43 protein-coding genes, 3 tRNA genes and 2 rRNA genes are annotated in these 40,620 nt (G+C 27.9%); 22 read left to right on the plus strand and 26 right to left on the minus strand.

The window, feature by feature from the left end; translation table 11 throughout:
* The 4 genes from DDW03_RS01405 to gatE form a co-directional block, all read right to left on the minus strand.
* Window positions 1-1,564 (minus strand): hypothetical protein (locus DDW03_RS01405; protein ID WP_228615284.1); only part of this gene is annotated, 1,564 nt, incomplete at its 3' end.
* A 10-nt stretch (window positions 1,565-1,574) separates the two neighbouring features.
* Entirely contained in the window at window positions 1,575-2,033 is a 459-nt protein-coding gene (locus DDW03_RS01410; RefSeq protein ID WP_228615285.1) for a hypothetical protein, read from the minus strand.
* Window positions 2,018-2,497, minus strand: coding sequence for a hypothetical protein (locus tag DDW03_RS01415; protein WP_228615286.1), 480 nt, complete (start codon window positions 2,495-2,497; stop codon window positions 2,018-2,020). The genes DDW03_RS01410 and DDW03_RS01415 overlap by 16 nt, the downstream gene beginning before the upstream one ends.
* 31 nt (window positions 2,498-2,528) lie before the next feature.
* Window positions 2,529-3,344, minus strand: coding sequence for a Glu-tRNA(Gln) amidotransferase subunit GatE (gatE, locus tag DDW03_RS01420; RefSeq protein ID WP_228615287.1), 816 nt, complete (start codon window positions 3,342-3,344; stop codon window positions 2,529-2,531).
* Between the two features lie 51 nt (window positions 3,345-3,395).
* On the opposite strand from gatE, the gene amrB reads away from it, so the two are divergent.
* The 5 genes from amrB (at window position 3,396) to DDW03_RS01445 (ending at window position 9,290) form a co-directional block, all read left to right on the plus strand.
* The gene (gene amrB / locus DDW03_RS01425; RefSeq protein WP_228615288.1) at window positions 3,396-4,274 is read left to right on the plus strand and encodes an AmmeMemoRadiSam system protein B; all 879 of its coding nucleotides are present in this window, start codon (window positions 3,396-3,398) and stop codon (window positions 4,272-4,274) included.
* Between the two features lie 7 nt (window positions 4,275-4,281).
* A complete protein-coding gene (locus DDW03_RS01430; RefSeq protein WP_228615289.1) occupies window positions 4,282-4,725 on the plus strand; it encodes an Hsp20/alpha crystallin family protein in 444 nt (147 codons plus the stop codon).
* Window positions 4,726-4,755: 30 nt separating this feature from the next.
* A complete protein-coding gene (locus DDW03_RS01435; RefSeq protein WP_228615290.1) occupies window positions 4,756-5,709 on the plus strand; it encodes a GTPase in 954 nt (317 codons plus the stop codon).
* 7 nt (window positions 5,710-5,716) lie between these two features.
* On the plus strand, window positions 5,717-6,340 hold the full coding sequence (locus tag DDW03_RS01440; RefSeq protein WP_228615291.1) for a metallophosphoesterase family protein: 624 nt from the start codon (window positions 5,717-5,719) through the stop codon (window positions 6,338-6,340).
* Between the two features lie 163 nt (window positions 6,341-6,503).
* Window positions 6,504-9,290 (plus strand): adenosylcobalamin-dependent ribonucleoside-diphosphate reductase, encoded by a 2,787-nt coding sequence (locus DDW03_RS01445; RefSeq protein WP_228615292.1) that lies wholly within the window; start codon window positions 6,504-6,506, stop codon window positions 9,288-9,290.
* Between the two features lie 26 nt (window positions 9,291-9,316).
* Here DDW03_RS01445 and DDW03_RS01450 read toward each other — a convergent pair.
* Both DDW03_RS01450 and DDW03_RS01455 read right to left on the minus strand, forming a co-directional pair.
* Window positions 9,317-9,388: transfer RNA gene (locus DDW03_RS01450), tRNA-Ala, on the minus strand.
* Window positions 9,389-9,456: 68 nt separating this feature from the next.
* A tRNA-Leu gene (locus DDW03_RS01455) sits at window positions 9,457-9,540 on the minus strand.
* A 39-nt stretch (window positions 9,541-9,579) separates the two neighbouring features.
* Here DDW03_RS01455 and DDW03_RS01460 point away from each other — a divergent pair.
* Window positions 9,580-10,524, plus strand: coding sequence for an alkaline phosphatase family protein (locus DDW03_RS01460; protein WP_228615293.1), 945 nt, complete (start codon window positions 9,580-9,582; stop codon window positions 10,522-10,524).
* Here DDW03_RS01460 and DDW03_RS01465 read toward each other — a convergent pair whose 3' ends face one another.
* Window positions 10,525-11,202, minus strand: a complete 678-nt coding sequence (locus tag DDW03_RS01465; RefSeq protein ID WP_228615294.1) for a 30S ribosomal protein S3 — start codon at window positions 11,200-11,202, stop codon at window positions 10,525-10,527. It lies immediately after the preceding gene.
* Window positions 11,184-11,759, minus strand: coding sequence for a 50S ribosomal protein L22 (gene rplV, locus DDW03_RS01470; protein WP_228615295.1), 576 nt, complete (start codon window positions 11,757-11,759; stop codon window positions 11,184-11,186). Before rplV ends, DDW03_RS01465 begins: the two co-directional genes overlap by 19 nt.
* 42 nt (window positions 11,760-11,801) lie before the next feature.
* Between rplV and DDW03_RS01475 the strand changes: the two genes are divergently transcribed.
* From DDW03_RS01475 to DDW03_RS01495, 5 genes are all read left to right on the plus strand, one after another.
* Window positions 11,802-12,197, plus strand: coding sequence for a hypothetical protein (locus tag DDW03_RS01475; protein WP_228615296.1), 396 nt, complete (start codon window positions 11,802-11,804; stop codon window positions 12,195-12,197).
* A complete protein-coding gene (locus DDW03_RS01480) occupies window positions 12,194-12,538 on the plus strand; it encodes a hypothetical protein (RefSeq protein ID WP_228615297.1) in 345 nt (114 codons plus the stop codon). The genes DDW03_RS01475 and DDW03_RS01480 overlap by 4 nt, the downstream gene beginning before the upstream one ends.
* Window positions 12,535-12,813 carry a hypothetical protein gene (locus DDW03_RS01485; protein ID WP_228615298.1) on the plus strand — a complete coding sequence of 93 codons (279 nt, stop codon included), beginning with the start codon at window positions 12,535-12,537 and terminating at the stop codon, window positions 12,811-12,813. The genes DDW03_RS01480 and DDW03_RS01485 overlap by 4 nt, the downstream gene beginning before the upstream one ends.
* A tRNA-Glu gene (locus DDW03_RS01490) sits at window positions 12,813-12,887 on the plus strand. Before DDW03_RS01485 ends, DDW03_RS01490 begins: the two co-directional genes overlap by 1 nt.
* Before the next feature lie 365 nt (window positions 12,888-13,252).
* On the plus strand, window positions 13,253-14,254 hold the full coding sequence (locus DDW03_RS01495) for a hypothetical protein (RefSeq protein WP_228615299.1): 1,002 nt from the start codon (window positions 13,253-13,255) through the stop codon (window positions 14,252-14,254).
* 343 nt (window positions 14,255-14,597) lie between these two features.
* Here DDW03_RS01495 and DDW03_RS01500 read toward each other — a convergent pair whose 3' ends face one another.
* The 3 genes from DDW03_RS01500 to DDW03_RS01510 are packed head-to-tail and all read right to left on the minus strand — an operon-like array spanning window position 14,598 to window position 15,770.
* Window positions 14,598-14,801 carry a hypothetical protein gene (locus DDW03_RS01500; RefSeq protein ID WP_228615300.1) on the minus strand — a complete coding sequence of 68 codons (204 nt, stop codon included), beginning with the start codon at window positions 14,799-14,801 and terminating at the stop codon, window positions 14,598-14,600.
* Between the two features lie 52 nt (window positions 14,802-14,853).
* On the minus strand, window positions 14,854-15,324 hold the full coding sequence (locus DDW03_RS01505; protein WP_228615301.1) for a 50S ribosomal protein L19e: 471 nt from the start codon (window positions 15,322-15,324) through the stop codon (window positions 14,854-14,856).
* Window positions 15,324-15,770 (minus strand): uL15m family ribosomal protein, encoded by a 447-nt coding sequence (locus DDW03_RS01510; RefSeq protein WP_228615302.1) that lies wholly within the window; start codon window positions 15,768-15,770, stop codon window positions 15,324-15,326. The genes DDW03_RS01505 and DDW03_RS01510 overlap by 1 nt, the downstream gene beginning before the upstream one ends.
* Before the next feature lie 43 nt (window positions 15,771-15,813).
* On the opposite strand from DDW03_RS01510, the gene hisS reads away from it, so the two are divergent.
* Window positions 15,814-17,103 (plus strand): histidine--tRNA ligase, encoded by a 1,290-nt coding sequence (hisS, locus tag DDW03_RS01515; RefSeq protein ID WP_228615303.1) that lies wholly within the window; start codon window positions 15,814-15,816, stop codon window positions 17,101-17,103.
* A 173-nt stretch (window positions 17,104-17,276) separates the two neighbouring features.
* Here hisS and DDW03_RS01520 read toward each other — a convergent pair whose 3' ends face one another.
* The gene (locus DDW03_RS01520; RefSeq protein ID WP_228615304.1) at window positions 17,277-18,335 is read right to left on the minus strand and encodes a glycosyltransferase; all 1,059 of its coding nucleotides are present in this window, start codon (window positions 18,333-18,335) and stop codon (window positions 17,277-17,279) included.
* Between the two features lie 56 nt (window positions 18,336-18,391).
* Here DDW03_RS01520 and rpl37e point away from each other — a divergent pair, with 56 nt between their 5' ends.
* Genes rpl37e through DDW03_RS01540 form a run of 4 tightly spaced genes read left to right on the plus strand, consistent with a single transcriptional unit; the run spans window position 18,392 to window position 20,339 of the window.
* Window positions 18,392-18,556 carry a hypothetical protein gene (gene rpl37e, locus DDW03_RS01525; protein WP_228615305.1) on the plus strand — a complete coding sequence of 55 codons (165 nt, stop codon included), beginning with the start codon at window positions 18,392-18,394 and terminating at the stop codon, window positions 18,554-18,556.
* A complete protein-coding gene (locus DDW03_RS01530; RefSeq protein WP_228615306.1) occupies window positions 18,550-19,308 on the plus strand; it encodes a 30S ribosomal protein S5 in 759 nt (252 codons plus the stop codon). Before rpl37e ends, DDW03_RS01530 begins: the two co-directional genes overlap by 7 nt.
* Window position 19,309: 1 nt before the next feature.
* Window positions 19,310-19,780, plus strand: coding sequence for a 50S ribosomal protein L30 (locus DDW03_RS01535; RefSeq protein ID WP_228615325.1), 471 nt, complete (start codon window positions 19,310-19,312; stop codon window positions 19,778-19,780).
* A 1-nt stretch (window position 19,781) separates the two neighbouring features.
* A complete protein-coding gene (locus DDW03_RS01540) occupies window positions 19,782-20,339 on the plus strand; it encodes a 50S ribosomal protein L16 (RefSeq protein ID WP_228615307.1) in 558 nt (185 codons plus the stop codon).
* Here the strand turns inward: DDW03_RS01540 and DDW03_RS01545 are convergent.
* Both DDW03_RS01545 and DDW03_RS01550 read right to left on the minus strand, forming a co-directional pair.
* Window positions 20,317-21,375, minus strand: coding sequence for a vWA domain-containing protein (locus tag DDW03_RS01545; protein ID WP_228615308.1), 1,059 nt, complete (start codon window positions 21,373-21,375; stop codon window positions 20,317-20,319). The two genes, DDW03_RS01540 and DDW03_RS01545, sit on opposite strands and share 23 nt — an antisense overlap.
* 13 nt (window positions 21,376-21,388) lie before the next feature.
* Window positions 21,389-22,429, minus strand: a complete 1,041-nt coding sequence (locus DDW03_RS01550) for an AAA family ATPase (protein ID WP_228615309.1) — start codon at window positions 22,427-22,429, stop codon at window positions 21,389-21,391.
* A 38-nt stretch (window positions 22,430-22,467) separates the two neighbouring features.
* On the opposite strand from DDW03_RS01550, the gene DDW03_RS01555 reads away from it, so the two are divergent.
* The gene (locus tag DDW03_RS01555) at window positions 22,468-23,157 is read left to right on the plus strand and encodes an HAD family hydrolase (RefSeq protein WP_228615310.1); all 690 of its coding nucleotides are present in this window, start codon (window positions 22,468-22,470) and stop codon (window positions 23,155-23,157) included.
* Here DDW03_RS01555 and DDW03_RS02800 read toward each other — a convergent pair.
* The 6 genes from DDW03_RS02800 to DDW03_RS01580 all read right to left on the minus strand — a co-directional run bounded on the left by DDW03_RS02800 (window position 23,101) and on the right by DDW03_RS01580 (window position 26,895).
* Window positions 23,101-23,337, minus strand: a complete 237-nt coding sequence (locus DDW03_RS02800; protein ID WP_420887680.1) for a TIGR00304 family membrane protein — start codon at window positions 23,335-23,337, stop codon at window positions 23,101-23,103. The genes DDW03_RS01555 and DDW03_RS02800 overlap by 57 nt on opposite strands.
* Window positions 23,330-23,602 (minus strand): diphthamide synthesis protein, encoded by a 273-nt coding sequence (locus tag DDW03_RS01560; protein ID WP_228615311.1) that lies wholly within the window; start codon window positions 23,600-23,602, stop codon window positions 23,330-23,332. Before DDW03_RS01560 ends, DDW03_RS02800 begins: the two co-directional genes overlap by 8 nt.
* Window positions 23,593-24,348: a MinD/ParA family ATP-binding protein gene (locus tag DDW03_RS01565; RefSeq protein ID WP_228615312.1), complete on the minus strand. Its 756-nt coding sequence runs from the start codon at window positions 24,346-24,348 to the stop codon at window positions 23,593-23,595. Before DDW03_RS01565 ends, DDW03_RS01560 begins: the two co-directional genes overlap by 10 nt.
* Window positions 24,348-24,800, minus strand: coding sequence for a hypothetical protein (locus DDW03_RS01570; protein ID WP_228615313.1), 453 nt, complete (start codon window positions 24,798-24,800; stop codon window positions 24,348-24,350). The genes DDW03_RS01565 and DDW03_RS01570 overlap by 1 nt, the downstream gene beginning before the upstream one ends.
* Window positions 24,788-24,946: a hypothetical protein gene (locus DDW03_RS01575; RefSeq protein ID WP_228615314.1), complete on the minus strand. Its 159-nt coding sequence runs from the start codon at window positions 24,944-24,946 to the stop codon at window positions 24,788-24,790. The genes DDW03_RS01570 and DDW03_RS01575 overlap by 13 nt, the downstream gene beginning before the upstream one ends.
* Before the next feature lie 263 nt (window positions 24,947-25,209).
* On the minus strand, window positions 25,210-26,895 hold the full coding sequence (locus tag DDW03_RS01580; protein WP_228615315.1) for an aminoacyl--tRNA ligase-related protein: 1,686 nt from the start codon (window positions 26,893-26,895) through the stop codon (window positions 25,210-25,212).
* Window positions 26,896-27,016: 121 nt separating this feature from the next.
* Here DDW03_RS01580 and DDW03_RS01585 point away from each other — a divergent pair.
* Window positions 27,017-29,952 (plus strand): 23S ribosomal RNA (locus DDW03_RS01585).
* A 19-nt stretch (window positions 29,953-29,971) separates the two neighbouring features.
* Here DDW03_RS01585 and DDW03_RS01590 read toward each other — a convergent pair.
* A complete protein-coding gene (locus DDW03_RS01590) occupies window positions 29,972-31,465 on the minus strand; it encodes a type II/IV secretion system ATPase subunit (RefSeq protein ID WP_228615316.1) in 1,494 nt (497 codons plus the stop codon).
* Between the two features lie 42 nt (window positions 31,466-31,507).
* On the opposite strand from DDW03_RS01590, the gene DDW03_RS01595 reads away from it, so the two are divergent.
* Window positions 31,508-32,887 carry a type II secretion system F family protein gene (locus DDW03_RS01595; protein WP_228615317.1) on the plus strand — a complete coding sequence of 460 codons (1,380 nt, stop codon included), beginning with the start codon at window positions 31,508-31,510 and terminating at the stop codon, window positions 32,885-32,887.
* A complete protein-coding gene (locus tag DDW03_RS01600; protein WP_228615318.1) occupies window positions 32,884-33,708 on the plus strand; it encodes a type II secretion system F family protein in 825 nt (274 codons plus the stop codon). Before DDW03_RS01595 ends, DDW03_RS01600 begins: the two co-directional genes overlap by 4 nt.
* A 2-nt stretch (window positions 33,709-33,710) precedes the next feature.
* On the opposite strand, the gene rpsS is transcribed toward DDW03_RS01600, so the two are convergent.
* The 5 genes from rpsS to DDW03_RS01625 all read right to left on the minus strand — a co-directional run bounded on the left by rpsS (window position 33,711) and on the right by DDW03_RS01625 (window position 38,683).
* Entirely contained in the window at window positions 33,711-34,121 is a 411-nt protein-coding gene (gene rpsS / locus DDW03_RS01605; RefSeq protein ID WP_228615319.1) for a 30S ribosomal protein S19, read from the minus strand.
* Between the two features lie 23 nt (window positions 34,122-34,144).
* Entirely contained in the window at window positions 34,145-34,642 is a 498-nt protein-coding gene (locus tag DDW03_RS01610) for a hypothetical protein (RefSeq protein WP_228615320.1), read from the minus strand.
* A complete protein-coding gene (gene tgtA / locus DDW03_RS01615; RefSeq protein ID WP_228615321.1) occupies window positions 34,639-35,847 on the minus strand; it encodes a tRNA guanosine(15) transglycosylase TgtA in 1,209 nt (402 codons plus the stop codon). The genes DDW03_RS01610 and tgtA overlap by 4 nt, the downstream gene beginning before the upstream one ends.
* A 44-nt stretch (window positions 35,848-35,891) precedes the next feature.
* Window positions 35,892-37,385: ribosomal RNA gene (locus DDW03_RS01620) — 16S ribosomal RNA — on the minus strand.
* Window positions 37,386-37,702: 317 nt separating this feature from the next.
* Window positions 37,703-38,683 (minus strand): hypothetical protein, encoded by a 981-nt coding sequence (locus tag DDW03_RS01625; RefSeq protein ID WP_228615322.1) that lies wholly within the window; start codon window positions 38,681-38,683, stop codon window positions 37,703-37,705.
* Window positions 38,684-38,719: 36 nt separating this feature from the next.
* Here DDW03_RS01625 and DDW03_RS01630 point away from each other — a divergent pair, with 36 nt between their 5' ends.
* Both DDW03_RS01630 and DDW03_RS01635 read left to right on the plus strand, forming a co-directional pair.
* Window positions 38,720-39,235, plus strand: a complete 516-nt coding sequence (locus DDW03_RS01630; protein WP_228615323.1) for an HIT family protein — start codon at window positions 38,720-38,722, stop codon at window positions 39,233-39,235.
* Window positions 39,236-39,258: 23 nt separating this feature from the next.
* The coding region (locus DDW03_RS01635) for a nucleotidyltransferase domain-containing protein (protein ID WP_228615324.1) at window positions 39,259-40,620 on the plus strand (1,362 nt) is incomplete at its 3' end.

Raw genomic sequence — 40,620 nt, forward strand, 5'->3', positions numbered from 1 at the left:
AAATTGAAGGCATTACATCATTAGGTGGTAATGATCTTAATAAAACCCAATATAAGTATATATTATTACCCGAGTTTTGTTGTCCTATTGTTATTGGTAAACTAAATGAGCCAGGTATTGTTGTAGTACTCAATATTTGAGTATAATTTACTAAGAAATATGTATAACTACTAGAAAATCCAATTTCATATATTGTTGGAGCATAATTATATGTTGTACTTCCTACATTAGAAGTCCCTACGTATAAATTAAATTTACCAGTATTTCCTGAATTGGGATATGTAAATGCAGCACCATTATTATTACCACCAGCTATAAGCCCACCTCCGCCACCAATGAAGTATGTATTTTTATTATTTGCTGCACCTACACCTAAACTTATATAATCCCAACTTGTACCGCTTGTAGTTGGAACAGAAGCATAAATTTGTAATATATTATTTTGTATATTAAAGTTTACTGTTGTAGTAATACCTTCATTACCAGAAGATGAATATGGGATAATTGTATAATTTGTAGAAAAAGAAACACTATTTTGATTATTATATACATAAGTCCATGGTGAAGGTAATGAACTTAGATTTCCAAAGTTTTGATAATAATTAAATACTTTTTGTCCATTATCATATTGAGAAGTACCTAAAACTTGTATAGGTGCACCAACATATGGATAATATTGAGAATAGTAATTAGTGCTATTTGGTCCTATATTCATATAAATAGTTATATTTGAATTAGCAGGGATACCTTTTGTTAAATTTATCCACCATACATCACAATAAGTACTTCCATTAATCAATTGACCTTCATACCATGAATATATGTTTGGATTACTGTTATAAGTTATAGTAAAGTATACATTTTGACCATTTGGATTTATACAATTAAATAACGTTGCATTATTTATATATGCAAAACTATTACCAATATTTATACTTCCATTACATATTGCTATATCTTGTTGAAATGGGGAAGGAGTTGAAATAGATTGAGTATTATATATTACTAAAGGTAAATATGATAATTGACAGGTTGGGGTGGTTGGGGTACTTGATGTAGAGTTTGATGAAGTATTTGAAGTAGATGTTGATATATTAAAGGTGATTGGTGGTTGAAAATAATTAATTAATGTATTAGAAATATATTTTATATCAAATATTCCAAGTATATCATCCCCCAATCCAACTTCTAATTTATAATTTCCATTTTGATCTGGGGGAATTTGAGATAAATTTGCAACAATAATTAATAAACCATTATTATATGGATTTACAATTGATCCATTTGGATTATAAGGATAAACATTAACCAATCTATTATTTACAATTGCAAATACTTGAGAATAATTAACAGGTTCTGAAGGTTTTACATATGCATATAATGTATTATTTGCTATAAAATAATCTAATAATTGGAAATTTAATTCTAAAGATCTTGAAATTTCCTGTCCAGATGGGTTTATTATATTTAAATTTGGAGATATTATATTGTATATTATAACAGTAGCAAGAGCACCTGCTATTAATAATATTAATGCTATAAATGTTTCAGATTGTAATCTCATATTATATTAATTAATTAGCGTATATTAAAGTTTGAAACTTAACCCCATAACAGGATACCAATATTATATAATTCCATGAATTATTTACTAAATAATTATTACCAAAATATATTGTTGCATTTTCTCCTGGTAATAATAGATTTGATGGATATAAATAATTTATAGAATAATTAAATGGAGAAAAATAACCATTAATATATAATTGAAAACAAGATAAATCCAATGCTTTGTTTCCATTATTATATATAATCAAATAAGGGTTTGAATAGTTTGTTTGATTATTTAAAAATTCTATATTTTCTCCAATAATATTTTTTATTTGATTATCTATTGAATTTGCTGTATAATAAAAGTTTTTATAATAATTATTTAAAATTAAATATAGAACTGATGAAGAAACAATAAAAATAACAAATCCAATAATTGCTCCAATAATTGATCCTAGATCAGATCTCATTCTATTGTACATGTACCTGATGTTGTATTAACATATATTGTATTCTCTGTATATGCTCCAGTAGATGCTACAATTCTTACTTGATAAAAGTTTGTTGTTACAGAAATATTTGCAACAATTGCAATTGTATCATAAGGACCCCATGCAGAGGTGCCAGTATAACTATTTGCAATATAAATTTTTGTATTATTTATTAATTCCCCATTGATAAATAATAATGTTAAATTTTGATTTAGTACAACACTTCCTCTATTTGTTACATAGAAATATAATAAATTTGTAGTACTATTATAAGCACAAGAATCTAATGTAATATAGGTATTTAATTGATTTTCTAATGATTGAGAATTCGCAATTGCGGCATTACTTATTCCATTTAAATTATTATATGCAGTAGAAACAAATATATAAGCAGCAATACCTGCAACTATAAATAATATAATTTCTACAAGAATTGTTCCAAATTGAGTTTTCATTAAGAATTATGATCTATTAAAAAATATAAATCTATTCTATTAGTTCATATCCTTCAATACCCTTTTCATTCATAATCCTTTTCCATTCTAACATTCTTTCTTGTCTTTTTACTTCTAGTTCACAAACTTTATCTATTATTTTTAAATTCTGTACACCCTTTATTTCAATTTTCTCTCCTCCTTCTATTGATATATTTAAATCTTGTCTAATAGTTCCCAATCCTCTTTTTACTTTCCCAGTCAATCTTAATATTAATCCAATATATTCAGCTACCTCTTTTACTTCTTTTGGATCCATTAAATCTGGACCTGTAGATATTTCTATTAATGGTATTCCCAACCTATCTAATCTATAAATTATATAATCTTCTCCTTCTTCAATTTTTCTTGCAGCGTCTTCTTCAATACAAATTGTTCCTATACTTATTTTTTTATCTTTATATTTTAATTCTCCATTTAATGATAATAATAATGTTCTTTGAAAACCTGAAGTATTTGATCCATCTACAACAATTTTTCTCATAACTTGTAAAACCTTTGGAATATACATATTAAAAAATGTTGAAATTAGTATTCCAAATTTTAATGCTTCAATATTAATTAAATGTGGTGGTTCTTCATCAAGTTCAACTAGGCAAGAATAATCTTTAGAATATTCATATATATATTTTTTATCCTTCATTGTCTCATATTCAGCAGCAATATCCTTTTTTCCAGTTTCACTTAATGTTGCTCTCAATTTTCTTTCAATTCTATAATCATATTTATCACTTAAATTTGTAGGACAATTACAAAATAGTTTTTCTTTTGTATCAATTTGTTGATGTATTTCTAATCCAGCAATCATAAGAATAAAAATATTAAAAAAATTAATAAATTATAATTTCAAAATAAAATTATGCAATTTATGAAAGCAAAGGGTTTCTATTCATTTGATTCTTCTGATTTACTCTCTCAAATCGAACAATACTTTATGGATAAAAGATATGGACCTGGGTATATTCCAAAAAACATAAAAAAGGAAAAAAATATAATTTCTGGAATTGTTCCACATGCAAGTTATGAATACCTTTTACCAGTTTCTATAAAATTATATAAAGAATTATATGAAAATTTTGATTTTGATACAATAATAATTATTGGTCCAAATCATTATAATGTTGGTCAGAAGATAAATTTGATAATTGATGATTGGTATACACCTTTTGGTATAATTAAAACAGATGTTGAATTTGCCAGAAAAATATTAAATAATTATGATTCGTATGAAAATCCAATATTACCTAGATATGAATATTCAATTGAAGTTCAATTACCCATATTAAGATATTTATTTAAAGATAAAGTAAAGATTGTCCCAATAATTGTAAAAGATGTTGAATTAGAAATGATAAAAGATTTTGTTAAATTATTAAAAGAATTATCTAGAGAATTAAATAGAAAAATAGTATTAATATCTACTGGAAATTTATATCATCATGGAGAATTTTATGGAAATATTATATATAAAGAAAAAATATCTGAAAATGTAAAAAAAGAATCTGAAAAAATAATAGAATATATATTAAATTTAGATTCTGAAAAATTATATAAATTGGAAATAGATAGTAAAATATTTTGTGGAAAATATCCTTTCTTATTCTTTATAGAATATACAAAATTATATAAGGGAAAAATAGAACTAATAAATCATATTTTATCTTCTGAAATAAATAAAGATGAAAAGAATGTTGTTGATTATGCATCTTTATTATCTTATAAATCATTAAAGAAATAATAATATTATGGATACAGACGACTTTAATGACATATATGAAGAAATCAGGAAAGAATTCGCTAGACAGATGAAATTATTGAGAAAAATATTCAATAGAGCCAGAAAAGGATTAAGATTTAACTTTGAATATGAAGTACCTGCAGCAGATGTAATAGATAAAGGCGATAAATATTTGATAGAAATAGATCTACCAGGTGTTGATAAGAAGGATATAAATGTTACTTTAGTAGATCATCATCTAAAAATTGTAGCATCTAAAAAAGTTGAAAAAGAGGAAAAGGATGAGAATTATATATTATCTGAAAGAGTATTTTCGGGATATAAAAGGATAATTCCATTACCAGAAGATGCAGATGAGAATTCTATAAAGGCAAAATATGAAAATGGAGTATTAAGGATTGAAATAGGAAAAAAGCCAGGCTATGAAGGAAAGAAAATTAATTTAGAATAATTTTTTTAATTTTTTATAATATAAATTTTTATGAAATATAAATTTGTTGAAGAATTATTATCATCCGCATTTAAGAGAGCAAAAAATAGTGGTAATCAATTTTATGATATAAAAGAAAGAAATATAGTAAAATTACAAACAATATATCAATATATTGATGATAAATTAGAAAAAATATATAATGATATAATTTTACCTGAGAACAAATTCTATAAAGAATTATATAAATTATTATTTACGGATATAAATATAAAAAAATTGAAAGAAAGGATAAAGTATATAAGAAAAATAATAAAGCAAATTTATTTAAAGTATAAGAATGATATAAAGTTAACAAAAGATAAAAAATTAATAGAAAGATATAGAAGAGAATTTTATGGGAGAATATCTAGTATATTAAGAAGAAATTGGATAATATTTAAATATTATAATATTTATTTAAATAGAAGAAGAAAAATTCCAAATATTAAAAATTTACCTACAGTTGTTATTTCAGGTTTACCAAATGTTGGAAAAAGTACATTATTAAAAAATTTAACAGGATCTAATGTTAAGATTGAACCATATCCATTTACAACAAAAGATTTAATGGTAGGATATATTAAAACACCATATTTTGATATACAGGTAATTGATACACCAGGAATTTTAGATAGATCCATAGAAGAAATGAATGAAATTGAGAAAAAATCTATATTAGCATTAAATTATCTTGCAAATTTGATTATATATGTTTTTGATTTAACAGAAACATGTGGATATAGTATTAAAGAACAAATAAATTTATTAAATAATATAAAAAAGATATTTAATAAAGAAATAATATTGTATTTTTCTAAGAAAGATTTATTTAAAGAAAAAGAGGAAAAAATTCTTAATGAATTTATTAAAAATTATAATAATATGAATATTTTTTATGATTATAATGAACTAAAAGAATTTTTAATATCATATATAAAAAATAAAAAGGAATGGTATATATAAATATATTATGAAGCTAATAGTTTCATCCGATATACATAATGATTTCGGAATGATATATAAAATAATAGAATTATATAAAAAGGAAAGACCAGATTATATAGTAATTTTAGGAGATATATCTGAATTTGGAGAAATAGAAAAAGGATTGATAAAAAAATTAACAGAATATATAAATCCAAATAAAATTTTAATAATACCAGGAAACCATGAAACATCTGAAGATATAGAATTATTAGAAAAAATATATAAAATAAGAAATTTAGATAAAAGATATATAATAAAGGATAATTTTGTATTGGTTGGATTTGGAGGAGCGGATGTATTATTAAATGTAATTGATGAAAAAGAATTTGAAGAATTTTTAAATGAATTAAAGAAAAAAATTAATGATAAATATATTATTTTATTGACCCATATCCCACCAAAGGGTTCTATATCTTCTTTAGATATTTCTGGTAGTTATGCATTGAGAAAATTTATTCAAAATAATGATAAGGTTATTTTAAATATACATGGGCATATGCATGAAACAGGAGGTTTGGAGGATATAATAAATAAAGCAAAAATTTTAAATGTTGCCAGGGAAGTAAAATTGGTTGAAATATATGATAAAAAGACAAAAATAAAGTAAAAATAAGTATTTAGCTAGTAAGAAGGGAAAAATAAAAGAAATAGCACTGGGACAATATATTTATAAAGAATATTTATTGATTATCAATGAAATAAATATTTATAACTGTCATTTTTAAATTCATCATAGAAAAGAATTTTAAAATTTTTTATAAAAAATTTAAATGAGTGATATGGGATTTATAAATAGTTTTTCTCAAGAAAAAAAAGAAAAAGAAGTTGTTTTAGGACAAAAAAATTATAAAATAAAAAAAGTTATTAAAAGAGATGGAAGAATTGTTGACTTTGATCCAGAAAGAATAAAATATGCTGTGGAGAGAGCAATGAAAGCTGTTGGTCAATATGATAAAGAAAAATTAGAGAAAGTTGTTGATTATATAATAAGAGTATTAGAGGAAAAATATGATGATATAAAATATCCAACTGTTGAAGAAATTCAAGATATTGTTGAATTATCTTTGTTGAAATTTGATTTATATGATGTTGCTAAAGCATATATTTCTTATAGGAAAGAAAAAGAAAAAATAAGAGAAGAAAAGAAAAATTTATTGGGAAAATTCTATGAAGAAGAAGTTGCAAAAAGATTTTCTGTTAATTCAATTAGATTAATGGTAAATAGATATTTATTAAGAAATGAAAATAAAGAACTAATAGAAGGTCCAAAGCAAATGTTTGAAAGGGTTGCAGCATTAATTGTAATACCTGATATATTATATGATGAAAGAATATATGATAAAGATGGAAAACAAAAGGTACATCCAAAAGAGGAATTTGATTTTGTAAAAAACGAAAATAAATATGGATTACCAATAAAAGATCCTAAATTTAGATGGAATAGATATCATTTAGAAAGAATGAAATATTTGTATGATTATTTAAATGAAAGAGGTCATATGAAGGTTTTATGGTCAGAATTTATAAATATGTTAGAAAAAGGAGAATTTGACAAATATTACGAAAACTTTTATCAATATTATGATTTAATGGTAAGTAAAAGATTTATGCCAAATTCTCCAACATTATTTAACGCAGGTGCTCCTTTAGGACAATTATCTGCATGTTTTGTATTAGATATTGATGACGATATGGAATCTATAATGAAATCAGCAACAGAAGCAGCTTTAATATTTAAATCTGGAGGTGGAATTGGAATAAATTATTCAAAATTAAGACCTGAAGGTGATGTTGTCGCATCTACTGGAGGTGTTGCTTCAGGTCCGGTTTCATTTATGAAAATTATAGATACAGTTACAGATGTAGTAAAACAAGGAGGAAAGAGAAGAGGAGCAAATATGGGAATTTTGGAATCCTGGCATCCTGAAATATTTAAATTTATACATTTAAAGGAAAAAGATGGTATATTAGAAAACTTTAACATATCTGTAATGTATGATCCATCATTTTGGGAACATTTTGAAAATAAAAAAGAGTATCCATTAATTAATCCAAGATTATTGAGGAAATATAATTTACCTTTCCCAGGCGATCCAAATTTTGATATAAATAAAGTACCAAAAGAGGCAATTACAGGATATGTAAATCCTGAAACAATATTACAAGAAGCAGCATATGTTGCATGGGAAAAAGGAGATCCAGGATGTTTATTTATGGATAATATAAATAGAAGAAATGTTCAATATAAATATAGAGGACCAATTAGAGCTACTAACCCTTGCGGAGAACAGCCTCTATATCCATATGAATCATGTAATTTAGGATCAATTAATTTATATGCTTTGGTTGAATTTAAAGATGGAAAAGCAGAATTTAATTGGAATAAATATATTGAAACAATTAAATGGGCTTATAGATTCTTAGATAATGTAATAGATGTAAATAAATATCCAATAAAGGAAATTGAGATAGCTTCAAAATCTGTAAGAAGGGTTGGTCTTGGATTTATGGGGTTGGCAGATTTATTCTATGCACTGGGAATTCCATATACATCGGAAGAGGCCTATAAATTATTAATGAAAATATCAGAATATTTAACATATTATTCAATGTTAGAATCTGTTGAAAGAGCAAAAACAAGGGGTAAATTTGATAGATATGATCAAACAACATATAAAGACGGAGAGTTACCTGTAGAAGGATATTATCATAGAGAATTATGGACATTGGATTGGGAATATTTGAAAGAACAAATAATAAAATATGGAATAAGAAATGTTGAAGTTACATCGGTTGCTCCTACAGGTTCTATATCAATGATAGCAGATACATCTTCAGGTATTGAACCACAATATTCTTTAGTATATGAAAAAAGAGTAACTGCTGGTGTATATTATTATGTAGATCAAGAATTGGAAAGACAATTAAGGGAAAGAGGATTATATAATAATGATATATTAAAGAAAATATCTGATAATGGTGGAAGTTTATTGGGAATAAAAGAGATACCAGATGATTTGAAAGCAATATTCTTAACTGCATTAGATATACCATGGTGGGATCATATAAGAGCGCAAGCAGTTTCCCAAATGTGGATAACTACATCAATATCAAAGACAATAAATATGCCAAATTGGGTTCAGCCAGATGATGTATATTATTCATATTTATTAGCATATAAGATGGGATGTAAAGGAATTACAATATATAGAGATGGATCAAAATCTTCACAAGTATATGTAGCTCCTTCAGAAGCAAGTAAAGCGAGATTTATGGATTACTTTAGATTAATTAGAGAAGGTAAAATAAATAATAAAACAATTGAAATATTAAATCAATATGGAATAAAGTTACCAAACTGGTATTATGAATTAAATAACAATGTTGAAGTACCAAAAGTAAAATTGAATGTAAACATAAATAATACATTAAAAGTTGAAGAAAATGGAAATAATAAAGTTGAAAAATGTCCTGTATGTGGATCTACAAGGTTAAAACATGAAGCTGGTTGTGTTGTATGTATTGATTGTGGATGGTCTGAATGTATAATTGCTTAATTTTTTATAATTTTTAAAAATAAAGGTGGACCCGCCGGGATTTGAACCCGGGATCTCCGGCTTGCAAGGCCGACATCCTACGACTAGACTACGGGCCCAATTATTAAATTTCTTAATATTTATTTTTATATAAATTTGTTTTTTGGAATAATTGAAAAAGCAATTATGCGGCGGAGGGGATTTGAACCCCTGACGGATCTACTCCACTGGGTCTTGAGCCCAGCCCCTTTGTCCGCTCGGGCACCGCCGCTTAATAATTATATTTAGAAATTTTAATAATTTAAATAATATGGATAAGGGGGTATTTATTATATTAGATGGATTAGGTGATAATTTAATTAAAGAGTTAAGATATAAAACACCTTTGGAAGATGCTAAAAAACAAAATATTGATAAATTGGTAAGATATTCAGAATGTGGATTATTATATATAAAAGAAAGAGGATACATTCCAAAATGTATTGAAGCAAATTTATCATTATTAGGTTATGATTTTAAGTATAATGAATTAATATTTAAAGCATTGGTATATAAAGAATTAAAAGAAAACCAGTTTTTAGTTGAAATAGAATCAAAAGAAGATCCAAAAATAAAAGATATATACGATATAATAAAATATAAAGATAATAATTACATTTTGATTTTTGATAATTATGATAAGGAAATAATTGAAAAATTAAAGAAATATAAGATAAAAAACAAAGCAATATATAAAGGTTTAAATAAAAAAGATTTATTTGAAAAAAAATACAAAGTAAAAGCATTATATTTATCTTCAAGTCCCATTCATTTATCAATTGCAAAATATTTGAAAATTGATTATGAAAAACCTTTGGGAACTACTGGAAAAAGTAATGAGAATTTATTTTCATTTTCAGAATATGCAATAGCAAATAGGAATAAATATGATATAATATTTATTCATATAAGGGCTCCAGACATATTATCTCACTTAAAAAATCCATTTAAAAAGAAAAAAATAATTGAAGAAATTGATAAATATTTAATAAAAAGAATAAAGGAATATTTTGATGCAATATTAATTACTGGAGATCATTCTACATCATCAATTAAAGGAAGGCATATTTCAGATCCTGTACCAGTTATGATATATTCAAAATATTCAAGATATGGTTTTGTAAAAAATTTCTCTGAAAGAAAATGTATAAAGGGAACTTTAGGGATATTGAATTCAAAAGATATTATAAAAATATTTATTGATAGATTAAAATAATTATTGTCCTTGTTTAGCTAATTTTTCTAATAGAGAAGGATCTATTTTTTCTAATTCTTCAGGTTTTATTTCTGATAGATCCTTTATATTTATTCTATCAGGTAATTTATCTGTTGGTTTTAATATTCTAACCTGAACTCCAATTACTCCAGAAGGTAATTTTGCATGTCTTATACTTTTTCCAATTATTTTATTTAATTCTCCCGATTTTTTAATATATCCTTTCTGTTCTCTTATTGTAGATGATCTATCTCCAATTATTTTTCCAGTAACCCTTACTTCAATACCTAAAGCCCCAGCCTGCATTACTTGTTCCATTACTCTTTGCATAATTCTCCTTATTGCTCTATTTCCATATCTTTCTATTTGAGATGCAATTAAATCTGCAACAATTTCAGAATCTAATAATGGATTTTCTACTCCGATAACTTCTATATTTGGATCCTTAACATTTGCAATATTTTCTACAATTTTCTTAATTTCATCTAAATTTTCATTTGCTCTTCCTAGAACTAATCTTGGTCTTGCACAATATATAATAACTTTTGTACCCATTGAAACCTTGAAATATTCAACTTTACTAATTAATTTACCTTTAAATCTTTCTTTTAAAGTTTTATCTAATATTGCCTGTATTTTTTGTTCTCTTAAAAGTTCCTCTATATTTTTTGACGCCATTCTTCTAATATTTGTTTAACAATTTGTTTTAAGCCTTTTCTTTTTAGTTTCTTGGAAGTATCTAATGATTCTAAATACAATCCATATATTTTAATGTGTGATGTTTTCTTATGAACAGTTATTAATGCTCTTCTTATTCCACTAGGACCTGTTTTTATCTTTACAACTCTCAATCTTCCAGGAAACTTATTTCCCTTAGAAACATTAACAGAAACAATTACAACTTTATTGGGATCTAAACCCATATTTTTTGCATTATTTTCTAAAGAATTTAATAATTTAATAAAATATTTTGAAACCTTAACTGGATATCTTCCATATGGAACTTTTCCCATTACATTTTTATGGTGTGCTTGCTTTTTGTGATATCTATAATATGGAACTGCAATCTTTTTTTCAATAACCATTTCTAAATATTTTTTTGCATATGGTATTGTTAGATATTTAATAAATCTCCCAACCATTTCAGAATCTTTTCTTGATATAGGTAAATTAATAGATGATACAGTAACAATTTTTTTATTCTCCCTTAATAATGATACCAGTTTTGAATCCATTTAGACATCTATATATAAAAATATTTATAAAACATATAATATATGCTAGATAGGTTTTTTGAATTATTTGTAATTGTCCTAGTAATATTTTTTATTACTTTATTATTAATGGAGAAAGTTTCTTATATTTATAATATTAATGAAAAATATCAAATTATATATAATCAATTTATGGATGGGAGAGTTTTAATTAAAGAAATTACAGAGCAATATACTAATAATATTTGTAATTTGACATCAAATAATTTTGATCCAAGTATAATGGATAATTTAGCAAGTTTTCCATATGAAATAATATATGAAAACTTAAGTAATACTAGCCAAGAGTATATTTTTAGTAATGATAATATAACAAATATGCAAAATAATTATATAGAATTTAATAGGGTTTGTTATTATGATGGCTCATTATTCTTAGTTAGTGTATTAGTTCAATGAGATCTTTTAGTATATCAATATTTATTGAATTAGTAGTTGTAATAATTGTTTTATATTTTATTTTAACTTCAACATATTATAGTAGTTTCTATATTAGAGGATATAATAAAGAAGATCTATATGCATCATTGATATCAATAAATTATATGGATTTAAACAATACACAACAACTAAATAATAGTTTATATCAAATTGTTACAAATATTTTACCATATTATTATGTTGAAATAAATGGGCAGGTTGCATTTAATAATATAAATTTAAGTGAAGCAGAACAGGGAATTGAAACATTTTATATTATTAATGGCTCAGTAGATTATGTAGATATATATTGGAAATGAGATCTCAATTTATTCTATTATATTTAGTTTTAATATTATTTATAACATTATACTTTATTTCAAATTTACAAAACAATTTCTATTATCAACCAAATATTGGTAAATATATTGCAGAAGATTTTTATGTTAAATTATTATTATATCCAAATTATTCTTCCACCATAAATCAAACATATTATAATATCTGTTTAGAAGAGAATATAATATGCTATGATAATGGAACAAATATAATAGTTATAACTCAAAATTCTGAATATATATTAAATAACCCATAGCCCCCATCGTCTAGTCCGGTCCAGGATACGGGGTCCTCATCCCCGAGACCCGGGTTCAAATCCCGGTGGGGGCAAATTATAATTTTTAATTGTAAATCTTGTAAAGTATTCAAAAACATAAAAAATTTTAGCTAATTACCCTTTTAGTAATTTTATAATAAAATAGAAGTTAGATATTTGATATCGATCAAAGATTATGAATTAATAAGATAAATCATTGATTATAAAAAGATTTTAGATTAAGTGATGACAATTATTCTTGATACTGGAGCAATTTAAAATATAGAGAATTAAAGTAGTCTAAATTTTGGAACAATGAAAAAATTTAATAAAAAGATAATAAGTATTAAATGTCAGATATTGGTAATTTTTCTTAAGAGTTTGAAATAAAATTCTTATAAATCATAAGATTTTAAAAAATTCTTTGAAATAAACTTTTATGGAAAATTCTAATGAAAATATAAAATTCGGCATCTGTCCAGAATGTAAAGTAAGATATAATGATTCTTCTGAAAAGAAACTTGAACAATGTCCTTATTGTAAAGAATGGTTTTGTGAAAAACATGTAGAACCCAAATTAGTAATAACTTGGAGTGCAATAGAAAGAACTAGAGATCGTATTTTAAAAGAAAAACTTTATGAAGAATGGAGAAAGGAGGGCGGTCATCCAGATTCTATTTGGACAATGCAATATTTTGAAAGTTTTGAAATAAAAGAAAAAGAAGAAAGAGAAAAATTTTTAAAAGTTTTAGATAAGATAGAAAAAATGAAAAAAATTAATTTATATGATAAATCTTCAAAGAAATTTCCTAAAAAAGGAAGGTCCTTTAAATTTCTATCAATAAAAAAATTCTTTAAATCAATATTTGGTTCAGAAAGTATAGATGGAACAGTTTTATTAGGACTATTTTTATCTCTTTTCTCACTCTTTCTTCCCTGGATTTCTATCTCTTTATATGGATACCCTATAGACATTACATGGGTTAACATGTTTCAAGAATATATATTAAAAATTCAGGTGAAAAGTTTATCGAATAATATTGTAACTTCTTATGTTATAACTGTAAATTATCTTCTAATAGCTCTTCTTATTATTATTGTTTTAGGTTTTATAATTGTAATTTTTGGATTGTTACTTGCTAAAAATTCTATTATTTTTACGGGTTCGTTATTTTTAATTATTTCTGCATTATCTTTTTTGTATTATTTATCAACTTCTAGCGAGGTAAGCTTAGTTAGCTTTGCTGGAATAGGATTTTGGATTTTTACAATAAGTTCTATACTTATAGCTTATGGCTCAGCAAAAAACGTATCAAAAATTGGAATTTTTTCATCTCTATTGATTGCTATTATTGTCTGTGCTTTTTTTCTATCGAATTTAGGGGTGCCATTTATCACAAAAATAAGTGAACTAATAAGAAGGTTATTCTTATCCATATAAAGAGGTAAAGTCCTTAATAGAAAATAATATAAGATATTACTTGGAGACTCTAGATGTTATCGAATGTTTTTATGGTTTTGTTCTCGATTTAAATAAATTGCAAGTCATTTCAATTAATTTGGACCAATTGATAAATATGCTAAAACTTTATGCCAATAATTTATCATAAAACTATTCATTTAGAAAATTATTAAGATTTTAAATATTTTGATTGCTGATTTGTAAATAAAATTTTTATTAATCTATTACAGATACTAAATTTATGTTCTAGATTTTTATCAAATTTTATGTAATTTTCTTATTAAACCTAATATTTTTATAAAATATAAATTAAGAAAAAATTTTATTGTCCAGCCCAAACATATTTTCCACCTTGTTCCTTTATCATCCCTTTATTTACGTATCTTGTAATTAATGCTTTTACAACTGCTGGTTTCTTTCCTAATTTATTTGCTATTTGTTGTGCTACTTTATCTACTTCATCCTTTGATACACCCTTTTTGAATGCAGCTTCTATTTCTGCTCTTAATTGAGATGGTGTTGCCATAAAGAATATATAGGTGAAATGATTATAAACTTTAAATAAAAAATTTTATAAACTATTTATTTAAAACCTCTTTTTCATTCTTTAATATTCCTAAATCCTTAAGATAAATTAAAATAGCTCTTTTGCTCTTAAACTCATTACTTTTAGCTCTTTTATATAAATCTCTATATAACTTTTTATCAATTATGCTCTTCTCTTTTAATTCTCTTAATAAATTCCTTATTGCCCTTATTCTTTTAATCCAGCTTTCTTTCTTGTCCAATCTAGCTTTTCTACCTCCTTTTCTAGATCCTGACCCTCTTCTCCTTCCTTTTTTCTTCTGTTCTTTAATATAATTTGCCCATGTTCTAGATTGACCTCTAACTTGTTTTACTCTTATTATTCCTTTATCAATTAAATCTAAAACATCAGATCTGCTTAAAGCTTTAGATACATCCTGTATTTTATTTGGATCTATCCATATTCTATCTTTTCCAACACCAAGGATTTCAGATGCTAATTTCTTTTGTAATGATAGATCCATTATTTAATTATTACCTCTCCACCAATGTTTTTAACCTTTTCTATTGCCCCTTCTGATGCTTCTCTTACATATATTTTCATTTTCTTGCTAATTTTTCCAGCACCCAATAATTTATCAACGCCTATTTCATCTAAATCTATTACATAATATTCCCCATCATTTTTTATTATCCCCTCAGATAATAAATAATCGAAATATTCTTCTATATCTCCTAAATTAATTATGGACTTTTCAATATTATATTTAATACTTGTAAATCCTTTTTTATCCTCAAATCTTTCCGGATATTCTTTAATTAACTTAATATATTTCTGTTTCTTAAACCTCCATCCAGAGAAACCTGAACCACCCTTATTACCCTTACCTCTATTTCTATCATTATACCCTCTTCTAGCATATCTTTGTCCAAGGTATTTCCTATATTTTCTTTTCCTGTGAGCGACCATAGATAACCAAATATTTTATTAAACAATTTTTAAATTTAATATAATGTATAATTTACCATCAGGATTAAGAGATTTTCCCACCGAAATAAAAATATTAAGAAATAAAATATTTAGTAAAATAGAAGAAATATTTAAAAGATTTGGATTTGATCCAATAGAAACTCCAACAATAGAATATTGGGATACATTAAAAGGGAAATATGGAGAAGAGGCAGAAAATAAATTAATATGGAGATTTAAATTACCATATTCTGATAAAGAATATGCATTAAGATATGATCAAACAGTACCTTTAGCAAGATTTTTTTCAAATCATAGACCAGCTTTGCCATTTAAGAGATATGTAATAGATAAATCTTATAGATATGAAAATCCACAAAGGGGAAGGTATAGGGAATTTTATCAGGCAGATTTTGATATAATAGGGTCAAAAAATCCAGAATCTGATGCAGAGATATTAAATATTGTAAATTTTATATTTAAGGAATTCAATTTTTCTAATTATAAGATTATAATAAATGATAGAGAATTCTTAAGATTTATTTTTGAAAAAAATTTAAATATAAATGAAGAAAAAATAAAGAAAGTATATACAATAATAGATAAGTTAGATAAAATTGGAATAGAAAATGTAAAGAGAGAATTAAATAATGTTGTTGGAGAATTATCTGATAAAATTGTTGAAATAATATCATTAAAGAACCAGGAAGTAATTGATTATTTATCAAAATATGAGGAAATATCAAAAGAAATAAATTACTTTAATAACATTTTAGATCTATTAAATGATAAAAGTAAAATAGAAATAAATTTATCTTTAGTAAGAGGTTTAGATTATTATACAGGTATGATATATGAAGCTATTGTTGAAAAACCAAAAATTGGATCTTTGTCTGGAGGGGGAAGATATGATAATTTATTAAAATTATTTACAAATGAAGAAATACCTGCTGTTGGAGGAAGTATTGGGGTAGAAAGATTAATTGATGCGGGAATAGAATTGGGAATATTTAAGATTGATAAAAAAACATATACAGAAATATGTGTAATATATTTTGAAGATACATTTAAGGATGCATGGAATATATGTAATAAATTGAGAGAAATTGGATTAAACTGTTATATTGATTTAATGAGAAGAGATTTTAATAAGCAAATAAAATATGCAGTAGATAAAGATATAAGGTTCTTATTAATTGTTGGAAAGAAAGAATTATCGGAGAATAGTGTTTTACTACAAGATAGGTATACAAAGGAAAGAATCAAAATTTCGATCAATAATTTGGAAGATATCTACAGAATAGTAAAAAATAGGATTGAAAATAGTTATTGATAGGTTATTAATATTATAAATATTTTTTATTAGGATAAAGAAAATCTTAAAAATTCTATTTATAAAATTTATTAAAAATAAAATTTATAAATTTCAAAAGCGTATATATAAAGCTCATTTTATGCAAAAATAAAAATGGTGGTTATATATTACTACTTTGAAATTTATAAATTTTACTTTCCATATACAATACCTTTTGTAAATACCCAATTAATTATAGCAGCAATAAATATAGCAATAAGTTGTGATATCAAGTAATTTATTCCAAATATATAATAAAATAATAAGGCAGATAAATATTGAACAGGTTTTGATAATAAACCTCTTCCTCCAAAAAATAATAAAAATCTTTCTAAAAGTTTTCTCTTTTTAATTTTAAATACAAATAAATCATTTAAAATGAAATTCCATATAATTGAAATTAAAATTGCTAGGAAAGAGGAAATATAAAAAGGAAAATAAAATATTAATAAATATAAAGATAATAAGTTAATAACAATTCCGGATAATCCTACCAAATAAAATTTTATAAATTGAAAAATATCAAATAATAAAAAAACCTGTTTTAAATATGAAAAAATTATCCTTTTACCCAATTTAGATTTTCCATGTTTTCTCTCTTTAAAAGTATAAGGAATCTCTATTAATTTATTATAATTTACTTTTACTAATATATCTAATAGAACCTTATAACTAAATGGATCAGAAACTTTAAAGTTATTTAATAGATCTCTTTTTATTAAAAAATATCCACTTAATGGATCCTTTACTTTTAATGTTTCTGGTAAAAAAATATATGCAATAAAAATTGCTGTTTTTGATATAAATTCCCTTATAATATTCCAATTATCTATTTTTCCTCCCTTAATATATCTTGATGCAATAACCAGATCATAACCTTCTAAAGCCTTTTCATACATTTTTTTCAATAATTCTGGAGGATGTTGAAGATCAGCATCCATTAATACAATATATTTTCCATTGGAATGTTTTACCCCATCTATAAAGGCAGAAGATAAACCTTTTCTATATCCTCTTTCAACAATTTTTATATTTTTATATTTTTCTTTTAGTTTTTCTATTTCTTCAATCGTCCCATCATTTGATCCATCATCTACAAAAATTATTTCATATTTTATATCATTTAAACTTTCTCTTATTCTTTTTACTAATTCATTAATATTTTCTTTTTCATTTAATGTTGGTATTATTATAGATATATCTATGTTCATTGATTATTTTAAGTCCTTTATTTACTTTAAAAATATTTTCTTTATATTATCATTAAATGACAAGATTGGGTGGTACAAATAAAGTAAATCATGTTATATGTAGAAGATGTGGTAGAAAAACATATAATCCTGATAAGGGATATTGTTCACACTGTGGATTTGGAAGAAGTAGCAAAATAAGGGCCTATGCATGGTCATATAAATTTAAAAGAAAATGGTAGAAGAACAAAAAGAAGTTGAAGAAGTAAAAAAAGAACAGGAGGCTTTAGAAAAAATAGGATCACAAAAGTTTAATTTAGAATCTTGGAATCCAAAAACTAATCTTGGTAAATTGGTAAAAGAGGGAAAAATAAATTCAATTGAGCAAGTATTTAAAAATGGTTATAAAATATTAGAACCAGAAATTGTAGACGCATTAATACCAGATTTAAAATATGAATATATTAGATTATCATTATCTAAAGGTAAATATAGGAGGCCAAAGTTTGTAAAGATGGTTCAAAGAAAAACTGCTGAAGGTAATAAAACATCATGGGTTTCTGTTGCTGTTGTTGGAAATGAAAATGGATATGTTGGGGTTGGAATTGGAAAATCTTCAGATATTGCTTTATGTATGGAGAAGGCATTAAGAAATGCAAAATTAAATATTATACCAATTGCTAGGGGTTGTGGATCATGGGAATGTGCATTTAAGACTCCACATTCTTTACCATTTAAAGTTGAAGGATCTTATGGTTCTGTAAGAGTTGTATTATTACCAGCTCCAAGAGGAGTTGGATTGGTAGCACCTGAAGAAATGAAAAAGATATTTAGATTAGCAGGTATAAAAGATCTATGGATGAAATCTTTTGGACAGACTAGGAGGAGATATAACTTTGCAATGGCAATTTATAATGCATTAAGAAAAACAGTAGAATATAGAATTAAGGAAGAATATGCCAAATATTCTGGATTGAAGATTGGATTTGTATAAAATGGGATTATTAGCTATTGTAAGAATAAAAGGAACTGTTAAGGCAAATAAAGAAATAAAAGATACATTATATTTGTTAAGATTAAGAAGAAATAATTATGCAGTAATAATGAAAGATACAAAAGATATAAGAGGAATGATAAAAAAAGTTGAGCCATGGGTTGCATGGGGAGAAATAGATAAAGAAACATTAAAGGAATTATTATTAAAGAGAGGAAGATTGGAAGGAAATAAAAGATTAACAGAAGATTATATTAAACAAACGTTAAATATGAATATTGATACATTTGTTGAAAAATTATTAAATAATGAAATAGATTTAGATTCAATACCAAAAATAAAAAAGGTATTTAGACTAAAACCTCCATCAGGGGGTTATCCAAGAGGAGGTATAAAGGTTCCATATAATCAAGGTGGAGCATATGGGTACTATGGAAAAGATATAAATATATTATTAAAGAAAATGATATAAAATGGCGAAGAGACCCTGGAGAATATTCAAAGAAATTGAAAGACCTTATACAAGATTTTCATATAGTAAATCGTATAATAAAATCCCAGGTGCTCCAGTATCAAAGCTAAGGATGCAAATTATGGGGATAACAAATATACCAAAAGATCAATGGAAATATGTCGGACATCTAATTGCATTACATAATGTTCAGGTATCGGATTATTCTTTAGAATCTGTAAGAACAAATATATTGAAATACTTAGAAAGTGAAGTAAAAGAATTCCTATTTATTGTAAGAAAATATCCACATCATGTTGTAAGAGAACATGCATTGGTATATGGCGCAGGTGCGGATAGAATTTCACAAGGAATGAGACATGCATTTGGAAGACCTTATACAAGAGCTGCACAGGTATATTATAAAAACATTATTTTATCAATATATTATAATAAACCAGAATTTACAAATAGAATAAGCTTTTATTTAGATGTAGCAAGAAAAAAATTAGCAGGAAAATATAAGAAATATATAGGAGAAAACAAACCAGAAGAAGTTATTTTATCATCTGTTGTCTAGATATTTCATATTCTAATAATAATAGTTTTTTCAAATCTTTTATATCTTTAGAGATGAATAATCTCCCCCTTCCATATTTTACTATTTCTTTCGCAATTTTTTCTCCTTCATTATTTAATTGTATCCCAATTATAGATATATAATAGTATTGACTTAATTCCTTAGCTAATCTTAAAGTTCTTTCTACTGGATTTTTTCCTTTTGTTGGCAAAGCATCTGTTATTAATATTACATGTCCATTTTCACCTTTATTTAATAAATAATTAAATGCCAGAGCAATATCTGTACTTCCATTTGGTATAATCCTTAATATATCTATTATATCTTTTAATCCTCTAACATTATTATATTCTTTAACAATTTTATCATTAAATAATATTATATCTAATAGGTTATTATCTTCCAATATCTTTGATGTTAATAATATTAAAGCCTTTTTTGCTTCAAATATTTTTTCTCCAATCATACTTCCAGATACATCTAATAGAATTATATATTTACCACCTTTGTTTTCTCTATTAACATTAATAATAAATCTTACAAAATCTTTATTTTTTATATAATTTCTTATTGTTTCTTTTATATCAATTTTATTATATTTATCCCCAATACTAAAATATTTTTTATAAAATTCTTCATCATTTCCAATATAATATGATGAGTATTTTCCATATTCAAATATTCCTTCAATTTCCTTTTCTATATTTCCTATTAAATATTTAGAATATTCCATTAAAGATTTTTCAGTTAATTCTCCATTTTCATCTATATATCCTTCACTAGTCAATATTTCCTTTATTTTGTTTAAAGATTTCCTAAATTCTTTATTAAACCTATAATCTTTATCCTCTCTTATTCTTTTTTCATCATATTCAGTTAATTTTGATAATATATCTGAATATTCTTCTCTATTTTCCATAATTTTATCTATATCAAATATTGGATATCCTTCTTTTATCATTTTTTCAATTAATTCATTTATATTTTTCTTAATATCTTTTGAACTATATTTAAAAGATTCTCCAGGTCTATTCAATAAATTTTCTGAATCAACTCCGAAAGTCTTTTCCTATTATAAAAGAATTCCATTGATTTTTTATATATTCTTCTTCATTTATTTCCATTTTATATGATGGTTTTAATCTTATCCTATGTGGTAATATTGATAGTAAGGATTCAAATATATGTTGAATCTCAACACTTTCTTTCTTATCTATTATCGCCAAAGCTTGTGCTTTTTCATAAATACCAATTGTAGATCTAACAGATGGTTTTCTTTCCAATTTATCATCTTTTCTTAATTTTTGTATAAATTCAATTGTCAATTCCAATAATTTTTCAGGAAAATTAACATCCAAACTTTTTCCATATTTTAATATAATCTTCTTCTCTTCTTCAATATCTTTTGGATAATCTAAATTTATTATATCAAATCTATCTAATAATACATCAGATATTTTTTCAGTTCCATAATAACTTTCAGGATTCATTGTAGCAATAAATATTATATCTAATGGTATTTGAAATTCATATGTTCCAATTGTTATTTTCTTTTCTTCTAATAATTCTAATAAACTATTTTGAACCTTTGGAGGTGCTCTATTTATTTCATCAAAAAATAATACACCATGATGTGCTCTAAATATTTTTCCAGGTATAAAAGATTCTAAAGAATGTATCCCATATTTTAATGCTTTTGAAGGATAAATATCTCCAATTAAATCTTCTACTGATAGATCATAAGAACCTTGTATTCTAATAAATCTATCTTCTCCCCTTATTTTTATAAAAGGACCTTCCTTCCATTTTTTTCTATATTCTTCAGAGACAAAAGGGAATTCTTCATATGCCCATAAAGGAATCCCTTCTGGAAAATCAATTTCAGGCAATAATTTTGCTATATTTTTTGCTAAAGTTGTTTTTCCAGTACCTGGAGGTCCTATTATTAATATATTTCTCCCAGAAATTAATGAAGATAAGATTTGTCTCTTTGCATTTTCTTGTCCAATTATAGAATCAAATGGATCTTTTCCTTCTTTAATATAATTATTAATTAGTATATCCTTTATCTGTTCTCTTATTTTGATCATATTTATTATTTTATATTTTTCTTTAAAATATTATAATTATGGTCATATTTTACAATTTAAAAGGGGTAGCAATAGATTTGGATGGTACACTTATAAATAGCTTGAAAGTTTATGATGAGGTTCATAAAAAAATATTGGAAAAATATAACATAAAGTTAGATGGATCATTGGACAATTTTGGAATGTCTCCAGAGGAAATAATATATGATATAGTGAATAAATATAATTTAAATATACCAATTGAGGATTTAAAGAGAGAATTTGAAAATATAATAATAAATGAATATATGGAAAAGATAAAATTTAATCCGGGAGCAAAACAAATATTAAATTATTTTAAGGATAAAAAATATAAAATGGCAATTTTTACTTCAAATACTAGAAGATTGACAATAGAGATATTAAAATATTTACATATATATAATTTATTTGATATTATAATAACTTCTGATGATGTAAAACAGACAAAACCAGATCCAGAAGGCTATATTAAAATATTAAAAGGATTTTCTGTATTACCAAATGAAATATTGGCAATAGAAGATTCTATATATGGTGTTATTGCTGCAAAAAGGGCCGGAATAAATGTAATAGGGGTTACTAGTGGTGTAAATAAAAAGAGAGAATTAATTTCTGCCGGTGCTACAATGGTATTTAAAAATTTAAAGGAATTATATAATTACCTTATAGAAGAAGATAATAAGAATAATCAAAATAATAATCAATAAAATAATTAATAATATAATTGATAGTTGGTAAGAATTTGATATTAATATTGGTATTGGACCTATTAATATTAATCCGGCGAATTTTGTATTAGAAGAATTTGATAATGAGTATATAAATAATAAAATAATTGAAATAAATAGAAAAATAATTGATAGAATCAAAAATATGTTGCTATTCATTTAACTTTAATTTATAAAATTTCGAATGGCCAAAATGAATTATTAAATCAAATCCATATTTATCTAAATATATTGGTATATCACATCCACCAAAATCTGATCCAAACCAAATATATATTTCAATATCTTTATATTTTTCCTTTATTTTATCATATATTTCCTTTGAATATGGTTTTAATCCATCCGGAAATTGTAATAATATTTTTTTATATTTCTTTTTATCTAATGTTTCGAATATTTTATCTAATTCGAAATCTATCTCCATTTAAATATTTTTAATATATTATCTATAAAGCTATTCCTAACCTTTAATTCCTTTCCAGTCATTTTTTCTGCAATTTTTATTATATCTCTAGAAGCTATAGAATTTATATTATAATCTATTAAAGGTACACCTTTATTCATTGAAATTTGTACATTTTCATCATAATGAATTATCCCTATTATTTTCTTTTTAAAAAATTTTTCAGCATTTACATAATCTATATCCTTCTTTATCTTATTTAAAACAATCCCTAAGGTTTTTATATCTAAGTTATCTAATACTTTCGTAACCCTATAAGAATCAAACATTGCAGATTTTTCATAGTTTGTTATAATTATAACCTCTTCAGAAGCTTTTAATGCTTCCAAAGCTTCCTTACCAATTCCAGCAGCAGAATCTATAATAATATAATCAAAATCATCATATATTTTCATTATTCCATTATGTAATTTTTCAGTAGAAATGTATATTAAATCTTTTATATCTAAACTTCCAGGAATTATATAAAAATTTTCTTCATATTCCTTTATACAGTCATTTATGTCAATTTCCCCCCTTAAAAATTTATGTATATTGTTATTTTCATTACCCAATCCGAGATTTATTGATACATTTGGTGTAGTTAGATTAAAGTCAATTAATAATGTTTTAAAATTTAATAATGAGAGAGCTCTTGATAAATTTATAGAAAAGAAAGTTTTTCCTACTCCACCTTTCCCAGAAGATATTGTATATACTTTTGCCATTATATATATTTACTAATAATTGTAGAAAATTTTTTAACGGATTCTGCAATATCTTTTAGTATCTTTATATTTATTTCAAATTCTTCTCCACTTAATGTCCTAAATTTTATAACCATACTTTTTCTATATTCATTTATTATCCTTGCATCAGAATTTAAAGCAAGCTTTAATAGTTTATAATACTTTAAAGATTCTTCAAGTTCCTTATCCTTTGTAATTTCAATTATTTTTTTATACCTTTTAATTGGACTATCTGGAATTTCATCAATCATTTTATTTTCATATAATTTCTTAAAAAATAATTCAATTGCATAGTCATAATATTCAATAACTGCTTTTATAAAGCTTCTAACAGTTTCCAATCCCTTATTATTTTTCAATGAAACATTAAATATATGTAAAACCTCTTTATATCTTCTGTTATATTCTAAATTTTCTTCTAAATTAGGCATGATATATAGATATTTGCAATATATACTAAAGCCGCGAAAACAATTATAAATATTATTATTTTATTTCTATTTAATCTTATTTTTGATTTCTCTTTTCCAAACTTATATAATCCAAGATATGTAAATATTGGTAATTGGTCGGGCATAATTTATATAATTAGAAGAAATATATAAAAAAGTGGCCGTAGGAAGGTCTGCTTACCGATAAGCCACCGAGGAATCGGAGGGGGAAACCCCTGGCTACATAATAAGAAATCACGGACATATATCCGATGAAGATGAAGAGTTAATACCCGGAGGTAACTCTGGGTAAACTCGGAGAGGATATATGCACCTTGAGAAGTATGTCCTGGCGGTACAAGGCCTGTCCGCTTAGAAAAATATATACTAAAAGCAGCTTACGGCCACACTAATAACTTTTTCCTATATATACATAATATTTTGCATCTTCATTACAAAATATACATTTTTTATTTTTTGCATCTTCAGGTATAATATCAGTTCCCCTTACATCTAATGAATATCTTTCTTTAATATTCTTTGCGCATTCTTCTCTCATACAGAATGGAACCTTAAATGCTAAATTTTTATTTAAATTATTTTCTAGATCTTTTAAATTATCTACTTTTAATATTTTATTTTCAAAATATTTTCTTGACCTTTCTTTTAGATCTTTATCATATTCAATAATTAACCTCTCTAATTCATTTAATAAATTTTCCAATTTTACTTCGTAATCTTTTGCTTTACTATTATATTGCCTTACAGATATTGTAACTGTATTTTTTTCTAATTCTCTTTTACCAATAGATATTCTAAATGGTACTCCTAATAATTCATATTGGTTAAATTTCCATCCAGGACTTTTTGTATCATCTTTATCAATTCTTACTCTATACTTTTCCTTTAATAAATTATATACATTCTCACAATATTCTAATATCTTGTTTTTTTCATCTTCAGAATAATATATTGGTATAATTATTATTTGAACTTTAGATATTTCAAAAGGTAATATTAAACCTTTATTATCCCCATGTATTGAAATTACTGCACTTAATGTTCTCATAGATATTCCAAAAGATGTTTGCCATGCAAATTTTTTATTAATTAATTTATTTTCATTAAATTTATTTTTAATTATATTATTTATTTTGTTTATTAAATCTTTATTATCTTCAGATATTTCTCCATTAAATTCTATATTTTCTTCATATGATTTAATTAATTCTCTATTATTATTATATAATCTTATTTTTATTTTATTTTCAACAATTTCTATTTCATATCTATAATTATCTTCATTAAATGCCTCAAATTTATTTTTATCTATTTTTATAAATGGATGATCATCTTCAAAAATAATATTAAATGCTTTAGAAAAATTCCTTCCTAATAAATGTGTAGTTCCAATTTGTAAAAATCTTCCATCTGGTAATATAGTATCTGCAGCAAATGTATAATCTGCTCCGGCAAATTTATCCCAATCAGGTCTCCTTACCCATATATGTGGTAATGATAAATGGTCCCAAAAAACTTTAGAATAAATTTCAATAGATTTTTTTATCATCCTTTCAGCATCATCTAAATCTTTATGTACGGTATGAGCCTCATTCCATAAAATCTCTCTTCCCCTGATTAATGGTTTTGTTGCTTTTGTTTCATATCTATATACTGTATTTGTCATATAAGTTAACAAAGGTAAGTCTCTATAAGATCTTATCCATAAAGAAAACATATAATACATTTCAGTTTCAGATGTTGGTCTTAATATATATCTTATATCTTTTTCTTCTTCTATTGGTTTTGATGGAGTAACATAAAATACTTCAGATTCGAATCCTTTTATATGTTCACTTTCCCTTTTAAATATTTCATATGGAATTAATATTGGAAACCAATATGGTTCAAACCCATTTTTTTCTAATTCACCTTCTAAAATGTTCAATATTTTTCTAATTGCGAAATATCCATTTGGGTAATAAATAGGCATTCCTTTTATAGGATATCTATCATCAATAATCTCGGAAACTCTTACTATATTGTTATACCATTCAGAGAAATTGGAATTCTTATCTAAATTACTTTCTCTCATAGTAGAAGAAATCTAGTGATACATTTTTAAACATTATATTATTTAATATTATGTATATGACCTTCTCTACCTAAGGTAGAGAAGCGAGCCTGATGATAAAGATGAGGGGGATGAGAGGGAATATATAGTCTCAAGAACCCGCCCGGTGGATGCCTGGGCTCGGAAGCCGAAGAAGGGCGCGGTAAGCTGCGAAAAGCTGGAGGGAGGTGCATGCAACCGTTGATCTCCAGATCCCCGAATGGGATATCCTGCCGAAAGGCATCCCGTAAGGGAGGGGAACGCGGGGAAGGGAAACATCTTAGTACCCGCAGGAATAAAAAACAATTTGTGATTTCCTGAGTAGGGGCGACCGAAAGGGAAGGAGCCTAAACCGAATCCTCTAAAGTAATTTAGAGGAGATGTGGGGTAAAGGAACGGGAGCTTCCCGTTATTATATTCTCAGAACTCCGGTGGAAGTCCGGGGCCGTAGAGGGTGACAGCCCCGTATGGGGATATAATAACGGGATTTCCCGTTTCCGGAGTACCGGCGGTTGGATTTCCGTCGGGAATTTGGGGGAAACTAGCCCCCAAGGCTAAATACTCTCCGAGTCCGATAGCGTATTAGTAGGGCGACCGAAAGGTGAAAAGAACCCTTGGTAGGGGGTGAAAAGAGCCTGAAACCGGGCGGGGATTGTCTGGTAGGGCTAGTTAAGCACCTTATCTGGGAAAATCTGGTGACAGATGAGTACCAGATAGGGTGCTAGCTAGTTCTACCGTGAGTTTTGAAGAACTTGCGGGGGAGTATACCCGAGTGGCGAGGTTAAGGTTTATACCGAAGCCATAGGGAAACCGAAAGCCCGCAACCTGGTTTCCAGGTGAGGGGCGCCGTCCCATAAGGGCGGTTTAGTCACTCGGGTATGACCGGAAACCGGGCGATCTACCCCGGGGCAGGGCGAAGCGGGGTTTCCCGTGGAGGCCCGAAGAGGTGGGGCGTATCTCTCTCATGACCTCGGGGTAGAGGTGAAAAGCCACTCGGGCCCGGTCATAGCCGGTCCCCGCCGAAACTGACCCCAGCCAGGTCTCGGGTTAGGATCCCTATGGTGTAGAGAGACGGATTCTGTACGGGTTTCCGTACGGAGTCCAACTCCGAAGCCATAGGGTCCGTAACCCGGGAAACGGGGATTGCGGGAAAGCCGCAATTCCGAGACGGGAACAACCGAGACCGAGGTTAAGGCCCCAAAGTGCTGGCTGAACGATTTTGAAGGAGTCTGTCCCCTAAGACATCGGGGATGTGGGCCTAATAGTGGCTATCATCTAAGGAGTGTGTAACAACTCACCCGACGAGGGGATAGGCTCCGAAAACGGACGGGTCTAAGCCAGCCGCCGAGACCTCGGTCCGCTGGTACTGCCAGCGTGAGGTAGGCGGGCGTCCCGATGGCCTAGAAGGGTTCCTGAAAGGGAGCCTGGAGCCGTCGGGAATGAAGATCCCCGCGGTAGTAAGAATCAGACGGGTGAGAATCCCGTTGGCCGAAGGGGGAAAGGTTTCCCAGGCAATGAAGATCAGCCTGGGGTTAGTCGATCCTAATCCAGGCTCCGAGTGGAGTCTGGAGAAAGGGAAAGGGGTTAATATTCCCCTACCGCTCCGATAGATGCGGTAACGCAACATCCTTTCCCGACCCGGAAGGCTAGGCATACACGGGGGTGGGGTAAAACTCACTTACCGTGCTAAGGGGGATAGGACCGGGGAGTGCCGTCATGGCGAGAACCGGTCTAAACCCTGATGGGCCCGAAAGGGTTATGCCGAGGCCTTCCGGCAATGAAAAGGGAAAGGATGCGATTCGGAGCGATCGTACCGAAATCCAGCATAGGTCCCCTGGGTGAGCAGCCTAAGGCCGTGGGGGTCAAGCCGGTCCAGGGAACTTGGCAAATTGGTCCCGTAACTTCGGGAGAAGGGATGCCTGCGGTGCAGACCGCAGGTCGCAGTGACAAGGGCGGGCGGACTGTTTACCAAAAACATAGCTCCCAGCAAGCCCGAAAGGGTTTGTACTGGGGGTGACGTCTGCTCAGCACCGGTATCTGAATCCCCCGTTCAAGGGGGGTAAGGACCGGTAAACGGCGGGGGTAACTCTGACCCTCTTAAGGTAGCGTAATGCCTTGCCAGTTAAATGCTGGCTCTGCGAACGACGTAACTAGCCCGCCACTGTCCCGGGCCGGCGCCCCCTGAAAAGCTATCCTGGTGAGAAGGCCAGGGACTTCCGATGGGTAAAAAAGACCCCGTGAAGCTTAACCGCAGCCTGTTGTTGCTCTGAAGAACCTGGTGTGTAGGGTAGCGGGGAGCAATGAATTCCTGCCGCTAGGTAGGAAGGATGCGACGATGAAACACCCGCCTCCAGGTTCTTCAGGGCTAACCCGAAAGGGGACAGCGGCAGGTGGGCGGTTTGGCTGGGGCGGCACCTTGCCGAAAAGATATCGGCAGGGTCCATAAGGTCAGCTCAGGCGGGTCAGGAATCCGCCGTAGAGGACAAGGCCAAAAGCTGGCCTGACTGTGCCCTGACCATCAAGGGGCACAGGGGGGAAACCCGGGCCTAGCGAACCCCGTACTCTCACTAGTGGGGGTACGGGCTGGCGGAAAAGCTACTCCGGGGGTAACAGCGCCGTCGCGGGCGAGAGCCCCCATTGACCCCGCGGTTTGCGACATCGATGTCGTCTCTCCCCATCCTGGTGGTGCAGAAGCCGCCAAGGGTGGGGGTGTCCACCCATTAAAGGGGATCGTGAGATGGGTTCAGAACGCCGCGAGGCAGTTCGGTTATAACTGTCGGAAGTGCTGGCTGCCTGAGGGGAAGGTCCGCCTAGTACGAAAGGAACGGCGGGCCGGGGCCTCTGGTCTACGGGCTGTCCGAGAAGGGCATGCCCGGTAGCTACGCCCTAGGGGATAAGCCCTGAAAGCATCTAAGGGCGAAGCCCTCCTCAAAAATAGGCAGCCGTTAAGGGGTCGGATAAAAGATCCGACTCAGAGCGGCGGTGTAAGCTCCGAAAAGGAGTTCAGCCGACCGCTTGAAGTTCCCGTGAGACTATATATTCCCTCGACCCCAAAATTTTATTCAATATTATAATATCTCAAAATATTTTCTTTATTATAATAATACATTTGTATAATTTTACTGAATGTTTGAAAATCTGAAATATTTAATTCAGATAATCTCTCTAATAATTTTACTCTTCTAATGTATTCTTCATATAATTCTTTGTATCTTATTCCATAATCATTTTCAATTAATCTAAACAAATATTTTTTTGGATTTTCCAAATATTCTCTTTTAAAAGGATTCCATTTATATGCAATATTAAACCTATTATATTTTATAATTTCATTAATTTCTTTAATTCTCCTCAAATTTGTTCCAAGAAAGTTATCATGTTGCATTATTACTACAACATTTAATAATTCAATTAATGATGGGGATAAATTTATTGGTGGTGTTGTTAACCTACTTATTAATGCTTTTGTACTTTCAGCATGCATTGTTGATAAAGAAGAATGACCAGAGGCCATTCCCTGGAACATTACATATGCTTCTTCTCCCCTTACTTCTCCAACAATTACATAATCTGGTCTTTGTCTAAAAGACATTCTTAATAATTCAAACATATCAATTTCTCTATTTTTATCGGAAGAATATTTTACTACAGAAGGAATCCAGTTTGGATGATATAACTTTATTTCTCTTGTATCTTCAATTGAAACAATTCTAGCGCTTGGTGGTATAAACATAGATATTGCATTTAGCATTGTTGTTTTTCCAGAAGCTGTACCTCCAATTATAATTATATTTTTTCTAAATTCTACTGCCAACCACAAATATGCAAATATTTCGGGAGTTGCACTTCCCAATCTTATTAATTCTATTGGAGTCCATGGAATTTCCCTAAACTTTCTTATTGTAAATGTTGGACCATGTGTAGTAATTTCTTGAGAGTATGTTGCATTTATTCTTGATCCATCTGGTAATGTTGCATCCAAAATTGGTTCTGCATATGATATATGTTTTCCAGCCCTTAAAGCAAATTTTTCAATTAAATCTCTAATTTCTTTATCATTTAAAATTATATTTGTCTTTAAATTTCCAAAATATCTATGAACAATAAATATTGGATAACCTGGACCAGAACATTCAATATCTTCAATCAATGGATCTCTTAATAAAGAATCTACCTTATTATATCCATAAAGATCTCTAAAAATATAATAAAATATTTTTTCATAAGAAGATTGTCCCAATTGTATTCCTAAATCATTTAATACAAAATCATATAATCTTTGTAAATAATTTATAGCATCATTTAAATTTCCAATTTCAGATAATTTAATATATAATAATTTTTCAATATAAAAAATTATATTTTTATATATTTTTTCTTCATTTTCAGTTAATTTTGGCTCTATTATTTCATAAACAAGATCATATGTACTTCTATCAAAATATATATGTGCATAAGAAAAGGGTTCTACTATTGGGTAGGTTATATTTGTTTCAAACTTATTTTTAGGTACATTTATTTTTATATCATTAATAAATTTAATGTTTATCATGATAAAAGATTAATATACTCCAGAATATATAAACTATTCATAATGATTAATAAAAATGTTCTAATAAACCTGGAGAGGGATATAGAAGAAATAGAAAGATATATTAATAAATTAAAAAATATTTTAAAGGAAATAAAGAGGAAGGAAGAAATGAAGAAATATTTTCATAAATTATATTTGGATGGATATTTTGATGAAAAAGAATATAAAAGAAGGTTAACAATAATTGAAAAGAAAATAAAATATTTAGAAAAATCTAAATACTTAATACTATACGATTTAATTAATTTAATAAATAATAGTCAAAAAATAATAGAATTTTTAAAGAATATAGAAGGAAAAAGTGAAGAAGAAAATAAAAATATACAATATTATGAAATGAAAATAAATGATACAGTAAATTATATTAGTAAAATCTATCCAGAAATATTTAAGAAAGAGGAAATAAAGATTGGTAAGAAATTTATTGAAGCATCAAACATATTATTTAGAAAGAAGGAAGAAAAAAAGAAGAAAATAAAAGTTAAATTAAAATTAACTGAGGAACGTAAGATAAATTATTATCAAGAGATTAAAAATATATTAATAAGATTTTCATATAAAATATTTGGAGGAATATCTAGAAGAATTTTAAATAGTAGCCCAAAATTATATTTCTATTTAAAATACTCATTAAAAGAAGCATATTATAATATAGAACCTGATGAATTATTATCTATTATATTTTTATTTTCATCAATTATTATTCTTATCTCAATATTTATCTCATTATACCTTCTAAATATTTTCTATTTAATTTATGGTTTAATAGCATTTTTATCTGTATTAGGAGTACTTGTTCTATATTTCAATTATAAAAAACAGAGTATAGTGGAAGATATAAATAGAAATTTACCATTTGCCATAATACATATGGCATCATTAGCAGATGCTGGGATAGAAATAAAATATATAATAAAAATAATAGGTGAAACTGAGGAATATGGATATTTATCAAAAGAATTTAAAAAAATATATGATAGAATAAATTTGGGAGAGGGATTAGTAGAATCTCTAAGATCTGTTGCTGATGATACATTATCAAAAGATCTAAAAGATTTTTTAGAAGAATTAATATTAACAATTACATCTGGAAGAAAGATATCTGAATTTTTAATATTATACTCTCAGCAAGAAATGATTAGATATAATTCATTTTTAAAGAAAGTTAATCAGGTAATGAAAACATTTTCGGATCTATATGTTGGAATGGTATTAACAATTCCAATGATAATAATATCAGTCGGAGTAATGTTATTATCAATATTACAACAAACATATAATATAAATATTCAGGGAATATTGGAAATAATTACATATGTAGGGTTACCCGCAATTAATATAGGCTTTATAATATTATTTGATAAATTAACAAAAGAATGAAGGAAGAAATAATTGATATAATAATTATTATAGTTCTTATATTTTTATTTTATTTTATATTTAATTTTGGTATTTTAAATTCAATTGTAACTGGGATAATAGTCGGCATATTTCCATATTTAATATATCAAACAATTGTTAATAATATAGAAAAAGAAAAGGAGGAACAATTTATTAGATTTTCAATTGATTTGATTGGATTATTGAAATCAGGATTATCATTACCAATTGCATTAAAACAATTGGAAAAAAATGATTATGGAAGAATTAATGAACTAGTAAAAAATCTATCTTCAAGAATTGATTGGGGTGTTAGTATTGAAGATTCATTTACACAATTTGCAGAGGAAAGTAATAGTAGGATGATTAAGAGAACTATACAATCTTTAATAGATATATATAAAGAAGGAGGAAATCTTGAACAAGGATTGGAAGCAATTGTAAATAGTATAATGGAGATTAGAAAAATAAAAGAAGATAAAAAGGCAGCAATACATGAAAATATAATCCATTCTTATATTGTATTTGCATTTTTCTTAGGTATAGTATTTACATTCCAAATATTTTTATTACCATTCTTACAAATTTCATTACCTGGACAGGTTTCTAATGTTAACTTTAATTTTATTAATAATTTAATGTATTATATGTCAATAATTCAGGCAGTTTTTGCCGGATTATCAATGGGAAAGATGTATGACGATTCTTATAAAGCTGGTGCAAAATATGTTGCAATATTTCTATTTATGGTTATAATATTATTTAATATTATAATTCCAATTGTTCCAAAAGGTATGTTTTTAATAAATATAAATATATAAAATTATTTCTTTGCCTTCATAAACTTAGAAGATTTAGAAGCCCCAATACCCGGTGCTGAATGTTGAACTTTCTTTGTTGTATGAACAAATTCTCCCAATCTTCTCCCAATCATTTCTGGTTTTATTTCAAATTCTACGAATTCTTTTCCATTATATACTCCAACCTTTGCACCAACAATTGAAGGTAGTATAATAATCTCTCTTGCATGTGTTTTTATTGTCTTCTTATATTTTCCCTGTAATTGTAAATAACATTTTCTATAGAAATTTTCCCATTCTGGTGGAAATCCAATTTTTAATCTCCTTAATAATGTTCTTCTTGTCCTACTATCTGCAACTTTTTGAGCAAATTCTTCAATACTCATACTTTTTAATTGATCCAATGTATATCCCCTAATCATGAATTCTGGCATTATTTATATTTAATGTATAATTTTTATAAATAATATTTTGAGAGATAATCTAAAATATTTTTTATGCCAAAAACATATTTTTCCTTCATAGAAACTATTTCATATATAAAATTTAACATATCTTTATAATCTGTAAATATATAAGGTTCTTTATTTAAATATTTTGATATATAATATTCTGAAATATTATATGCAATATTATAAAAATAATTATTCTTCTTTTGGATTAAATATTTATATTTTTCCTCTTTTTTATAATTATATAATAAAAAAGATAAGAATACACCTTCTATTGGTAATATTAATATTGAGTTTTCCTTTATTTCAATTTCTTCAACTTTTTTATATATATTTAAATTAATTTTAAATCCCATATTGAATTTTTTATCTATTTTATTTATTATATCCAAAACAAAATCTTTTGTATTCGATTCTATTGCAATTATATCTATATTAGAATTTTTTTTGAATTTTTTTGAAATTCTAATTTCTCTTTTTGTTAATCTTTCATATATATTCATTTTACATTTTTAAATGAATTAAATGGATATACATAATCGAATATATCTTCAATATCTTTTTTATCAACCCTTTCATTTATCCTTTCTAATGCTCTTTTAACATCTATCCTAATTTCATTCAATTCCCCTCCATAAAATATTCCAGATCTTTTTCTTATTGGTTCTAATGATTTTAAATAATTATAGTATTTATTTAAAATTAATCTTGTTGCTTTATATAATGAATAATGTGTATGTGCTTTAATTAATATTAAATCTGTTAAATATTCATTTTTTATAGCATCTTTTGCAATTTCAATTTCTTTAATTAAATTGTATAAATTATGTTCTGCCAATATTTTTATTAATTCTTCATTACTATAATCTTTTATTTCTTCTATATGATATATATTATTTTTTGTTTCAATGTAAAAGTCCTTTATTTCATCATATCTAAATGTACCATATGGTGTTAATATTCTCTTATCTTTAGCAAATAATACATATGAGGCAGAATCAAATATATCAAAACCTAAATATATTGATAGCGGAATTATTAATGTATGACCCATTCCAAATAAATGTATAGGTTTATTAAATGGTAATAAAATTTTTGGTTCAATTGCCAATTCTAATAATTTATAAAAATTGTATTTTATCATATATGGAACAATTGTACCAATTGCAAATATATCTACATCTAAATCTTTTACATATTCAGCGGCTTTTTTTCTTAGATCAATGTAAATTCCACCCTGTATTGCTCCATTAATTAATCTATCTCCCTTTAATTTTATCCCTTCTTTTATTCTTTCAATTGTAATATTTAATTCTTTTTCAGCTTCTTCTTTTGATTTATCAATATCCGTTGGTATATCTAAAACATTTAATATATCTGAATTTATCCTTATTTGATATTCAATAATTTCTCTATTATTTATTTCTAAATCTTTTTTATAATGCAACATTTGATATGATCCAGAATCAGTTTCAATAATTCCATCAAAATTTAGGAATTTATGTATATCTCCATCAAATTTTTTTCTATATAATATATATGCATTTGTAATTATTGCATTAATTCTATATTTTTTTATTGTTTCTATTGGTAAAATATTTTTATATGGATTTATAACTGGTAAAAGTAAAGGTGTTTCCAATTTTTTATTTTTATATCTAATAATTCCTATTCTTCCAGCTCCATCTCTATACTTTATTTCGAACATTATTTTATAATATAAGAAAATTTTATTTGGGGATTGCAGCGGAATTAACTAGATCCAGCCGCAGGTTCCCCTACGGCTACCTTGTGACGACTTAGCCCCCCTCGCCGTTTCCCGGTTCGACCCGCTTTAACGGGCCTCACCAGGAAACGACTCGGTTGGCTTGACGGGCGGTGAGTGCAAGGGGCAGGGACGTATTCACCGGGGGAATAGTGACCCCCGATTACTAGGGATTCCACCGTCATGAGGGCGAGTTACAGCCCTCAATCTGGACTGAGAGCGGGTTTTTGGGATTTCCTTCCCCTTTCGGGGTCGGCTCCCATTGTCCCGCCCATTGTTGCGCGCGTGTAGCCCGGGAGATTAGGGGCATGCGGACTTGCCGTCGCCCGCGCCTTCCTCCGGGTTTCCCCGGCAGTCCCCGTAGTGTACCGGAGAGGAAACCCTCTCCGTCGTAACTACGGGTGCGGGTCGCGCTCGTTTCCTGACTTAACAGGATACCTCACGGCACGAGCTGACGGCAGCCATGCACCTCCTCTCAGCGTGTCCGGTAAGGTCTTCAGCCTGACCATCATCCTGCTGTCGCTCCCGGTAAGGTTTCCGGTGTTGGGTCCCATTAAACCGCACACCCCACCCCTTGTGTGCCCCCCCGCCTATTCCTTTAAGTTTCAGCCTTGCGGCCGTACTCCCCAGGCGGTGGGCTTAACGGCTTCCCTACCCCACTGAGTGGACTCTAGGTCCACCCAGCAGGTAGCCCACAGCGTTGACAGCTGGGACTACAGGGGTCTCTAATCCCTTTTGATCCCCCAGCTTTCGGCCATCACCGTCGGGATCGGAATAGCCAAGCGCCTTCGCCTCGGGTGGTCTTCCCGGGATTGCTGCATTTCGCTACTCCCCCGGGAATACCCTTGGCTTCTTCCGTCCCCTAGGCTAGTAGTAACCCCTGCACGCCCACGGAATTATTGCCGTGGATTTCACAGGGGTCACACTAGCCCGGCTACGGCCCCTTTAGGCCCAATAACCGAGGCCATCGCTCGCAGCGGGGGTATTCCCGTGGCGACTGCCACCCCTCTGGCCCACTGCTTATTCTGGGAGCTTTTTACACTCCCAAAAAGCCTGGGGAAAATCCCCAGGCACTCTCCCTCCCCCCGTCAGGCTTTCACCCATTGCGGAGGTTTCGCCCCTGGTGCATCCCGTAGGACCTCGGCCCTTGTCTCAGTGCCGATCTGGGGGCTCCCGCTCTCACGGCCCCTACCCGTCTTAGGCTTGGCGGGCCATTACCCCGCCAACTACCTGATAGGCCGCCGACCTCCTCTCGGGCGGAACTGGGAGGGATTATCCCAGTCCTTTTCGGAAATGGGGGAGTTCCACACCCCATTTCCTATGGGGAATTACCCTCAGTTTCCCGAGGATATTCCCCTCCCGAGATAGAGTTATCGACGTGTTACTCAGCCGTGCGGTGGGATACCTTACCCGGTATCCCCAACCTCCCATGGGTTAGTCGGAGGGAGATAGCGATGGCCCCCCGCAGGATCAACGGGAATTCGGCGGATTTCCGCCGCGGGCCTAGCCCGAAAAGTACGGCCGCAGATTCCGCTGCAATTATCCCCTTTCAGATATACTCTACATATGTGCCATGTACATCATATGGTATATGATGTACATGGCTATATTAAGACAATATTACTATAATATTTTAAAAATCTTAATATTTATAAAGCTCTCATTCTAGCTAATTTTCTTAGTCTTTTTTCTTCTCTAATTCTTCTTCTCTGCCATTTCCATCTAGATCTTAAGTATTTCTTCCATCTCCTTGAACTTCTCCTCATTCAAAATAATAAATGATAATAATATTTTTAAATTATGATAGATTGGCTATCCCATCTATAAATCCAATTATAATACCTAAAGAAATTAATAAAACTCCAACCCATTTTGGTATTCTTTTTTTATATGAAGATATATACAAAATTATAACAGAAATTAATAAAACTAAAAATGATGAAATAATTGGTATAACATCTTGATTAGAGAATTTTATTGGAGATATCATTCCAAGAATTCCGGTAAATATTGTGAAAGCAGATATTTCTTCCCCCGATATTGATGCCATACTAATATTAAGATCCTTATCTTTAAACCAGGAAAAATGACCATATAATATATCTGGTAATGTAAATAAAATTAATGATATTGCATAGCCAATTAATGGTATAGAAAGATTTAATCCTTGTAAAGTATTTGAAATATTATTTAATATATTTCCACCAATATATATTATTGATATTGCTAGAGCAATTTCTAAAGAAAAAACCATTGCCTTAAAATATTCATAAAATGAACTTTTTGGTATATATGCAATCTTTTCGCTTTTTTTCCTATATTTATAAAATAAAAATATGGAAATTATAATAAATATAAGGTATAAAATAGATCCAGAAAAGAAATTTATTTGTTTAAATATTAATACAATAACTTGTGCTATTATTGAAATCATAATTAATGAAAGTACATTGCTATCAAGTATTCCTTTTTCAAAATTAAATGCCAATATAAATGTACCTAAAGTAATTGTATAATCTAATACTACATTATATAATTGAAAATAATATCCCAATTTTGGGTCTCCATTTAATGCTACTGCTAAACCTGGTAAAAAAGATTGTAAAGCAGAGGCAATTCCTGCTGTATATATTAATAAATAATGTTCTGGCCATGAAGAATAATATTTTGAATATTTTCCAATATATTTTAATATAAGGTTTTCAGATAAATATATTAGAAAAGCATATATAAGTAATGGTATAAGTGTTGATACAATAATTATTAAGTAATTTGTCATAAAAGATTAATAACTATCAAGATTTAATAATTTTCTATGGATGATTGTGTATATTGTAAAATTGCAAATAAAATGATACCATCTTATATTTTATATGAAGATAATGATATAATATGTGTATTAGATATTTTACCTCCTTCAAAGGGATCTTTTTTAGTATTTCCAAAATTACATATAGAAGATTATACAAGTTTAAATGATGAAATAAATCAAAAAATGTTTACAATTTCAAAATATATATCAATAATATTAAAAAATAAATTGAAATTTGATGGATTAAATATTTTATTATCTTCTGGAGAAACTGGACAAAAATATAAGCATACTGTTATTCAAGTTATACCTAGATTTAAAGATGATAATATTAAAATATATTTTAATAGATTTAAGGAAGATCCTTCTTTTTTAGAAGAATTAAAGAAATATATAACTACAGAATTAATAAAAATGAGTCAACAATATTTAAATTCTGAAAAAAATGAAGAAAGGGAAGAAATAAAAAAAGATATAGATTATAAATTATTAAATCAGTGGTTTGAAAAAAGAATATAAATAAATAATTTAAAGATTATTTTATGGCAGATCTTAAGGATGATATATTGAATAGTGAATATAAAGATAGGGTACTTGGAATAATGGAATTTAAGGAAAAGAATGAGAATATAATGAATTTATTGAAAGAATTAATTTATTATAGCTCAATAATGGTAAGAGATGATTTATTTGAAAAATATAAAAGAGAGATAGAAGTTTATAAGCATTGGATAATAATTTTATCAGATTTTGATTTAAGTTCAGAAGAAAAAATAAAATTGAAGGCATCTTTTTTAGAAAAATATTTACAAAAAATAAAAAATGAAAAATTAGATATATGGTTACATGTTTTATTGATTGAAGATATAAGGAATATTGCTATGGATTCAAGATTTGAGTTATTAGATTTATTAGCAATTGGAAATGTAATATATGATAAGGGAATATTTGAAATATTTAGATTAACAAGTGTTCATAAAAAATTAATAATTGATATATTGCAGAAATATGTTGTTGCATATGTTTTAGCAGGTTCTCAAGTAAAGGGAAGAAGTGTTGAATCTTCCGATGTAGATATATATGTTGTAATTGATGATACAGATGTTAAACAACATACATTTGAAGAATTAAAAATAAAATTAATGGATTTAATATTAAATAAAGCTATGGAGGCTAAAATATTAGTTAACTCTAAGAAAGACTTACATCCACAAGTTTATACTTTAACAGAATTTTGGCTAGCAATGTCAGAATCAAATCCAGTAATAATTACATTCTTAAGGGATGGAATACCATTATATGATAGAGGAATGTTTATTGCATGGAAACAATTATTATTAAAAGGAATTATAAAACCATCACAAGAGGCTGCTAATAAATATATGACTGCTGCAGAAAATGCATTAAAAGAAGCTAGAAATAAATTGAAAAATATAATAAATAATTTAATAATTGAAGATTTGGCAGTTGCAATGGTTACTTCTGCTCAAGCAGTAATAATGGATTCTGGTTTATTGCCTGGAGATCCAAAAGAAACTCCAGAGATGTTAAAACAATTGTTTGTAGATAAAGGAATATTGAGTATGGAATATGTAAATATGTTATCTGAAGTATGGAAAATGAGAAAAGATTTTGAGCATGGTAAAGTAAATGAATATAAATATGAAGATTTAATGAATGTATTTGAAAAGGCTGAGAAATTTATATCTGAAATGAAAAATCTAAAACAAATTATTGATAAAGAGAATGAAAAGAAGATAATAGATAATTATATATTGATTTATGAGGAATTGAAAACAAAGTTCCAGGATTTATTTAATGTTGAATATAAAAATTATGTAAAAGAAAAAATGCCAATAGAATATAATGGATTGGAAAATTTGGAAAATGATATTAAGAATTAT

The sequence above is a fragment of the Candidatus Nanobsidianus stetteri genome (assembly GCF_003086415.1).
Taxonomy (GTDB): Archaea; Nanobdellota; Nanobdellia; order Nanobdellales; family Nanobdellaceae; genus Nanobdella; species Nanobdella stetteri_A.

Excerpts from the sequence above, each read along its gene's own strand:
- DDW03_RS01555 (WP_228615310.1), top strand. The coding sequence starts at position 22,468 with ATGGTCATATTTTACAATTTAAAAGGGGTAGCAATAGATTTGGATGGT.
- hisS (WP_228615303.1), top strand. The coding sequence starts at position 15,814 with ATGTATAATTTACCATCAGGATTAAGAGATTTTCCCACCGAAATAAAA.
- DDW03_RS01480 (WP_228615297.1), top strand. The coding sequence starts at position 12,194 with ATGAGATCTTTTAGTATATCAATATTTATTGAATTAGTAGTTGTAATA.
- DDW03_RS01430 (WP_228615289.1), top strand. The coding sequence starts at position 4,282 with ATGGATACAGACGACTTTAATGACATATATGAAGAAATCAGGAAAGAA.
- DDW03_RS01435 (WP_228615290.1), top strand. The coding sequence starts at position 4,756 with ATGAAATATAAATTTGTTGAAGAATTATTATCATCCGCATTTAAGAGA.
- rplV (WP_228615295.1), bottom strand. The coding sequence starts at position 11,759 with ATGGATTCAAAACTGGTATCATTATTAAGGGAGAATAAAAAAATTGTT.
- DDW03_RS01465 (WP_228615294.1), bottom strand. The coding sequence starts at position 11,202 with ATGGCGTCAAAAAATATAGAGGAACTTTTAAGAGAACAAAAAATACAG.
- DDW03_RS01485 (WP_228615298.1), top strand. The coding sequence starts at position 12,535 with ATGAGATCTCAATTTATTCTATTATATTTAGTTTTAATATTATTTATA.
- rpsS (WP_228615319.1), bottom strand. The coding sequence starts at position 34,121 with ATGCCAGAATTCATGATTAGGGGATATACATTGGATCAATTAAAAAGT.
- DDW03_RS02800 (WP_420887680.1), bottom strand. The coding sequence starts at position 23,337 with ATGAATAGCAACATATTTTTGATTCTATCAATTATTTTTCTATTTATT.
- DDW03_RS01415 (WP_228615286.1), bottom strand. The coding sequence starts at position 2,497 with ATGAAAACTCAATTTGGAACAATTCTTGTAGAAATTATATTATTTATA.
- DDW03_RS01550 (WP_228615309.1), bottom strand. The coding sequence starts at position 22,429 with ATGATCAAAATAAGAGAACAGATAAAGGATATACTAATTAATAATTAT.
- amrB (WP_228615288.1), top strand. The coding sequence starts at position 3,396 with ATGCAATTTATGAAAGCAAAGGGTTTCTATTCATTTGATTCTTCTGAT.
- DDW03_RS01630 (WP_228615323.1), top strand. The coding sequence starts at position 38,720 with ATGGATGATTGTGTATATTGTAAAATTGCAAATAAAATGATACCATCT.
- DDW03_RS01540 (WP_228615307.1), top strand. The coding sequence starts at position 19,782 with ATGGCGAAGAGACCCTGGAGAATATTCAAAGAAATTGAAAGACCTTAT.
- rpl37e (WP_228615305.1), top strand. The coding sequence starts at position 18,392 with ATGACAAGATTGGGTGGTACAAATAAAGTAAATCATGTTATATGTAGA.
- DDW03_RS01535 (WP_228615325.1), top strand. The coding sequence starts at position 19,310 with ATGGGATTATTAGCTATTGTAAGAATAAAAGGAACTGTTAAGGCAAAT.
- DDW03_RS01410 (WP_228615285.1), bottom strand. The coding sequence starts at position 2,033 with ATGTACAATAGAATGAGATCTGATCTAGGATCAATTATTGGAGCAATT.
- DDW03_RS01475 (WP_228615296.1), top strand. The coding sequence starts at position 11,802 with ATGCTAGATAGGTTTTTTGAATTATTTGTAATTGTCCTAGTAATATTT.
- DDW03_RS01590 (WP_228615316.1), bottom strand. The coding sequence starts at position 31,465 with ATGATAAACATTAAATTTATTAATGATATAAAAATAAATGTACCTAAA.
- DDW03_RS01580 (WP_228615315.1), bottom strand. The coding sequence starts at position 26,895 with ATGAGAGAAAGTAATTTAGATAAGAATTCCAATTTCTCTGAATGGTAT.
- DDW03_RS01445 (WP_228615292.1), top strand. The coding sequence starts at position 6,504 with ATGAGTGATATGGGATTTATAAATAGTTTTTCTCAAGAAAAAAAAGAA.
- DDW03_RS01500 (WP_228615300.1), bottom strand. The coding sequence starts at position 14,801 with ATGGCAACACCATCTCAATTAAGAGCAGAAATAGAAGCTGCATTCAAA.
- tgtA (WP_228615321.1), bottom strand. The coding sequence starts at position 35,847 with ATGTTCGAAATAAAGTATAGAGATGGAGCTGGAAGAATAGGAATTATT.
- DDW03_RS01595 (WP_228615317.1), top strand. The coding sequence starts at position 31,508 with ATGATTAATAAAAATGTTCTAATAAACCTGGAGAGGGATATAGAAGAA.
- DDW03_RS01440 (WP_228615291.1), top strand. The coding sequence starts at position 5,717 with ATGAAGCTAATAGTTTCATCCGATATACATAATGATTTCGGAATGATA.
- DDW03_RS01570 (WP_228615313.1), bottom strand. The coding sequence starts at position 24,800 with ATGCCTAATTTAGAAGAAAATTTAGAATATAACAGAAGATATAAAGAG.
- DDW03_RS01520 (WP_228615304.1), bottom strand. The coding sequence starts at position 18,335 with ATGAACATAGATATATCTATAATAATACCAACATTAAATGAAAAAGAA.
- DDW03_RS01600 (WP_228615318.1), top strand. The coding sequence starts at position 32,884 with ATGAAGGAAGAAATAATTGATATAATAATTATTATAGTTCTTATATTT.
- gatE (WP_228615287.1), bottom strand. The coding sequence starts at position 3,344 with ATGATTGCTGGATTAGAAATACATCAACAAATTGATACAAAAGAAAAA.
- DDW03_RS01560 (WP_228615311.1), bottom strand. The coding sequence starts at position 23,602 with ATGGAGATAGATTTCGAATTAGATAAAATATTCGAAACATTAGATAAA.
- DDW03_RS01460 (WP_228615293.1), top strand. The coding sequence starts at position 9,580 with ATGGATAAGGGGGTATTTATTATATTAGATGGATTAGGTGATAATTTA.
- DDW03_RS01505 (WP_228615301.1), bottom strand. The coding sequence starts at position 15,324 with ATGGATCTATCATTACAAAAGAAATTAGCATCTGAAATCCTTGGTGTT.
- DDW03_RS01610 (WP_228615320.1), bottom strand. The coding sequence starts at position 34,642 with ATGAATATATATGAAAGATTAACAAAAAGAGAAATTAGAATTTCAAAA.
- DDW03_RS01530 (WP_228615306.1), top strand. The coding sequence starts at position 18,550 with ATGGTAGAAGAACAAAAAGAAGTTGAAGAAGTAAAAAAAGAACAGGAG.
- DDW03_RS01495 (WP_228615299.1), top strand. The coding sequence starts at position 13,253 with ATGGAAAATTCTAATGAAAATATAAAATTCGGCATCTGTCCAGAATGT.
- DDW03_RS01510 (WP_228615302.1), bottom strand. The coding sequence starts at position 15,770 with ATGGTCGCTCACAGGAAAAGAAAATATAGGAAATACCTTGGACAAAGA.
- DDW03_RS01575 (WP_228615314.1), bottom strand. The coding sequence starts at position 24,946 with ATGCCCGACCAATTACCAATATTTACATATCTTGGATTATATAAGTTT.
- DDW03_RS01625 (WP_228615322.1), bottom strand. The coding sequence starts at position 38,683 with ATGACAAATTACTTAATAATTATTGTATCAACACTTATACCATTACTT.
- DDW03_RS01565 (WP_228615312.1), bottom strand. The coding sequence starts at position 24,348 with ATGGCAAAAGTATATACAATATCTTCTGGGAAAGGTGGAGTAGGAAAA.